This window comes from Nocardia macrotermitis, from assembly GCF_009604405.1.
Taxonomy (GTDB): Bacteria; Actinomycetota; Actinomycetes; order Mycobacteriales; family Mycobacteriaceae; genus Nocardia; species Nocardia macrotermitis.
In genome coordinates this window covers 57,217-114,887 of sequence record NZ_WEGK01000002.1, presented here as the reverse complement: position 1 = coordinate 114,887, position 57,671 = coordinate 57,217, and the positions used below count along the sequence as shown (strand labels likewise).

The 57,671-nt window shown below is 67.5% G+C and carries 47 protein-coding genes, 1 tRNA gene and 1 pseudogene (2 of these 49 only partly in view); 20 read left to right on the top strand and 29 right to left on the bottom strand.

Going from position 1 to position 57,671, the window contains the following annotated elements; genetic code table 11:
- Window positions 1-114 carry the 5' portion of an acetyl-CoA C-acetyltransferase gene (locus NRB20_RS04445; protein WP_153407959.1) on the bottom strand. It extends 1,098 nt beyond the left edge of the window, so 114 of the gene's 1,212 nt are visible here — the first part of the coding sequence; its start codon is at window positions 112-114; the stop codon falls past the left edge of the window.
- A gap of 2,017 nt (window positions 115-2,131) precedes the next feature.
- Window positions 2,132-3,733, bottom strand: a pseudogene (locus NRB20_RS04440) (DNA polymerase III subunit gamma and tau); the annotation flags it as partial.
- Window positions 3,734-4,221: 488 nt separating this feature from the next.
- On the opposite strand from NRB20_RS04440, the gene NRB20_RS04435 reads away from it, so the two are divergent.
- The 4 genes from NRB20_RS04435 (at window position 4,222) to NRB20_RS04420 (ending at window position 9,470) form a co-directional block, all read left to right on the top strand.
- A complete protein-coding gene (locus NRB20_RS04435; RefSeq protein ID WP_227833213.1) occupies window positions 4,222-5,049 on the top strand; it encodes a hypothetical protein in 828 nt (275 codons plus the stop codon).
- A 93-nt stretch (window positions 5,050-5,142) separates the two neighbouring features.
- Window positions 5,143-6,459, top strand: a complete 1,317-nt coding sequence (locus NRB20_RS04430) for an ammonium transporter (protein WP_319944463.1) — start codon at window positions 5,143-5,145, stop codon at window positions 6,457-6,459.
- A 69-nt stretch (window positions 6,460-6,528) separates the two neighbouring features.
- Window positions 6,529-8,769 (top strand): MMPL family transporter, encoded by a 2,241-nt coding sequence (locus NRB20_RS04425; RefSeq protein WP_153407957.1) that lies wholly within the window; start codon window positions 6,529-6,531, stop codon window positions 8,767-8,769.
- On the top strand, window positions 8,766-9,470 hold the full coding sequence (locus tag NRB20_RS04420; RefSeq protein WP_319944462.1) for a TetR/AcrR family transcriptional regulator: 705 nt from the start codon (window positions 8,766-8,768) through the stop codon (window positions 9,468-9,470). The genes NRB20_RS04425 and NRB20_RS04420 overlap by 4 nt, the downstream gene beginning before the upstream one ends.
- On the opposite strand, the gene NRB20_RS39225 is transcribed toward NRB20_RS04420, so the two are convergent.
- Together NRB20_RS39225 and NRB20_RS04410 are read right to left on the bottom strand one after the other, a co-directional pair.
- Window positions 9,471-10,730, bottom strand: coding sequence for a neutral zinc metallopeptidase (locus tag NRB20_RS39225; protein WP_153407956.1), 1,260 nt, complete (start codon window positions 10,728-10,730; stop codon window positions 9,471-9,473).
- A 73-nt stretch (window positions 10,731-10,803) separates the two neighbouring features.
- A complete protein-coding gene (locus NRB20_RS04410) occupies window positions 10,804-11,772 on the bottom strand; it encodes a neutral zinc metallopeptidase (protein WP_153407955.1) in 969 nt (322 codons plus the stop codon).
- A gap of 336 nt (window positions 11,773-12,108) precedes the next feature.
- On the opposite strand from NRB20_RS04410, the gene NRB20_RS04405 reads away from it, so the two are divergent.
- Complete coding sequence (locus NRB20_RS04405; protein WP_153407954.1) at window positions 12,109-13,716, top strand: DUF2207 family protein; 1,608 nt, start codon at window positions 12,109-12,111, stop codon at window positions 13,714-13,716.
- 6 nt (window positions 13,717-13,722) lie between these two features.
- Here NRB20_RS04405 and NRB20_RS04400 read toward each other — a convergent pair whose 3' ends face one another.
- Window positions 13,723-14,274 carry a TetR/AcrR family transcriptional regulator gene (locus tag NRB20_RS04400; RefSeq protein WP_194289727.1) on the bottom strand — a complete coding sequence of 184 codons (552 nt, stop codon included), beginning with the start codon at window positions 14,272-14,274 and terminating at the stop codon, window positions 13,723-13,725.
- A 143-nt stretch (window positions 14,275-14,417) separates the two neighbouring features.
- Between NRB20_RS04400 and NRB20_RS04395 the strand changes: the two genes are divergently transcribed.
- Window positions 14,418-15,527: an FAD-dependent oxidoreductase gene (locus NRB20_RS04395; protein WP_153407952.1), complete on the top strand. Its 1,110-nt coding sequence runs from the start codon at window positions 14,418-14,420 to the stop codon at window positions 15,525-15,527.
- A gap of 482 nt (window positions 15,528-16,009) precedes the next feature.
- Here NRB20_RS04395 and NRB20_RS04390 read toward each other — a convergent pair whose 3' ends face one another.
- On the bottom strand, window positions 16,010-17,266 hold the full coding sequence (locus NRB20_RS04390; protein ID WP_153407951.1) for an ROK family protein: 1,257 nt from the start codon (window positions 17,264-17,266) through the stop codon (window positions 16,010-16,012).
- Between the two features lie 484 nt (window positions 17,267-17,750).
- Here NRB20_RS04390 and NRB20_RS04385 point away from each other — a divergent pair, with 484 nt between their 5' ends.
- From NRB20_RS04385 to NRB20_RS04355, 7 genes are all read left to right on the top strand, one after another.
- Window positions 17,751-18,518, top strand: coding sequence for a GntR family transcriptional regulator (locus NRB20_RS04385; RefSeq protein ID WP_153407950.1), 768 nt, complete (start codon window positions 17,751-17,753; stop codon window positions 18,516-18,518).
- Window positions 18,519-18,746, top strand: a complete 228-nt coding sequence (locus tag NRB20_RS04380; protein ID WP_153407949.1) for a 4Fe-4S dicluster domain-containing protein — start codon at window positions 18,519-18,521, stop codon at window positions 18,744-18,746.
- A 49-nt stretch (window positions 18,747-18,795) separates the two neighbouring features.
- A complete protein-coding gene (locus NRB20_RS04375) occupies window positions 18,796-20,223 on the top strand; it encodes an ABC transporter substrate-binding protein (protein ID WP_153407948.1) in 1,428 nt (475 codons plus the stop codon).
- A gap of 237 nt (window positions 20,224-20,460) precedes the next feature.
- Window positions 20,461-21,360 (top strand): ABC transporter permease, encoded by a 900-nt coding sequence (locus tag NRB20_RS04370; protein ID WP_153407947.1) that lies wholly within the window; start codon window positions 20,461-20,463, stop codon window positions 21,358-21,360.
- A complete protein-coding gene (locus NRB20_RS04365) occupies window positions 21,357-22,127 on the top strand; it encodes an ABC transporter ATP-binding protein (protein WP_153407946.1) in 771 nt (256 codons plus the stop codon). The genes NRB20_RS04370 and NRB20_RS04365 overlap by 4 nt, the downstream gene beginning before the upstream one ends.
- Window positions 22,128-22,154: 27 nt before the next feature.
- Entirely contained in the window at window positions 22,155-24,848 is a 2,694-nt protein-coding gene (locus NRB20_RS04360; RefSeq protein WP_153407945.1) for a fumarate reductase/succinate dehydrogenase flavoprotein subunit, read from the top strand.
- 158 nt (window positions 24,849-25,006) lie between these two features.
- Window positions 25,007-26,233: an arylsulfotransferase family protein gene (locus tag NRB20_RS04355; protein ID WP_153407944.1), complete on the top strand. Its 1,227-nt coding sequence runs from the start codon at window positions 25,007-25,009 to the stop codon at window positions 26,231-26,233.
- 30 nt (window positions 26,234-26,263) lie between these two features.
- Here NRB20_RS04355 and NRB20_RS04350 read toward each other — a convergent pair whose 3' ends face one another.
- Both NRB20_RS04350 and NRB20_RS04345 read right to left on the bottom strand, forming a co-directional pair.
- Window positions 26,264-26,584, bottom strand: coding sequence for a mannosyltransferase YkcB-related protein (locus NRB20_RS04350; protein WP_153407943.1), 321 nt, complete (start codon window positions 26,582-26,584; stop codon window positions 26,264-26,266).
- Window positions 26,581-27,222: a TetR/AcrR family transcriptional regulator gene (locus tag NRB20_RS04345; protein ID WP_153407942.1), complete on the bottom strand. Its 642-nt coding sequence runs from the start codon at window positions 27,220-27,222 to the stop codon at window positions 26,581-26,583. Before NRB20_RS04345 ends, NRB20_RS04350 begins: the two co-directional genes overlap by 4 nt.
- A 104-nt stretch (window positions 27,223-27,326) precedes the next feature.
- On the opposite strand from NRB20_RS04345, the gene NRB20_RS04340 reads away from it, so the two are divergent.
- From NRB20_RS04340 to NRB20_RS37480, 3 genes are all read left to right on the top strand, one after another.
- Window positions 27,327-28,724 carry an MFS transporter gene (locus NRB20_RS04340; protein WP_153407941.1) on the top strand — a complete coding sequence of 466 codons (1,398 nt, stop codon included), beginning with the start codon at window positions 27,327-27,329 and terminating at the stop codon, window positions 28,722-28,724.
- Window positions 28,721-29,935, top strand: a complete 1,215-nt coding sequence (locus tag NRB20_RS04335) for an FAD-dependent monooxygenase (protein WP_153407940.1) — start codon at window positions 28,721-28,723, stop codon at window positions 29,933-29,935. Before NRB20_RS04340 ends, NRB20_RS04335 begins: the two co-directional genes overlap by 4 nt.
- A gap of 191 nt (window positions 29,936-30,126) precedes the next feature.
- Entirely contained in the window at window positions 30,127-30,300 is a 174-nt protein-coding gene (locus NRB20_RS37480; protein ID WP_194289726.1) for a hypothetical protein, read from the top strand.
- Here the strand turns inward: NRB20_RS37480 and NRB20_RS04325 are convergent.
- The 8 genes from NRB20_RS04325 to NRB20_RS04290 all read right to left on the bottom strand — a co-directional run bounded on the left by NRB20_RS04325 (window position 30,287) and on the right by NRB20_RS04290 (window position 40,547).
- Complete coding sequence (locus tag NRB20_RS04325; protein WP_194289725.1) at window positions 30,287-32,137, bottom strand: ArnT family glycosyltransferase; 1,851 nt, start codon at window positions 32,135-32,137, stop codon at window positions 30,287-30,289. The genes NRB20_RS37480 and NRB20_RS04325 overlap by 14 nt on opposite strands.
- A 633-nt stretch (window positions 32,138-32,770) precedes the next feature.
- Window positions 32,771-33,940: an LLM class flavin-dependent oxidoreductase gene (locus NRB20_RS04320; RefSeq protein WP_153407938.1), complete on the bottom strand. Its 1,170-nt coding sequence runs from the start codon at window positions 33,938-33,940 to the stop codon at window positions 32,771-32,773.
- Window positions 33,937-35,565 (bottom strand): dipeptide ABC transporter ATP-binding protein, encoded by a 1,629-nt coding sequence (locus NRB20_RS04315; RefSeq protein ID WP_153407937.1) that lies wholly within the window; start codon window positions 35,563-35,565, stop codon window positions 33,937-33,939. Before NRB20_RS04315 ends, NRB20_RS04320 begins: the two co-directional genes overlap by 4 nt.
- Window positions 35,566-35,569: 4 nt before the next feature.
- Window positions 35,570-36,388: an ABC transporter permease gene (locus NRB20_RS04310; protein ID WP_153407936.1), complete on the bottom strand. Its 819-nt coding sequence runs from the start codon at window positions 36,386-36,388 to the stop codon at window positions 35,570-35,572.
- Window positions 36,385-37,452 (bottom strand): ABC transporter permease, encoded by a 1,068-nt coding sequence (locus NRB20_RS04305; protein ID WP_153407935.1) that lies wholly within the window; start codon window positions 37,450-37,452, stop codon window positions 36,385-36,387. Before NRB20_RS04305 ends, NRB20_RS04310 begins: the two co-directional genes overlap by 4 nt.
- 240 nt (window positions 37,453-37,692) lie before the next feature.
- On the bottom strand, window positions 37,693-38,766 hold the full coding sequence (locus tag NRB20_RS04300; protein ID WP_153407934.1) for an LLM class flavin-dependent oxidoreductase: 1,074 nt from the start codon (window positions 38,764-38,766) through the stop codon (window positions 37,693-37,695).
- 42 nt (window positions 38,767-38,808) lie between these two features.
- Entirely contained in the window at window positions 38,809-39,606 is a 798-nt protein-coding gene (locus tag NRB20_RS04295; protein WP_319944461.1) for an amino acid ABC transporter ATP-binding protein, read from the bottom strand.
- Entirely contained in the window at window positions 39,603-40,547 is a 945-nt protein-coding gene (locus tag NRB20_RS04290; protein WP_153407933.1) for an amino acid ABC transporter permease, read from the bottom strand. The genes NRB20_RS04295 and NRB20_RS04290 overlap by 4 nt, the downstream gene beginning before the upstream one ends.
- A gap of 205 nt (window positions 40,548-40,752) precedes the next feature.
- On the opposite strand from NRB20_RS04290, the gene NRB20_RS04285 reads away from it, so the two are divergent.
- The gene (locus NRB20_RS04285) at window positions 40,753-41,631 is read left to right on the top strand and encodes an SDR family oxidoreductase (protein WP_153407932.1); all 879 of its coding nucleotides are present in this window, start codon (window positions 40,753-40,755) and stop codon (window positions 41,629-41,631) included.
- Between the two features lie 9 nt (window positions 41,632-41,640).
- On the opposite strand, the gene NRB20_RS04280 is transcribed toward NRB20_RS04285, so the two are convergent.
- Window positions 41,641-42,384 (bottom strand): LppU/SCO3897 family protein, encoded by a 744-nt coding sequence (locus NRB20_RS04280; RefSeq protein ID WP_153407931.1) that lies wholly within the window; start codon window positions 42,382-42,384, stop codon window positions 41,641-41,643.
- Window positions 42,385-42,676: 292 nt separating this feature from the next.
- Between NRB20_RS04280 and NRB20_RS04275 the strand changes: the two genes are divergently transcribed.
- Window positions 42,677-43,303 carry a hypothetical protein gene (locus tag NRB20_RS04275; RefSeq protein WP_153407930.1) on the top strand — a complete coding sequence of 209 codons (627 nt, stop codon included), beginning with the start codon at window positions 42,677-42,679 and terminating at the stop codon, window positions 43,301-43,303.
- A 239-nt stretch (window positions 43,304-43,542) separates the two neighbouring features.
- A complete protein-coding gene (locus NRB20_RS04270; protein WP_153407929.1) occupies window positions 43,543-44,190 on the top strand; it encodes a hypothetical protein in 648 nt (215 codons plus the stop codon).
- 134 nt (window positions 44,191-44,324) lie between these two features.
- Here NRB20_RS04270 and NRB20_RS04265 read toward each other — a convergent pair whose 3' ends face one another.
- The 8 genes from NRB20_RS04265 to NRB20_RS04230 all read right to left on the bottom strand — a co-directional run bounded on the left by NRB20_RS04265 (window position 44,325) and on the right by NRB20_RS04230 (window position 53,663).
- The gene (locus NRB20_RS04265; RefSeq protein WP_153407928.1) at window positions 44,325-44,840 is read right to left on the bottom strand and encodes a flavin reductase family protein; all 516 of its coding nucleotides are present in this window, start codon (window positions 44,838-44,840) and stop codon (window positions 44,325-44,327) included.
- A 191-nt stretch (window positions 44,841-45,031) separates the two neighbouring features.
- The gene (locus NRB20_RS04260; RefSeq protein ID WP_153407927.1) at window positions 45,032-46,252 is read right to left on the bottom strand and encodes an SfnB family sulfur acquisition oxidoreductase; all 1,221 of its coding nucleotides are present in this window, start codon (window positions 46,250-46,252) and stop codon (window positions 45,032-45,034) included.
- A complete protein-coding gene (gene sfnG / locus NRB20_RS04255) occupies window positions 46,252-47,367 on the bottom strand; it encodes a dimethylsulfone monooxygenase SfnG (protein ID WP_319944460.1) in 1,116 nt (371 codons plus the stop codon). Before sfnG ends, NRB20_RS04260 begins: the two co-directional genes overlap by 1 nt.
- Window positions 47,368-47,692: 325 nt before the next feature.
- Complete coding sequence (locus NRB20_RS04250) at window positions 47,693-49,066, bottom strand: styrene monooxygenase/indole monooxygenase family protein (protein WP_153407926.1); 1,374 nt, start codon at window positions 49,064-49,066, stop codon at window positions 47,693-47,695.
- A gap of 141 nt (window positions 49,067-49,207) precedes the next feature.
- Window positions 49,208-50,641 carry an LLM class flavin-dependent oxidoreductase gene (locus tag NRB20_RS04245; protein WP_153407925.1) on the bottom strand — a complete coding sequence of 478 codons (1,434 nt, stop codon included), beginning with the start codon at window positions 50,639-50,641 and terminating at the stop codon, window positions 49,208-49,210.
- Window positions 50,638-51,852, bottom strand: a complete 1,215-nt coding sequence (locus NRB20_RS04240; protein ID WP_153407924.1) for an acyl-CoA dehydrogenase family protein — start codon at window positions 51,850-51,852, stop codon at window positions 50,638-50,640. Before NRB20_RS04240 ends, NRB20_RS04245 begins: the two co-directional genes overlap by 4 nt.
- Window positions 51,853-51,997: 145 nt before the next feature.
- A complete protein-coding gene (locus tag NRB20_RS04235; protein ID WP_153407923.1) occupies window positions 51,998-52,702 on the bottom strand; it encodes a hypothetical protein in 705 nt (234 codons plus the stop codon).
- Between the two features lie 256 nt (window positions 52,703-52,958).
- Entirely contained in the window at window positions 52,959-53,663 is a 705-nt protein-coding gene (locus NRB20_RS04230) for a hypothetical protein (RefSeq protein WP_319944458.1), read from the bottom strand.
- 291 nt (window positions 53,664-53,954) lie between these two features.
- Between NRB20_RS04230 and NRB20_RS04225 the strand changes: the two genes are divergently transcribed.
- Window positions 53,955-55,106, top strand: coding sequence for an LLM class flavin-dependent oxidoreductase (locus NRB20_RS04225; protein WP_153407922.1), 1,152 nt, complete (start codon window positions 53,955-53,957; stop codon window positions 55,104-55,106).
- Here NRB20_RS04225 and NRB20_RS04220 read toward each other — a convergent pair.
- The 4 genes from NRB20_RS04220 to NRB20_RS04205 all read right to left on the bottom strand — a co-directional run.
- A complete protein-coding gene (locus tag NRB20_RS04220; RefSeq protein ID WP_153407921.1) occupies window positions 55,103-55,981 on the bottom strand; it encodes a helix-turn-helix transcriptional regulator in 879 nt (292 codons plus the stop codon). The two genes, NRB20_RS04225 and NRB20_RS04220, sit on opposite strands and share 4 nt — an antisense overlap.
- Before the next feature lie 63 nt (window positions 55,982-56,044).
- Window positions 56,045-56,848: an SDR family oxidoreductase gene (locus tag NRB20_RS04215; protein WP_153407920.1), complete on the bottom strand. Its 804-nt coding sequence runs from the start codon at window positions 56,846-56,848 to the stop codon at window positions 56,045-56,047.
- Between the two features lie 251 nt (window positions 56,849-57,099).
- Window positions 57,100-57,187, bottom strand: a tRNA-Ser gene (locus NRB20_RS04210).
- A 64-nt stretch (window positions 57,188-57,251) separates the two neighbouring features.
- Window positions 57,252-57,671 carry the 3' end of a resistance to Congo red protein gene (locus tag NRB20_RS04205; RefSeq protein WP_153407919.1) on the bottom strand. It continues 582 nt past the right edge of the window, so only the last 420 of its 1,002 coding nucleotides appear in the window; the start codon falls outside the window, past its right edge; it ends in the stop codon at window positions 57,252-57,254.

Genomic DNA, 57,671 nt, shown 5'->3' with positions numbered 1-57,671 from the left:
CTCCTTGACCAGACCGGTCGTCAGATCGATCGGCTTGACCGAGTGCAGCGAGCCCTTCTTGTTGCGGCCACGCGGAGTGCGGATGGCCTCGAAAATGTAGGCCTCTGTGGTCATAACGGAGTTTTTCCTTCCTTACGGTGCCCCGATACCGCACAGTGCGGCATCGCTGCAGGTAACCTCGCCGACCGGCCCTGTGACCGACCGCTCTAGTCTCCGGCGACGCTCCCGGGTCCCGCGCTCGCACGCAGGTCGAAGTGGCCCCGGTTCCGTCGTATAACGCTGTACAAACGTCGGCACGCATCGGCCCACCGAATCCCGGGCACCCGTACACCTGGGCATACCATAGAACCTCGGAACGCCGATGCTGACGACCACCCGTTCATAGTACAGCCGTATGCGAACTCCGGTTAACTTAAGGTCGTCGGGAGGGTGTCTGTCAAGCCTCCAGCCGAGTCGCACCCAACTCGGCGCGCAACAGCTCCAAGGCCACCTCATCGGGGTCGCGGCGATCCTGCTGCGGGACCGGATGCGCCGACTCGGCGAGCATCTCCCGCTCCTCCTCCGGCGTCGACGCAGGTGGGACACCGTCATAACCTACCGGCGAGTAGTCCTGCGGCCCCGGGTCGTCGGGGAGATCGGGCCCGTCCGGCAGCGGAATATCGTCGTCGGGCGGCGGCGGGGTGTCGTTCGAGGGCGTGGCGCGAGTCACCGAACCACCGCCGGAACGCTCCCCCGAGCCCTCGCTCGTGGGCCGCTGCGCGCGCGGGGCCGCACCGGTGTCGGCCGCCGCACCCCGCGCCTGACTCGGCCGGGTGAACTTCGGCGGCTCGGCCGATCGCGCCGGACCACTGCGCCCCTGCGCAGGCTGCGGCCGCGCGGCCGGTTCGGCCTTCGCGGGAGCGGAGGACGCCCCCGCCACCTCCCACCGCACCCCGTACCGCCGCCCGAGCACCGCCTCGATCGCGGACTCCACCGCCTCGACATACTTCGGATTGGCCAACCGCTGCGCCAACGGCGCATGCTGATGCGCCAGCACGACCGTGTCGCCCTCCATCCGCCCCACCGAGGCTCCGGACAGCAGCGCATGCACCGCCGCCCCGAACTCGCGCACCTTGGCCCGAATATCCCCCCAGGCCGCCTCGACCTCTTGCAACGTATTGCCCCCGCCGACCGCGGGCTGTTCCTGCGGCACATCGACTTCGGCGACATCCGGCACTTCGGGTTCTTCCGGATAGCCGGAATCCACAGCCCCCGAATCGAATTCATCCGAAGGGGGCTGCACGCTCTCCTCGGCACGCGACGCCTGAGGCGCGTCGGCCATTCGAGAATCGGCTGCCGAAGCATCGGCCATCCGTGAACCCGCGTCCGACGGCGGCGCCACCGGCTCGTCCGCCGCTCGATCTCGTTGGGCGGCATCGTCGGACGAATGCCCGGCACGCTCACGCGCGACCGAACCAGAGGACGACCGATCCGGCTCGAAGGACGCGCTCGAACCCGAATCACCCTGCGGCGCAGAGTATTCAGTGTCCGATACACCCGACGAGAAGGCGAACTCGGACGGCTGCGGCGAAGCCGAATAGCTCGAATCATCCTGCGGCACAGCAGGTTCCGAATCCGATCCGACGCCCCGAGTTGGCTCCGCCGCGCGCCGCTGTGCGTCGGCGGCGGTATCACCACCCGGAGACCGCTCGGTGCGCCGCGTCTCGCCGGAGATCATCCGACCCTCGCCCGCGAACGCGGCCGAATCGCCTTCGGCAGGCAACCGAGAGGCACCGGCGGCGGGCTCCCGCGCATCATCGGAGATGCGCTGCCCGGACGGACCACTCATAGCCGAAGCCTGTGAATCAGCGGCCATCCTCGACACCGCCCCAGACGCATCATCCGACATCGCCCCCCGCAGCGAAGTCACCGAAACATCTTCCGAACCCTGCTGCGCGCGAGGAGATTCGACGCCGGACGACGAGACGGGCCGATCCGGCTGCGGGCGCTGCCCGGGATCCCGCACAGCGTCGGACATCGACTCCCGCGCCGCACTATCCGAACTCCGATGCACGCGAGCCGATTCCGCATCGGACGATCGGTCGGGCCGAGCCGAGTCCGAACGCGACCTCGGATCCCGCATCGCCGACACATCATCCGGCATCGACTCCCGCGCCGAGCTCACCGCCGCAGCATCCGACCCCTGCTGCACGCGAGCCGATTCCGCACCGGACGATCGGTCGGGCCGAGCCGAGTCCGAACGCGACCTCGGATCCCGCATCGCCGACACATCATCCGGCATCGACTCCCGCGCCGAGCTCACCGCCGCAGCATCCGAATTCGGCTGCACGCGAGCCGATTCCGCACCGGATGACTGTGCGCGCTGAGCCGGGTGCGGGCGCTGCGCGGGCGAGTCCAGCTCATTGGACGCGGGCTGTGGGCTGCCGGTGCGGTTCTCGCGGATCGCGGCGAGGGCTTCGGCTCCGCGGCGGCGGGGTGGGCCGGATTGCGGGCGTTCAGCGGGGGGTGCGGGACGCTCGTCGGCCTCGGCGGGAGTGCGGGTGGGTGCGGCTGCGGTCGGGGCGGTGGGGATTGCGCCGCTTGCCATTTGGCGTTCCAGGCGCTCGAGGCGTTGCAGGGTGGCGGATTCGGAGTCCGAGGCTACCGGCAGGAGCATGCGGGCGCAGATAACCTCGAGCAGGAGGCGGGGGGCGGTCGCGCCGCGCATTTCGCCGAGGCCCTCGTGCAGGAGTTCGGCGTAGCGGGTCAGGGCGGCGGGGCCGAGGCGCTGGGCCTGGTCGCGCATCCGCTCCAGGACGTCGCCCGGGCCGGTGACCAGATTGCGGTCGGCGGCGTCGGGGACCGCGCGCAGCAGGATCAGGTCGCGCAGGCGCTCCAGCAGATCTCCGGCGAACCGGCGCGGATCGTGTCCGGCCTCGACCACGCTGTCCACGGTGCCGAACAACGCCGCGCCGTCGTCGTTCGCCAGCGCCTCGATCGCCTCGTCGATCAGCGCGATATCGGTGACGCCCAGCAACGACAGGGCACGCGGATAGGTGACGCCCTCGGGACCCGCGCCCGCGAGCAACTGGTCCAACACGCTCAAACTGTCGCGCGGCGAACCCCCACCGGCCCGGATGACCAGCGGATACACCGCCTCCTCGACCGGCACGCCCTCCTGCTCGCAGATCGTGCCGAGCAGTCCGCGCATGGTCGCGGGCGGCAGCAGCCGGAACGGATAGTGGTGCGTGCGCGAGCGGATCGTCGGCAGCACCTTGTCCGGCTCGGTGGTCGCGAACACGAAGATCAGGTGGGCGGGCGGCTCCTCCACGATCTTGAGCAGGGCGTTGAACCCCGCCGTGGTGACCATGTGCGCCTCATCGACGATGAACACCCGATAGCGCGATTCGGCGGGCGCGTAGAAGGCCCGGTCGCGCAGCTCACGAGTGTCGTCCACACCGCCGTGACTGGCGGCGTCGAGCTCGATCACGTCCAGGTTGCCCGGCCCGCCCGGCCCCAGCGCGACACACGAACCACACACCCCGCACGGGCGTGAGGTCGGACCCTCGACGCAGTTCAGCGAGCGCGCGAGGATGCGCGCGGAGGAGGTCTTACCGCAGCCGCGCGGTCCGGAGAACAGATAGGCATGACTGATCCGCCCGGTGTCCAGCGCAGTACTCAGCGGCTCGGTGACATGCTCCTGCCCAACCACCTCTGCGAATGATGCCGGTCGATACTTCCGGTACAGAGCCACGGCCCGAGGGTACCGGCGACCACCGACAAGTTGTACTTCAAGTCGTCGCTTCAAGTCCCCGGGCACCGTCTCCGGGGCCCCTCGGTAACACCGCGCGCCGCAGACCCGAAATGACAGCATTCCTGCGGCTTGTTCGCGGGCCGGGGAGTGGAAGTGCGTGGAGAATGGGGTCGCCGAGAAATTCGAAATGCGATCAAACGGTGTTGTATAGCTGAACCGGAAACGGTTCAGGTGCTCGATACCAAACTGTTCACCTGTTTAATTCGGACAACACGTACGTAACGATCACGCATACCGATTGGCTTTCGACGCAATTGGCTGGCTAACGTGAACGACGGCAACTTCGGTAGCCAAACCTTCATCAGGTTGGTGGTCCCGGCCGGTCCCTCATCCCGGCCGGGGCACAACCTGGAAATCCACAGCACGCATCGGGAGTCCTCCCATCTCCGCGTCGCGCTCCCGCCAACGTCCCGGAGGAAATATCCACCGTGCAGTCGTGTGAATCCACCGCCGCCGCGTGGCTCTCACATACCGAATTCGCTGGGAACAGCGCGGCCACCGGTCTGCTGAGCAGGGCGATCCAGCCCGCCGAGTTCGCGCTGAACCGTGATTCGCTACCGGTCTCCGCGGCCGCCGATCCGCATACCGCCGCCGCGATCCTGGAACTGCTCGAGCGCGGCCAGGTGCCCACGCCCGCCGCGGTCCGCACCGTCATCGTGCAGAACCGGATGCGCGCCGAGGCCGAACGCATCGAACGCCTGGGCCGCCGCGCCCAACGCAATGTCGAAGAATTCGGCCGGGTGCTGGCAACCCTGACCCAGCAATATTGGGACGACCACGGGCACGGCCCGACCCGCCGCGACATCCTGCTCACCGAACCGGTCATGAAACTCATCGGCGAACACGTCGGCGATATCGCGCCGACGGCCGTGAAACACCTCTGGCTGATCGAACGGGTGCAGCGCGCAGGGTGGATCGCATTCGACGCGACGCCCCGATCACTGTGCGCCGCACGCCGTTTCCATTCGGCGAAATTCGGCAACCGCGTCTCGCTGCGGCCGGTGAATGCCATCGGCACCATCGTGGCCGCCTACCTCGAGGACTACCGCGCCGAACAGGGCCGCCCGCCACGCTGGTCGGTGCTCGCGCACGAGCTGCGCGACGATCGCGGCCGCCGCGTCTTCAACGACACCGCCGACGCGCGCGTCCAGCAGCAGTGGCTGCACACCGCCGGATGGCTGGCTCTGGACGAGGATCTCCCGGTCCCGGGCCCGCGCGGCCGCCGCGCCCTGGCCCGCCGCGCCCGTCGCGGATAACTTCCATCTGGACGCGCCCGGCCACCCGACACGCCGGGTTGTGCGCATTCGGTAACTTCCGTGTAGCGCTTCACGCGCATGGAAGGAGTCCCCGTGTCCTCGACCCTCGACCCCGCTACCACCGCCTGGCTACTGGCCAGCACAGCGCTCGTCCTGCTCATGACCCCCGGTCTGGCCATCTTCTACGGCGGCATGGTGCGCTCGTCCGGCGTGCTGAACATGCTGATGATGAGCTTCATCTCGATCCCGCTCGTGACGGTGACATGGCTACTGTTCGGCTATACCCTCGCGTTCGGCCCGGACGCGGGCGGCGGCGTGATCGGCACGCTCGCACACACCGCGATGTCCGGCATCGGCCCGACCACGGTGCGCGGCGGCGTCCCGGAACTGCTGTACGCCACCTTCGAGCTGACCTTCGCCATCCTGACCGCCGCACTGGTCAGCGGCGCCATCGCGGACCGCGCGAAATTCTCCGCGTGGATGGTGTTCGTCCCGCTGTGGACGCTGCTGGTGTTCGCCCCGGTCGCGCACTGGGTGTGGGGTCCGCACGGCTGGCTCTCCTCGTTCGGCGCGCTCGATTTCGCAGGCGGCCTGGTGGTCGAGATCGCTTCCGGCGCTTCGGCATTGGCGCTCGCGCTGGTGTTGGGGCCGCGGATCGGCTTCAAGGTCGACGCGATGCGCCCGCACAATCTGCCGTTCGTGGTGCTGGGCGCGGGTCTGCTGTGGTTCGGCTGGTTCGGGTTCAATGCCGGATCGGCGTTGCGGGTGGACGGCATCGCCGCGGCGGCCTTCCTCAACACGCTCGTCGCGGGCTGCCTGGGCATGCTGGGATGGCTTGTGGTGGAACGGATTCGGGACGGCCGGCCGACGACGTTCGGCGCGGCCTCGGGTGCGGTGGCCGGCCTGGTCGCGATCACCCCGTCCTGCGGTTCGGTGACCACCCTGGGCGGTGTGATCGTGGGATTGGTTGCGGGCGTGGTGTGTTCGTTCGCGGTGGGGTGGAAATTCCGTGCCGGATACGACGATTCGCTCGACGTGGTGGGCGTGCACTTCGCGGGCGGCATCATCGGCACCCTGCTGATCGGCCTGCTGGCCAGCCGGGTGATGACCGGTGGTCCGCGCGGGCTGTTCTACGGCGGCGGGCTGTCCCAGCTCGGTAAGCAGGCGGTCGGGGTGGTCGTGGTCGCGGCGTGGGCGTTCGTCGTCTCGTACGTGCTGGGCAAGATCATCGATCGCGTGATGGGTTTCCGGATCAGCAAGGAGGACGAGGTCGGCGGCATCGACTTCGCGCTGCACGCGGAGACCGCCTACGCCGAGGGCGTGCACGGCCACGCGCCGCGCGGGCTGTTCGGTCACGGTCAAGCGGGGCAGACGGGTCAGCACGGCCTTTTCGGTGATCGAGATCACTGACCCCTTGCGGCGCGGTGAGGTAACAGCGTTAAGCTAACGCTGTTACCTCACCGTGGACTGGGGGCTCCCATGTTGACCCGAATCGCACAATTCTCGACCCGATACCCGCGAGCGGTCCTGCTCACCGCCCTCGCGCTGGCCGTGTTCTGCGGCCTGTTCGGCGCCTCGGCCGCCGCCCACCTGGAGGCGGGCGGCTTCACCTCCGACGACGCCGAATCCTCCCGCGTCGCCCAACTGCTGGCGCAGGACTTCAACGGCGCACAGCCGAATTTCGTGCTGCTGGTCGACTCCGATCAGGGCGTCGACACCCCGGCCGCACGGACAGCCGGGACGCAGATCGTGCACACCCTGCAGGCTCGCGACGACGTGGTCGGGGTGCGGTCGTACTGGACCGATTCGGGACCGATCGGCTCGGCGCTGCGCGCCACCGACGGGCACAAGGCCCTGGTCCTGGCCTACATCAAGGGTGGCGACGACCGCGCGCAGAAGACCGCCGGAACGATCGCCGCGCAATTCACCGATATGCCGCCCGGCATCACCGTCCGGGCGGGCGGCGAGACGGCGGCCTATCACGATGTGAACGAGCAGATCACCAAGGACCTCACCGTCGCCGAGGGCGTGGCCGTGCCGCTCACCGCGATCGTGCTGACGCTCGTGTTCGGCAGCGTGATCGCGGCGGCGCTGCCGCTGGCGGTCGGCCTGTTCGCGATCGCCGCCGCGCTCGCCATCCTGCGCGGTTTCACGCTGTTCACCGACGTCTCGATCTACGCGCTGAACATGACCACCGCCCTGGGGCTGGCGCTGGCGATCGACTACAGCCTGTTCATCGTCAGCCGGTTCCGCGAGGAACTGCGCGGCGGGCGCAACCATCACGACGCGGCCGTGCGCGCGATGCAGACCGCCGGACGTACCGTGCTGTTCTCGGCGCTGACCGTGGCGCTGGCGATGGCCGTACTCAGCGTGTTCAACCTGTACTTCCTGAAATCCTTCGCCTACGCGGGCGTCGCGGTGGTGATCGCCGCCGCGGCGGCCTCGATCGTGCTGCTGCCCGCCGCGCTGGTACTGCTCGGCGACCGGGTCAACGCCCTGGACGCCCGCGCCGGGATCCGGCGGCTGCTGCGGCGTCCCGCACCCGTGCCGGTGGCCCCGGAACGGTCGCGGTGGTATCGCACGGTCGATTGGGTTATGCGACACGCGATTCCGGTGGCGCTGGTGATCATCGCGGTGCTGCTCGCGCTCGGATCCCCGTTCCTGGGCGTGAAATTCGGTTATCCGGACGATCGGGTGCTGCCGACGGGTTCGGACAGCCGGACGGTCGGCAACGCATTGCGCGGCGACTTCCCGAGCGTCAATGCCGGTAACGGCACAACCATTGTGCTGCAACACTATTCGGGTAACGCGGGGTCCTACGCCACGGCGTTGTCGAAGGTGGACGGCGTCTCTGCGGTACTGTCCGACGCGGGCGTCTACATCGCCGGCGGCCGCATGGCCTCGGCCCCACCGGGTATGGCCAACGCCACGGGTCAGTACCTCACCGTCGCATCCCGAATCGACCCGTATTCCGCTGCCGGACAACAACAATTGCGCGACCTGCGCGCGGTGTCCGCACCCGCGCCCGCGCTGTTCGGCGGGATGGCCGAGATCGACGCCGACGGCCTGCATTCGCTCGGCGCGCGCCTGCCGCTGGCGATCGCGTTGATCGCGCTGTCCACCTTCGTGGTGCTGTTCCTGTTCACCGGCAGCCTGGTGATACCGCTGAAGGCGGTGCTCATCAACACCCTCTCGCTGACCGCGATGTTCGGCATGATGGTGTGGATCTTCCAGGACGGGCATCTGTCGAATCTGTTGGGCTTCACCACAACCGGCTATCTGGTCCCGACCATGCCGCTGCTGATGTTCTGCCTGGCCTTCGGCATGTCGATGGACTACGAGGTGTTCCTGCTGTCGCGGATCCGGGAGGCCTGGCTCGCCTCGGACCGCACCGCGGCGGACAACACCCGTTCGGTGGCCCTGGGTGTGGCACATACCGGGCGAATCGTCACCGCGGCGGCGCTGCTGATGGCTATCGTGTTGGGGGCCATGGTTTCCGCGAAGGTGTCGTTCATACAGATGTTCGGTCTGGGTCTGACCCTGACCGTGCTCGCCGACGCCACCCTCATCCGTGGACTGCTGGTGCCCGCGCTGATGCGACTGCTCGGCACCGCCAACTGGTGGGCCCCCGCGCCGCTGCGCCGCCTGCACGAAAGGTTCGGATTCCATGAGGAATCCGACGCTCCCGCCCCCGAACCCGAGCTGGCGGGACATCGGTGACATCTTCCCGGCGGCCGCGTTCGGCCCGCGGATCCGGTGCGCGACTACGCGAGGAGATTCTCGACGCCACCCGAGAACTGCTCGCGCGCAGCGGAAATGCCGACACGGTCTCCATCCGAGAGGTGAGCCGGCTGGTCGGGGTGAGCGCGCCCTCGATCTACCGGCACTTCTCCGACAAAGACGAGCTCATCGACGCGGCGGTGGCGCAGGTCTTCGAGAACCTGGACGCCGCAATGGGTTCGGCGACCGATCCGGCGCACTCGCCGATCACCCGGCTGCGCGATCAGGGCATGGCGTATGTGCGATTCGCGCTGGACAATCCCGAACAGTATCGGCTGGCCTTCGTGCCCACCGGCGAGCACGGGCCCAGCGCGGTGGACAAGGTGCTGGGCAGCGGCGCGGTCGTCAGATTCGCCGAAACAGTCCGGGAGGCAATGGATTCCGGTGTGATCGCCGAGGGCGACACGCTGCCGGTGGTGCTGGAACTGTGGGCCGCGGCGCACGGTGTCGCGTCGCTGCTGATCGCCAAACCCGCACTGCCGTGGGGTGATGTGGACAAGCTCGTCGATCGGGTGCTCGGCGCGGCGTGCCTGGGACACGCGGTGCTGGACATCATCGGCGGCGATTCGGTGCCCGACCCCGACGAGGGTGCGCGCTGGTTGGCCGAACTGCGTCGCGCACAAGGGGATTCGAGCCTCTGATCAGCTCACGTCGCCGGACGGCGCGTTCCAGGTGTTGCACCGCCACACCCGGTTGTACTTCTCGCCGACGTTCACGAACCAGTCGCCGTAGTGCTGGCCGATCCCGTGGTCGTGCATATCGGTCGCCTGACTCTCGTCGCCGCGCGTGTACTGGTCCTTCTGCATGAACACGGCCTGGTCGTTGGTGAACAGGCCCACGTAGATCGAGGAGCCGACGAACATGCCCGCGAAGCACTGAGCCTCGAGTTCGAGGCGGCGGGACAGTTCCAGCCCCTTGTCCGAGTCGTCGCCGAGATCCTCGCGTTGCTGGGCCTGCTGATCCATGATCCCGGTCAGCGATTGGACGTGGTGGCCGTACTCGTGCGCGAAAACCTCCAGGTAGACGTACCAGCGGTCGCCGTAGACATCGGTCTGGATGTGGTCCAGCGGCATGTAGATGGTGTCGTTCGCACCGCAGAAGAACGCGGCGTAGTTACCCGAACTGCTGCACGGCGAGGACAGGTCGCTGGCATGGGTCGGGGCGACCACCTTCGGGGCGTGGAAGGGCAGGTTCTGCAACCGCAGCATCGGCTGCCACATCTTGCCCAGGCAGGTGGACGCGGCGTTGAAGAAGGCGGTCGCGACGGTCGAACTCGCCGCCCAGCCGGGCAGGTCGCAGCGGACGTTGATCAGGCCGTTGTTCTGGTTCGCGAACAGCGGGTTGTTCGCCGTGGCCGCGACCGGGGTGGGGCCGGATGCGACCGTGGTGGTGGGTCCGGCCAGCGCGGTCCGGCTCGCGGACAGGCTCTCCGAGGTGGTGGGGTTCGCGGATGTCGTTGCGGCCGTGGTTGTTTCGCTGGTCGTCGATGGGTACGTGTAGCTCGGGGTGGTGCCGTACGCGGTGGTCGAGTCGCTGTCGCGATCGGCCATGGTGGCGAAAACCACCAGCGCGGAGACCATTCCGAAGACGAACAGCGCCACGACCACCGCGATCGCCGCGCCGCCACCGCCCGAACTCGGAGGGCGGCCGTAGTATCCGGCGGGTGGCAGCGGAGGTAGCGGCCGACGCGGGCCGACCGGATATCCGGCGGGCGGCAGCGGCGCACCGTACGGCGGGCGCGGGCCGGGCCCCGCGCCCGCGCCGTATCCGGGTGGAACGCCGTATCCCGGTGGCGGAGCACCGAATCCGGGTCTACCGGGCGGCACCGGACCGCCGGGGCCCGGATACGGACCGCCGCCGGGAGGACGTCCCGGCCCCGGCGGATACGGCGGCCGATTCACGGCGCGATGATCCTCACCGGACCGACGGTCCGGCGAAAATTGTTGGTGGACAACGGATCATCGGCCGAGCGCATCAGCTCACCTGACTCGACGAAGCGGTGTAGGTATTGCACCGAGCGGTGTTGTTCCGGTCGTATCCGAGGCTGAACCAGTCGCCCGAATGCTGGTTCGAACCGTGATCACGCATATCGGATTCGTCGTCACCGCGCAGGTACGCGTCCTTGCGCGCCTTGCTGATCTGCGCCGAGGTCAGCGAGCCGCCACCGGCCGACGCGGCCAGGAACATGCCGTCGAAACACTGTGCCTGCAACTCGATCCGACGGGAGATCTCCAGGCCCTTCGTGGTCTCCAGACCCGCGTCGTACTCGTCCTCGTGCGCCTTGCTCAGGATGCCGGACTCCTCCTGGATGTGGTGCCCGTACTCGTGCGCGAAGACCGAAAGGTAACGCTCCCAACTGTTTCCGATGATATCGGTCTGGATGTGGTCGATCGGGATGTAGATGGTCTTGTTCGCGTTGCAGTAGAACGCGGCGAAGTTACTGGTGCCGCCGGTGCAGGGCGTGGTGAGTCCGGTGGTGCTGGCGGTCACCTTCAGCACCGGCGGGTCGAACGGCAGATTCGCCTTGGCCAGCACCGGTTTCCAGGCCGCGGCCAGACAGGTCGCGGCGCTCTCGAAGAATTTGCGGGCCTGGTCGACCTGGGTGCTCCAGTCGGCGTACGGGCAGTTCGCCTTGCTCAGCGCGGTTCCGGGATCGGCGAGGATGGGGTTGGCGCCGGTCGCGGCGATCCCCGGGGTCTTGGTCGAGGTGGGATAGGTGGTGTAGGGGCCGGCCGTGGAGGTGGTGTGGTCCACCGCGGCGCGCAATCCGATCCGGACCAGCGCACCCACCACGACGATCACGATCACCACGACGATGACGCCGATCGCGCCGCCGCGTCCGCCACCCGACGGACGTCCGGGCGGCGGACCGTACGGGGTGCGGCCCATCGGCGGACCGTAGGGGCCCGGACGCACCCCGGCCGGGCCGTACGGACGCGGCATCTGCCCGCCGTATCCCGGAGGTTGCTGTGGCGCGGCATACGCGGCCTGCTGGGGATAACCCGGTCCGGGCCCGTACCGCGGCGGACCCGGCTGTTGTGGATAACCCGACGGCTGTGGATAACCGGGCCGCTGGGGATAACCGGGCTGTTGAGGAAAGCCGGGTTGCTGTGGATAACCCGGATTGCGCCCGTATCCCGGCGGGTTACCCGGCTGCGGTCCACCCGGATTACCAGGACCGTTCCCATAGGGTGGTCGGCTCACTCCCCCACGCCCCGTCTCTCCAGACAACTGATTAGCTGATGCCGAAGAATACCAAGCTGTCTATGCTGTTGCCCCATGCTGATCTTTCGGGGGGGCGCCATCAGCGCCTTGATGCTGGCGCTGGCCGGGATATTGCTGAGCACACCCGCCGCGCGGGCCCAGGCGCCCGCCGACGGGGTGGCGATCCAGGCCAGCGTGAAACTCAGCCGGGACGGGAACCTCGAGGTCGCCGAGAAGGTGACCGTTCCGCAGGGCGGGAAGTTCCAGATGTCGCTGCCGCTGCGAGTCGCGTTGGGCGACAAGGGCGGTGAGCGCCGGTTCAAGGTCACCGATATCTCGAGCACCGGGCCCGGGTCGGCCAAGGTGAGCGGGGAGGTGTTCACCGTCGACGCGCCCGCGGGGACGTCGTCGTTCGAGTACACCGTGCACAACACGGTCAGCGATGCGCCGGGCACCCAGGTCTTCCAGTGGACCGGGATCCTGCAAGCCGATGTGGCCTCCTTCGATGCCACGCTGATCAGCCCGAGTTATCGGATGGGCATCATCGACTGCAAGGTCGGCCCGCAGACCGGCACCCACCAGTGCGACGCCACCGTCGAACCCGACGGCAAGCTGGTATTGCACGAGGTCAACCTGCACAGGGGCGATATTCTCGACGTCACCCTGCAGCTGCCGCCCGGGACCGTGCCCGCCAACGCCGATATCAGCGACGGCAGCTCGAACGGGCCGTTCTCGATCACCGCGCCGGTGTTGATCGCCTTCGGTGTGCTGATCGTGGCGTTGCTGGCGCTGGGCGGATATGTGCTGTGGTCGCGGCGGCAGGACGCGGCGGCCTTGCGCGGTGACGAGGTCGTGGATCCGGTGCAGCGCAAGGGAAGTCGGGCCCAGTTCGTCTCGCCGGACGGGGTGCTGCCGGGCGAGGCCGGGCTGCTGCTCGACAATTCCGTGGACGCGGTCGATCTCGCGTCCACCGTCGTGGATCTCGCTGTGCGCCGGTACATCTGGGTCACGCCGGTCAGCGAGTCGGACTGGCGGATCACCCGGTTGAATCCGGCCGACGAGCAGTTGCGCGAATTCGAGCGGGAGGTCTATCGGGCCGTGCTGCCCGAGGGCGCGGAGTCGATTCTGTTGTCCGAGTTGCGGGGTCGCGCCGCCGCCGAACCCGCGCGCGCCGCGCTGCGGGCCGATGCCCTGGCGCACGGCGTGCTGATCGATCGCAAACGTCGCGGCCTGGCGTTCTGGCTGGGCGCGATCCTGGTCGTCGTCGGCGTCGCGGCCACCGTCGGATTGGCGATCTCGGGTGGATACGCGCTGGTCGGCGTGGCGATCGCGCTCGGTGGTGTGGCCGCGCTGCTGCTGCCCGCCTATCTCCCGGCCCGCACGGCCGCCGGGCGCGCGCTGGCCGGACGGGTGCGCGGGCTGCAACGCGGACTCGAGACGATCCAGGTGGAGATGGTGCCGCCCGCCGAGCGGGAGGCGGCGTTCTCCCGGGGGCTGCCGTACACGATCATCGGCTCGCGCTCGGACAACTGGATCCGGACGTTCCGCGAGATCGATCTGGCGGCGGATCGCGAGCCCGGGCTGTACTGGTTCGGCGGGTTCGAACAGGATCGGGATCTGAGCCGGTTCGCCGGGCATTTCCCGTACTTCATCACCGCGCTGGAAGGCGTGTTCCCGAAGTAGGCCCGGTCAGCGGGCGCGTAGGCCGTCGAGCACGATATCCATTGTGCGACGGGCTGTTTCGACGTAGGACTCGCCGGGGAAGACGAACACCTGGAGGGTCATCAGGGTGGCGATGTCCCGGGCGGTGACCTCCGCGCGCAACGTGCCGGATTCCCGGGCCCGGGCGGTCATGTCCTCGACCTGTTCGGCGATGCGGCCGCGCACCTCGGTCAGGGCGGGGTCGCTGCGGATATCGGCGTGCAGGGTCGGCTCGATCGCGGCGGCCAGTGCGCCCAAACGCATTTCGGCGCATTCGCGCAGGAATCGGCACAGCGTGGACCAGGGGTCCTCCTCGTCGCGGATGGCGGTGGCCGCCAGGTCCGCCAGGCCGGACAGGTACGCGTGTGCGGCCGCGGTGATGAGTGCGCCGCGATCGGGAAAGCGGCGGTAGAGCGTGCCGACGCCGACGCCCGCGCGGTCGGCGATCTCCTTCATCGACACCTCGACGCCCTGTTCCTGGAAGACGACCTGGGCGGCGGCCAGGATCTGGTCGCGATTACTGCGTGCGTCGGCCCGCAAGCCGCACCTCCGAAACAAGTGGACGGTTTCCTTCCGGTTAGTGTACCGTCGAATAAGCGGACGAAATACGTCCGGTTGTGGCGGAGGGTTCGCGATGAACTCGCTCGCATACGAATCATCGACGACGTTTACGGGGTGTGGACATGAGTAGGAACGTGCTGATCTCCGGGGCCGGGGTCGCCGGGTCGACCTTGGCGTATTGGCTTGCGCGACAAGGCTTCACAGTGACCGTGGTGGAGCGGGCGGACGGGCAGCGCTCCAGCGGGAATCCGGTGGATGTCAGAGGGCCGGCGCTCGCGGTGGTCGAGCGGATGGGCATCACGGATCGGCTCCGCGACGCCGCCACGGCCGTGCACCGGCTCGTCTTCCTCGACGCTGCCGGGCGCGAGCAGGCATCGATGAATATCAATGCGCCGCAAGGGTCCTCGGGCAAACGCGATATCGAGATCGCCCGCGCGGACCTGGCCGCGATCCTGCTCGATGCCGCGCGGGACAATGCCGAGATCCGCTGGGGCGATTCGATCACCGGGCTCACCCAGCGCGCCGACGGGGTCGAGGTCACCTTCGAACACGGTGCGCCGGGCCGGTTCGACCTGGTCGTCGGCGCGGACGGACTGCATTCGACCGTGCGGCGGCTGGCCTTCGGGCCGGAGCGGGAGTTCGTGCACTACAAGGGCATGCTCGTCGCCACCCTGGCCGTGGACCGCACCCTCGCCGGTGCGGACGCGGTGGCGATGTACAACGCGCCGGGCCTGTCCTTCTCCGTCCATCCGGCACGCGGAATTCCGTTGGGCGGCTTCTTCTTCCGGCACGCGGCGGTACCCGGGATCGACCGCCGCGATCTCGCCGCGCACAAGCGCCTGATCATCGACACCTACACCGGCCGGCTCGGCGTCTTCGAGGAATTCCTCGACCAGCTGGCCGCCGCCGAGGACATCTACTTCGACGCCGTCAGCCAGGTCCGCCTACCGTCCTGGACCACCGGCCGCATCACCCTCATCGGTGACGCCGCCTCCAGCCTGTCCCTCTTCGGCGACGGCTCCACCCTCGCCATCTCCGCCGCCCACACCCTCGCCGAAGAACTCGCCGCCACCACCGACCTCGCCGCGGCCCTACACCGCTACGAACGCCGCCACCGCACCCTGGTCAAGCCCAAACAACGCGGCTTCACCTTCGCCAGCCAACTCTTGATCCCCGCATCCCACACGGCAATAACGTTGCGCAACACCGCAGTACGCACCTTCGCGCACTGACGTTGTCCGCATGTTTCGGTTGGCACCCGCCACCGCACGGTAGCCACCTGGGCCACCGAATACACCGCCCTTCCGGGACGCAATCCGGCCCATGCGATCCGACGACCCGATTCCCGCACGGCACCATGCCGTCGCAGTGCGACGGTTCGACCGATAGCGGTCGGCGCGTCGAGAGGTCGCGGGACACCTTCCCGTGCGGCGATCCACTGACGAAATACCCAGGGCTGCAATCGATCCTATATCCATCGCAGACAGAAGGGCGCGGTCGGTACACGGACACGCCCGGCCGAAACCGAGCAGCATGTTCCCTGACACGAATGGCGGAGAGCAGGTCGGAGTCGCAGCCGCGGTAGCGGGTGCCACAGCACACTCTCCCAGCACCCCATACGTACCGAAATACTCAGTGCCGCACCTGATTCGACGATCGGATACCGACGACGAAGCGATGCTCGAGGTAGAGCATCGCCCCGACGGGCGGCGGGTCAGGCGCGGGTGGCGCGGCGCATGGCGGAGAGGGGGTCGGCGTAGAAGACGCTGAGGGAGGTTACGGCGGCGGCGTGTTCCTGGACTCGGCCGCCGAAGCGGCTGATGCGCAGGTCCGCGGGTGGCAGATTGGTATTGGTGGCGAAAGCCTGTGCCACGCGGTCGATTCCGGGGCGGTAGCCGGTGAATGCCTGGCCGCCCAGGACGACTCGGTCCGGGTTGAACATGTCGCGGATGAGAGCGGCTGTGCGGCCGAGGATTTCGGCGCGATCGTCGAGCAGCTCGCGGGCCGCGTCGGAGCCGGAGTCCGCCGCGCGGTACAGGTCGGCGATCACCGGGCGGCGCGGGGCCTCGCGACGGGGCACGATTCCGGCGCGCACGGCGCGGCCGAGGATCGCGGCCTCGCCGATGGTGGCCTCCAGGCAGCCGCGACGGCCGCAGGCGCATTCGATATCCGAGCCGGTCGGCAGGTGCGCGATGGAACCCGGACCGCTGGCGGGCGTGTGCACCCGATCGTGCAGGGTGACCGCGACACCGGCGGTCTCCCGCGCGTAGATGTACAGGCTGCTGCCGGGACGCTGCTGGTCACCGGGGGTGAGCAGCAGTTCCGCCGCCGCCATGGCCTCCACGTGCGCGGATACCGAAACCGGCAGGTCCAGCACGGTGGCGAAGACCGCGGCGACGGGTGCGGCCTGCCAGCCCAGCCGCGGATGATCGACCAGTCCGGCGGCCGGATCGACCCGCCCGGCCAGCGCGACACCGGTCCACAGCGGGCGACGCCGCGGCAGCCGGTCCAGGAACGCCTTCGCGCTGCGGGCGATGATGGTCAGCGCGGCATCCTGACCGACCTGCGGCGTGGCGATCTCCAGCCCGCCCAGGATGCGACCCGACAGGTCCGCGGCGATGATCCGGGTGACCGTGGCGCCGATGTGCACGCCGAGGGTGGCGTAGGTGTCGGTGTCGACCTCGAAGGGGATGCGCGGTCGCCCGACCGCCCCCGACGCGGTCAGATCGGCCCGCTCGCGCAGCAGTCCGGCCGAAAGTAGCGCGGACACTTGACGATTCACGGTCGCGATACTCGAGCCCGTGGTCTGCGCGGCGGCGTCACGGAAGATCGGGCCGCGCGTCGCGGCCCGCAGCACGGCGGCGGCGGGGTTGTCGGAGATGCGCAGTTCCGGCGGCGCCGCCGGACGTGCGGCCGCGACCCGGACGGGCGCGGTGGTGGTCGACGGTCGCTCGATGATGGGGATCGTCATTTCGAATCCTTGTTGAAAAAGCCCGTGAGGGCAGTGTTCGGCAACGACAACAAGGCAGTGAGAAGGGCTCGGTAGGAACGCGACCGGCCGTCACGAATCAGGCGGGAGCGGTTCTCAGCTGCGCGGCCGAGGGCAACACAGTTCGCGCTGACGCGGCAGCCGCACACCGAGCGCGACGGTCACGTAGGTGACCTGAGCGGCGTTCGATCGGCTGGAGCACATGGTTGAGAACGTTATCATCCGGAATGTGGTGGACGCCAGACCAGTCGGTCTGCATGCATTCCACTCGAGCAGATTCCAATCTCCCGGCCCGGTCGGCGGGGTGGCGCAATGACCGGAATCACGCCCGTTTCGGCAGGCCGCGGCGATCGATGTGCGGCGCATTACCCACCGGGGCACGCACCCGTCCCGGACATCGGGCCGGAAGCCTCGCGATCGCCCCCTATTCTCGGAAACCGCAGGTCACAGGCGGAAGGAGTATCCATTGTCATCGCAACCGACACCATTGCGCGCCCCTGTCCGCCGTGCCGATCGGGCCCGTCAGGTGGCCGATGTGCTGCGTCAGCAGATCCACGCGGAGACCTTCGCGCACACCCTGCCCAGTGAGGGCGAGCTCGCCGCCGAATTCGCGGTCTCCCGCAACACCGTGCGCGACGCCCTCGCGCTGCTCAAGGACGAGGGGCTGATCGAGCGCGCGCCGAAGGTGGGCACCCATGTCGCGCAACGCAAGTACGAGCACGGTATCGATACGTTGCGCGGGTTGAAGGAAACCCTGCGCGAGCACGGCGAGGTCCGCAACGAGGTGCGGGTGGCCACCACGGTGACCCCGCCGCCCGCCGTGGCCCGTCGCCTGGACCTGAATCCGGGTGAGCAGGCCGTCTACATCGAGCGGCTGCGTTTCCTCGGCGAACTGCCGCTGAGCCTGGACCTGACCTATCTCGCGCCGGATATCGGGGCCCAGGTCATCACCCGGGATCTCGAGCGCAACGACGTGTTCGCCCTGATCGAGGAAATCGGCGGTGGCCCGCTGGGTTCCGCGGATCTGGTGCTGGAGGCGATCACCGCCGACCCGCATTCCGCGGCGGCCCTGCAGATGCCCGAGGACGGTGCGCTACTGCTGCTGGAACGACTGACCCGGCTCGACGACGGCCGCCCGGTGGATCTGGAGTACATCCGGTTCCGCGGAGATCGAATCACCATGCGCGGCAGCCTCGTTCGGCCCGCGGAAAGCAGCGATTGGAGGCTGATCTGAATGGCCCTGGTGAACCAGCGCACCGACGTTCCGGTGACCATCGACGAATCCCTGTGCATTCAGGGGTGCACCCTGTGTGTCGAGATCTGTCCGCTCGACTCCCTGGCGATCAACCCGGACAACGGCAAGGCGTACATGCACGTGGACGAGTGTTGGTACTGCGGCCCGTGCGCCGCCCGCTGTCCCACCGGCGCCGTCACCGTCAATATGCCCTTCCTGTTGCGCTGATCCGCGCACCCAGATCGCCTCCGCGCGAGGCGAATTCCGAGGAATTCGAATGAAATATCGTCCTGCCCGCATTATCGCGGGTTTGTCCGCCATGGCTCTGATCGCCGCCGGATGCTCGCTCGATGCGGCGGATTCGGGGAATACCGTCAAGGTCGTGGTGGGCTATCAGTCCAAGACCATCAATACCGTCACCGCCGGAACCCTGTTGCGTGCCAAGGGTTTTCTCGAACAGCGACTGGCGAGACTGACCGCCGCGGGCGGGCCGAAGTATCAGGTCGAATGGCAGGATTACGACACCGGTGCGCCGATCACCGCGCAGATGGTCGCGGAGAAGATCGATATCGGGTCGATGGGTGATTACCCGCTGCTGATCAACGGTTCGCGGACGCAGGCCAGTGAGCGGTCGCGCACCGAACTGGTGTCGGTCACCGGGTATCAGCCCAAGGGATCGCTGAACATGGTTGTGGTGCCGCCTGGTTCGCCGATTCACGAGTTGCAGGAGCTGGCCGGGAAGAAGGTGTCGGCGAGTGTCGGTTCGGCCGGTGACGGGACGTTGCGTCAAGGACTGAGCCGGGCCGGGATCGATCCGAAATCCGGTGTGCGGATTCTCAATCAGCAGCCGCAGATCGGGGCGTCGGCGCTGGATTCCGGTCAGGTGCAGGCGCTTTCGCAGTTCGTCGCGTGGCCGGGGTTGCTGGTTTTCCAGAACAAGGCGCAATTGCTTTACGACGGTGCGGAATTGAATGTCCCGACCTTCCACGGCGTCGTCGCGCGGCGGGACTACGCGAAACAGCATCCCGAGGTGCTGGACGCATTCCTGCAAGCGCAGTTGGACGCGACCGATTTCCTGCACGCGAAACCGCTGGAGGCCGCCGAATCGGTCGCCCACGACACCGGACTGCCCGCCGAGGTGGTGTACCTCTACAACGGGCCCGGCGGAACCACCTTCGACACACCGCTCAAATCGCAGCTCATCCAGGCTTTCAAGGGCGATATCCCGTATCTGAAGTCGATCGGTGACTTCGCCGATCTGGATGTGGACAAGTTCGTCGACGACGCGCCGCTGCGAAAGGCGTTCAGCGAGCGGGGCGTCGACTATGCCAAGGCCGTCGCGAACTTCGGCAACCCCGCGCCGATCACGGGTACCGATCCGACCGGGAACCGCCCGGTCACCGATCCCGCTCTCGCCGGGGAGATCTGGTTCGACGGCCAGGAGACCACCCAGCCTGCCGCCGACCCGACCAGCCTGCTGCACGCGCTGAAAGCCGCTCGCGCACAAGGCCGCAAGGTGCGCGCGGCCTACGTCCCCGACGCCGAACTGGGCACCCGCTGGTTCGCCGACAAGGCCCTGTGGATCCACGACGGACAGACCTACCTCCCGTTCACCACATCGGCTGCGGCACAACGGTATCTGACCGCGCATCCCGGCAGCACTCAGCTGTCCTACGACCAGGCGATCGCCGAGGTGCAGCCGTGAGCGAACGAATCAGGAACGCGGCGACCGACCGGGTCCGACGCGCCGGCCGCGGCATACTCCGCTCGAGCCTGGTCGAACTCAGTTGCAGGAGAGCCGAATCCGTGACGGTTGATACAACGAAGCCGATCGAGGGCGGACAGCCATGAACCAGTCGATTCCGAGCGTGGCGCCCGGCGCGGCACAGCCTGTCGCCGTCAGCTCTGCACGTCACGGCAAAACAGGCCGCGGGGGTGAACGATGAGCGCGACGATATCCGCTCGGCTCGACCCGAGTGCTGCCGGTTCCGAGGTCGTCGCGGGATCGGATGCGGCGACCACGGGCAAATCCGAAGGGGCATCGGATCGTGGTGAGGGCGGCCGGGTTTGGCGGTCGCGGGTCATTCGGCTGGTTTCGGTCATCGCGGTGGTTGTCGCCTGGCAGCTGTTGACCGCCAATCATATTCGGGTCTGGGTGCGGTTCGATACCTTGCCGACGGTGACGCAGATCGTGCGAGCGTTCGGGCACCAGCTCGGGACCGGGACGTACTGGCTGGATCTGGGGCAATCGATGATCCGGATCCTGAGCGGGTTCGTGCTGGCCGCGCTCGCGGGCGTGGCTTCCGGTGTGGCACTGGGACGTTCGCGGCTGTTCGCGGATGTCTTCGGGCCGCTGACCGAGCTGGCCCGGCCGATTCCGGCGATCGCGATCGTGCCGGTGGCGATTCTGCTGTTCCCGACCGATGAGGCCGGAATCGTGTTCATCACCTTTCTGGCCGCGTATTTCCCGATCATGGTCAGTACCCGGCACGCGGTGCGGGCGCTACCGGTGATCTGGGAGGATTCGGTGCGCACGCTCGGCGGCAGCCGATGGGACGTGCTGTGGCGCGTCGTGCTGCCCGGCAGTCTGCCCGGGGTGTTCGGCGGGCTGTCGGTGGGGATCGGCGTGGCCTGGATCTGCGTGGTGTCGGCCGAAATGATCTCGGGCCGACTGGGTGTCGGCTATCGCACCTGGCAGGCGTACACGATCGTGGACTATCCGGGGGTGTTCGTCGGCATCATCACCATCGGGGTGCTGGGCTTCGCGACCTCAGCGGCGGTGGAACTGCTGGGCCGCCGAGCCACCGCCTGGTTGCCTCGCGCGGGAGCGGAGACGAGATGAGCGAAATAGCAAGTACCGCAATGGATCTCCAGCTGGATCGGGTGGAGCTGCGTTACTCCGGAACGCCGGTGATCAGCGGACTGAACCTCGATATCCGGCCCGGCGAGATCCTCGTGCTGACCGGGCCGTCCGGGTGCGGCAAATCGACGGTGCTGCGCGCGCTGGCCGGTCTGCTGCCCGCGCGCTCCGGGCGCGTCCTCGCCGATGGCGAACCGGTTACCGGACCGTCGCGTGATCGCGCAATGGTGTTCCAGGACAACGCGTTACTCCCCTGGCGCACGGTCCGCTCGAATGTCGAGCTGGCCCTGCGGCTGCGCGGCGAACCCCGCGCCGGACGCCGCGAACGCGCCGAACGCTGGATCGACGAGGTCGGTCTGACCGGATTCGGCGGCTACCTGCCCAAGGATCTGTCCGGCGGGATGCGCCAGCGCGTCCAACTCGCCCGCGGCCTGGCCGGTGCGCCCCGCGCGGTGCTGATGGACGAGCCGTTCGGCGCCCTGGACGCACCCACCCGCGCCACCATGCAGCGCCTGCTCGTGGACACCTGGCGGGCGCATCCCACCACGGTCGTATTCGTCACGCACGATGTGGACGAGGCGCTGCTGCTGGGCGACCGCATCGCCGTCCTGGACCGCGCCGCGCGCCCGCTGCTCGCGCTGCTGGACATCCCCCGGCCCCGCGACCCGGACGTCGACCGCACCGCGCTGCGCACCGAAATCCTTGCCGCCCTGGATCGTTCGGACGATCCGGCCCCGGCCCACTCCTGAACCGATCTCCCGCTTGGAGCACCGCTGATGAAGATTCCCGACCTGGCCGACACCGTCCGGCTCGACTGCGATGTGCTGGTGATCGGTGGCGGCACCGCCGGAACCATGGCCGCGCTCACCGCCGCCGAGCACGGCGCGAACGTGCTGCTGCTGGAGAAGGCGCACGTGCGGCATTCGGGCGCGCTGGCGATGGGGATGGACGGGGTCAACAATGCCGTGGTTCCGGGGAAGGCCGAACCGGAGGACTACGTCGCGGAGATCACCCGCGCCAACGACGGAATCGTCAACCAGCGCACCATCTATCAGACCGCGACGCGCGGCTTCGCGATGGTGCAGCGGCTCGAGCGGTACGGCGTGAAGTTCGAGAAGGACGAGTACGGCGAGTACGCGGTGCGGCGGGTGCACCGCTCGGGGTCGTACGTGCTGCCGATGCCCGAGGGCAAGGACGTCAAGAAGGCGCTGTATCGCGTACTGCGACAACGGAAGATGCGCGAGAAGATCCGGATCGAGAATCGGTTGATGCCGGTGCGGGTGCTCACCGACGGCGGGCGTGCGGTGGGCGCGGCCGCATTGAACACGCGCACCGGGGAATTCGTCGCCGTGGGCGCGAAGGCGGTGATCCTGGCGACCGGGCCGTGCGGTCGGCTCGGGCTGCCCGCGTCGGGATATCTGTATGGCACGTACGAGAATCCGACCAATGCCGGTGACGGGTATTCGATGGCCTATCACGCGGGTGCGGAGCTCTCGGGGATCGAATGTTTCCAGATCAACCCGCTCATCAAGGATTACAACGGTCCGGCGTGCGCGTATGTGGCCAATCCGTTCGGCGGGTATCAGGTGAACGCCGGTGGTGAGCGGTTCGTGGATTCGGACTACTGGTCCGGGCAGATGATGAGTGAGGTCAAGAACGAGATCGAATCTGCCAGAGGGCCAATCTATTTGAAGGTTTCTCATCTGCCCGATGAGACGCTTACCGCGCTCGAGGGAATTCTGCACACCACCGAGCGGCCCACCCGCGGCACCTTCCACGCCAACCGGGGTCACGACTATCGGACCCACGATATCGAGATGCACATCTCCGAGATCGGTTTGTGCAGTGGACATTCCGCGTCCGGTGTGTGGGTGGACGAGCATGCCCGCACGACCGTTCCCGGACTGTACGCGGCCGGGGATCTGGCCTGTGTGCCGCACAACTACATGATCGGCGCGTTCGTGTACGGCGATCTGGCCGGTGAACATGCCGCAGGTATCCGTGCCGATGTCGCTGCACCGCAAGAACTTCCGTCCGACCAGCTCACCGCCGCGCACGAGCTGATCTACCGTCCGCTGCGCGATCCGGAAGGGCCGCCGCAGCAGCAGGTGGAGTACAAACTCCGCCGCTTCGTCAACGACTATGTGGCGCCGCCGAAGACGGCGACCAAACTGTCCCTGGCGATCGAGACGTTCGAGCGGATGACCCACGAGATCGCCGAGATGGGTGCGACCACACCGCACGAGCTGATGCGTTGCGCGGAAGTGAGTTTCATCCGCGACTGCGCCGAAATGGCCGCGCGTTCGTCGCTGACCCGCACCGAATCTCGTTGGGGCCTCTACCACGAACGCGCCGATCTGCCCGAGCGCGACGACGAGCAGTGGCACTATCACCTGAACCTGCGCAAGAGCGCGGGCGGGACGATGGAATTCCTGAAACGCCCTGTCGCACCGTATTTCGTGCCGGTCCCCGAACTCGCCGGACGATTCAGCGCCGCCGAGACCGCCGAACCGGTCGCACAGCCCGATCTGATCACCGGCCCGCCGCGCACGACCGCGGCGGACGACAGCGTCGTACGGCCTCGGACCACAGCGGTCGCCGACGCCGCCACCGAGGTTGCCCCGGCCATCGCGCAGTTGCTGACGCTGGACGCCCCTTCACTCACGGACCTGCACGTTTTCCTCACCGACGCCGATCCCCGCGTGCGCGCCACCGCCGTCTCGGTCCTGACCGAGGGCACACCGGACGGTTTCGCCGACGCGTTGATCGCCGCCCTCGCCGATCCGGCCGCCCCGGTCCGCGCCGCCGCCCTCGCCGGTCTGCGTGAGCTTGTCGAAATCCTGCCCGCCACAACAGGTCTCACGGATCATGCGGGATCACCCGATCCGCTCGTCCGCGCCGGTGTGGTGGATCTGCTGCGGGCGCTGCGCACGGGTTCGGCGGAACTGTTCGGCAAGGCCGTGGTGGACGACGACCACCGCGTCCGCATCGAAGGGGTGCGCGCCCTGGTCTCGATCGACGACTGGACCGCCCTGACCACCGCCGCCCACGACGAGAACCGCGAGGTCCGCATCGCCGCAGCTCAGGGCCTCGCCACCATCGGCCGGGGCGGCGTGGACGCCGTGCGCGAACTGACCGCCGACCGCGATCCACTGGTCCGCGCCGCCGCTCTCACCGCGCTGTCCCGGCTCGGCGACCCCGCCGACGCCCCCGTCCTGTCCACCGCTCTCACCGATTCGGCCTGGCAGATCCGCGAAGGCGCGGTCCGCGGCTGGACCGCCCTGGGTCCCGGCCTCGCCGCCACCCCGCTGCACACGGCCCTCGCCGACCCCCACCCCGACGTCCGCAAGGCCGCCGTCCTCACCCTCGGCCTCTGGCCCGACAACCCCGCCGCCCGCCATGCACTCCAGCAGGCCATCGACGATTCCGACGCGGACGTCCGGGCTTACGCGCGACGAGCTTTGGGGTGATAGGCGGGTCGGCGCTCGGCGACCCGTCCGACACGCCCTCCCGAGCGCGGGTACCGGGCCCGGTGCGGCTGCCGCTTACCCTGCGTACCACAGAATGCCCACAGAAATAGGGGGTACGCTCCCGCGCGCACCCATTCATTAGCCTTGCTAGGAATCCTATGATCCGGAATTCGCACCGTATCCGTCGCGGCGCCGCCGCACTGGCCGTGGCCGCCGTTGGGCTCGGGACCTGCGCACTTGCGCCGCTCGCCGCTGCCGGGCCGTTGCCCAGTGCCCCGGTGGGCGCGCTGAACTATACGGTCGATGTGAACAAATCCGGCGCGAGTCCGGGGTACATCTACTACACGACCGGGGTCAGCGCGGCCGCGCTGGTGCCAGGGCTGGGGCAGACGCTCTCGGGTGTGCCGCAGGCCGCGCCCGCGAACGTGGTGATGGACAAGGCCGGGCACCAGGTGTGGCGATACGACCCGCCCAAGGGGCAGGACGTGTCGAACTTCCGGGCGCAGACCTATCAGGGCAAGCGCGTGCTCACCTGGTGGCAGGGCAGCACCGTCGGCGGGCACGGCACGGGTGAGGACTACATCGCCGACGAGCACGGGCACATCATCGAAACACTCGATGCCGGACCGGGTTTGAGCTCGGACGTGCACGAGTTCCGGCTGACGCCCGACGGGCGCGCGCTGATCACCGCGTACCACGAGGTCGACGCTGATCTCAGCGCGGTCGGCGGCCCGAAGAACGGCAGGATGTACGACACCGTCGCCTCGGTGGTGGATGTCGCGAGCAAGAAGGTGCTGTTCCGGTGGAGTGCCGCGCAACACGTCCCGCTGACCGACACCACGTCGAGCAACTCGACGCCCGGTTCCAAGGTGTACGACCCGTACCACATGAACTCGATCTCGCTGGATCCGCAAGGGAACCTGCTGATTTCGATGCGCGATACGTCCACGGTGTACGACGTCGACATCCACACCGGCAAGATCCGCTGGCAGCTCGGCGGTAAGCGTTCGTCCTTCGCACTGGGTCAGGGCGTGGAGTTCGGCTTCCAGCACGACGCGGAATTCGCTGGGCCCGATACGATTCGGCTGTTCAACAACAATTCCACCGGTTCGCAGAATCTGGGTCTGTCGAGTGTGCAGTGGATCCATCTGGATACCGCCACGCATCGAGCGACGTTGGTGCGCAACCAGACTCACCCCAGCGGACTGGTAGCCATGGCAATGGGTGACGCGCAGGGGCTGCCCAATGGGAACACCCTGGTGGGTTGGGGTATGGCGCCGCATATTTCGGAGTTCTCGCCGTCCGGGGCGCTGGTCTACGATGTCTCGCTGCCGTTCGGGACGTACCGCGCCTACCTCGAGGATTGGTCTCCCACCTCGAAATAGCTTGTCGCGCAGTCGGTTCGATGCCGCCCGTCACCTGTGTGTGGCGGGCGGTTTCGTCTGCCGGACCGGGCCGCACAGGTACGCTCGCACCGAATCGTTCTTGTCCGGCGGTAATGCCTTGCAGTACTGCTGAATCCAGCGGACCCGGGCATCATCCGACGGCGTGACCAGTGCGAATCCGATCTGCCCCTGCGCGGTGAGCCGGGCCAGGTCGGCGGTGGTGAGCGCCTGGGCCGATCCGGTGAAGCCGCCGAAGGCGGGCACCGGTGCGCCCGTGGTGAAGATGAACGGTGAGGCAAGGATTCCGGTGTAAGACCCCGGCTGGAAACCCTCACAGACCCACTGTTTCATCGCACCGGACCAGCCCGGAACGCCCTGAGAAAGGTGCGCACGCCCTCGACTACGAGCGGCTCGACGCGAGGATCCTCCGCGGCATTCGCCGAGCCGAACTTGTTGAGGGCGACCCCGAACGCCAGGACGAGGAATTGGTCGACCGCGAGCCGGGGGTCGGGAATGTCGAGTAGCCCAGCCGCGGCGAAGGCGGCAAACCGCTCGGCGATTGCTTCCTCGGGAGTATCGGCCATCGGGTTGTAGCCGGGGTACGGTAGGTGGCCGGATTCCGTGCGCACCAATCGAACCAGCGTTGCGTACTCCGCCGAGCCGAGCATATCGGTGGCGATACGCATCGAGAAGGTGATCAGGCGCTCTTCGAGATCAGCGCCGTCCGGAAGGCCGGTGAGGGTGTCGTCGAGTGTGCGGCGGATCGTGTCGGTCAGCGACCGGCCGACTGTGTCGACGACTGCTTGCAGCAATGTGCGCTTATCACCGAAATAGTCATAGACCGTCCGTTTGGACACCTCGGCGCGGGCGGCGACCGCATCGACGCTGGACCGGTCGAACCCCTGGGCGAGAAACAGTTCCCGCGCGGCCGAGAGTATGGCGGCCCGCTTCTGGGTTGACCCCTCACGCAGTGTCTTCGTGGTCGGCATGACGACATACTACCGAACTACACTGCACGGTGTAGTGTTGTCGTATGCCGCGCCGATTCGCGGGGCTCGCACACCCTCCGGACCGTAACCACGGAAGGAAGTCCATGATCGAAACGCTGGCACCCGCAGCCCGTATCGGGAAGCCCGCTGTCGCAGCACTCGGCATGCTGGCGGTCGCCACCGGCGCCCTGGAATCGGTGGTGGCTCCGACCCTCCCACTGCTGCAACGCGAGCTGGATATGACTCCGGCGCAAGGCGCACTACTCAGCGTCGTACTCCTCGTCACCGGCGCGCTCATCACCCCGGTCGCCGGCACATTCGGCGACCGCTACGGCGGAAAACGCGTCCTGATCCGGCTGATGGCGGTGGTCTCGGCGGGAGGACTGGTCTCCGCCCTGGCACCGAACCTGCCCGTCCTGCTGCTCGGCCAGATACTGCAGGGAGCGATGGTCGGTGCCCTGCCGCTGTCGTTCATCCTGGTACGCGAACACCTGCCCGCGGACGCGGCGAAGGTGGCCATCGGTGTGGTCAGCGGGTTGTTCGTGGGGGGCGGGATGGCGGGAACGCTGGCGGCCGGGCCGGTAGCCGAAGGACTGTCCCGGCATTGGATGTTCGCGCTGCCGACGATCGCCGTCATCATGTCCACCGCGCTGGTGAACCGACTGATGCCGCATGATGCGCCCGGCCGGACCGACGCCACCGGGCTCGACTGGCTGGGTCTGGCTCTGTTGAGCGGGTCCCTGGCCACGCTCATGCTCGGACTCGCGCTGGCACCCGATCTCGCTTCCCGGCCACTCGCCCTGGGCGCCCTCGTCGTGGTTCTGGCAGCCTTCGCCACCGGATGGATAGCCGTCGAACGGCGCGCGACCGAACCGATGATCGATCTGCGCATGCTCGCACGGCCCGCGATATGGCAGCCGTTAGTACTGACGTTCGCGATCTGTGTCGGCACCTCGGTAGCGGTCTACCTGGTCCCGCAACTACTCGCGGTCCCGGCCGGCGAATACGGGTTCGGAGCGAGCGCCACCGAAATCGGATTCCTGTTGCTACCCGGCGCCGTGGCCGCGACCCTGGCCGGTCCGCTCAGCGGGATGTGGGTGCGGCGTTCCGGCTCGCGTGCCGTGGTCACCGCCGGAATCGTGATCCTCGCCGTCGGGCTGATCGGCCTGGCGGCCCTGCACACCGAGGTCTGGCACCTCGTCGGGGGTAAGGCGATGATCGCGCTCGCCAACGGTCTGTGCGTTACCGCGCTGGTGACCGGTATCGCCACCGCCGTCGATCGGCGCGACACCGGTATCGCCACCAGCCTGGTCCTGGTGACTCGTGTACTCGGTTACGCCGTGGGTGCGCAACTCAGTGGCGTGATCCTCACCGCCGCAACACCTTCCGGGTCCGATATTCCCGCCGAATCGGCCTTCGTCACCGGCTTCGTCATCGCCGGCTCCGTGGCGGCGCTGTCCTTGCCGGTCGTCCGGTCCATGAAGAAAGGAGTCACGCGATGACCGATACGGAACTGCCGCGGGGTAGCCGCACCACGCCCCGCCGGACTGTACTGATATCCGGGGCGAGCATTGCGGGGCCCGCCCTTGCATTCTGGCTGAACCGGTACGGATTCGCGGTCACGGTGGTCGAGAAGGCGGACGGCTTCCGCGGCGGTGGCTACCCCATCGACGTGCGCGGCACCGCACTCGAAGTCGTGCGGCGGATGGGTATTCTGCCGCGGCTACAGGACGCGCATATCGACCTGCGCCGGATCTCCTTCCTCGACGGCTCCGGCGATACGGTGGCATCGGTCGACCCACACTCCCTGACCGGCGGCACGGGAAACGATCTGGAAGTGCCGCGCGGGGAACTGACCGCCACGCTGTACGAGGCGGTTCGTCACGACGTGCAGTTCCTGTTCGGCGACTCCATCGACACTCTCGACCAGTCCGACCACGGCGTCGAGGTCACCTTCCGCCGGGGCGGCACAGAAACTTTCGACCTGGTGGTCGGGGCGGACGGTCTGCATTCCCGCACCCGCGAACTCGTGTTCGGTCCCGAAACGCAGTTCCATCGATACCTCGGCTACTGCTTCGCCGGATTCACCATGGCCAACCCCCTGGGGCTGAGCCGCGAGACTGCGTTGTGGAACACGCCGGGCCGGGCCGCGGCACTCTACGCCGTGGGAGACAACGACGACACAGTGCATGCCCTGCTGAACTTCGTCCACCCGACCCCACCGTTCGACGCGTTCCGGAACCCGCAGGCCCAGCGAGAACTGGTCATAGGCGTATTCGCCGACGCCGGATGGCAGGTCCCGGGCATGCTGCATGCCATGCGGCAGGCGGAAGACCTGTTCTTCGATACAGTCGGCCAGATCCACTTGCCCCGCTGGTCCAGCGGCAGAGTCGCACTGGTGGGCGACGCCGCGTACGCACCCTCATTCCTCACCGGCCAGGGATCCAGCCTCGCGCTCGTCGGCGCATATATGCTCGCCGGCTCACTGGCGGACCGAGACCATGTCGCGGGCTTCGCCGCCTATGAACACGACACACGGGAGTTCGTGACGCTGAACCAGAATCAGGTCGGAAAAGGTGATGCCGCGCTGTTCCCGGCCACCGCGCAGGCCCTGCGGCAACGAAACGAGATGCTACGCAACCTCAGCGCAATGCCCACCCCCGCGGAGCGTCCCGCCCATTCCGCCCTGACCCTGCCCGAGTTCGCCCCATGACCGACACCTCATCGTGCCCGGATGTCCCGTCGGGGGCGTTGACGACTGCCGCACGGACGAGATGACTACTCGACCGCGACTTCCCCGAGCCGACGGTCCCACCCGGTCACGAGCCGCTGCACCTCGTCGGCGCCGGCCTGCACAACATCGTGCGCGGCCTGATCACCGGGCGGCACGACGGCCGAGGGCAGATGACGTATCCGCTGGTGCCGGGCATCGACGCGGTCGCTCGCACCGGCGACGGACGCCTGGTCTACACCGGATACGCGCGTCCGCCCTTCGGGACGATGGCCGAGCGGCTGGTCGCGCCCTTCCAGGCGGAGGTTCCGGCGTTGCGGACGATGCCGCCCGTCACCTGTGTGTGACGGGCGGTTTCGTCTGCCGGACCGGGCCGCACAGGTACGCTCGCACCGAATCGTTCTTGTCCGGCGGTAATGCCTTGCAGTACTGCTGAATCCAGCGGACCCGGGCATCATCCGACGGCGTGACCAGTGCGAATCCGATCTGCCCCTGCGCGGTGAGCCGGGCCAGGTCGGCGGTGGTGAGCGCCTGGGCCGATCCGGTGAAGCCGCCGAAGGCGGGCACCGGTGCGCCCGTGGTGAAGATGAACGGTGCGGCGAGGATTCCGGTGTAGGTGACGATCGGGTAGTGCGCGCTGGGGAACATGTTGTGCGCCAAGGTCATCAGCTTCGGCCCGCTGTCCAGCGCGGAGGCGACCGCATCGTGTGTCACCCGCCGGGATGCGTCGGGCTCGAACGGCATGTCCAGCGCGCCGTAGCCGTCGACGATCAGGGAGGCCGCCGCGACCGCGGGTGCCGCCAGTGCGGCGATCAGCAGTGCCGCAATCGAATACCGGCGCACGACCACCGCGACGACACACAGGACGAGCGCTACCGCGACGGTCGTCCAGCGCACCACCGGTGACGCGGGCGCGAGCAACCACCCGCCGTACAGCACCGTCGCCACCACCGCGAGCACACCGCACCGACGTATCCACACCGATTCGGCCTTCGCGAATTCCACTGCGCCCCAGCCGATCAACGCGGCGACCGGCGGGGCGAGCGCGGCCAGGTAGTACGGATTGACCGTGCCGACGACCAGGAATACCGCGAGGTGGATCAGCAGCCAGCCGCCCCAGATGATCAGTGCGGCGACTACCCGCAGGTTCCGGGTGCGATGTCGGGCGAGGACCACCAGCGCGATCAGGGCGATCAGGGCCAGCGGCACGAGCCAGCCACCCGAACGTCCACCACCGCCGGTGAATACGTGATCGAGTCGATTCTCCGGGCCGAGCACCAGTTGGCTGCGATAGTTCTGCTGGCCACCGACTTCGAAACTGCCTGCGCCGACACCGAATCCGCTGTCGGCGCGGGACAGCGCGTTGTATCGGAAGACCTGTTCGAACAGCGAATCGCCGCCGCCGTCGACATACGGCCGCCGGTTCGCCGGAATCAGGCTGACGATTGTCATCCAGCTGAGCGAAACCACCAGGGCGACAACGCCGAACACCGCCACATCGGCCAGCCTGCGACGCACCGAACTCGTCGCCACGATCAGATATGCGAGTGCCAGCAGCGGAATCGCGACCCACGCCTGCACCATCTTCACCTGGAAGGCCAGGCCGACGAAAAGCCCGGCGAGCCAGAGGTTTCGAGTCCGACCGCTCTCGATCGCGGTGAACGTTCGGTCAACGGCCAACAGCAGCAACAGAATCAGCAGCGTATCCGGAATGTTGCCCCGATCCAGCGACACCACGACCGGCGTACACGCCAGCACGACAACTGCCACCACCCCCGCCACCGGCCCCGCCGTGCGGTGCACCACCCGAAACAGCAGCAGCACCGTCAGCACGCCCTCGACCACCTGCGGCAGCACCAGCGCCCACACGTGCGGCCCGAACACGTGCACCGACACCGCCTGCACCCACAGCGCACCGGGCAGCTTGTCGACACTGATGACCGCATCCGGATCGAACGCGGCGAAGAGGAAGTTGTGCCAGTTCATCGCCATCGACCGAGCCGCGGCCGCGTAGTAGATCTGCGGCTCCTGCCCCGCCATCCCCCACGCATAACTCACCCCCGCCAATGCCGCGACCAGCAACAACACCGGCCGTGCCCACCCCGGCTGATCCCCGGGCGAACGCCAGAACTGCCACCGGAAACCGGCATCGGAGGGCGAGACTACGATCGCGGCTGTCGTCACAGTGACCAATATCCGACCGCCCGCGAACCCGGTCAACGGAATTGCCCCGATTTCCACCCGCAGGCCAGCCACTTCCACCCAGGGTTCTACGTCCCGCCCGACGAATCCATCCACATCCGCTAACAGCATGGAACGCAGCTGCGGACAGTCTCGCCCCACAGCCGATCGACACGCTAACCACAGCACTCTCAGCACGAGTCGATATGCCAACCGGACGGCCATGTTCGCAGGGTGAACCTGACTTCCACCGGGACAGACGAAGGGGCAGAACACCGAACGCATGCACACGTAACGCCGGTCGTCCCGGCTGTGGAGTCTGTCCAGATAACGGCTCTGGTCCACATTCGGTGGTCACGCCGATCCGGTGGTCCGCGCGGGCGGCACATCACGATCGCTGCACGAAATACCCATTACGACAAGATCATTCACGCCGCACCCGAGCCTGCGGAATCGGCGGCCGTGTCGAGACCACCGAATGTGCCCCAGAGCCGAAAGTCGGACAGAGCCGTCGGGCGCTACTGGCCCGGCGCAAGGCAGGCGGGGATGGCAGCATGGATGCCCTCCGCATGTCGCCGACCAACACCACCTCACACTCACCGCCACAGTCCCCGGATGTGCGGGTGCGGCGGGTGGTCAGGCTGCGCGGATGTGGGACAGGCCCCATTCCTGGGCCAGTAGGCGGTGGGAGGTGAGGCGGTCCTCGTGGTTGTGGGTGACGCTGGTTATCACGAGTTCGTCTGCGCCGGTGAGTTGTTGGAGGGCGGTGAGGCGGGCCGCGACTTCGGTGGGGGTGCCTACGAATTGGGTGGTGGTGCGGTCGCGGACCAGGCGTTGTTGCTGTTGGGAGAGGGGTTGGGCGGTGTCGGGGTCCTGGTAGTCGGCCGCGCCCGCGCCGCTGCGGATGCTGTAGACCCAGTGGCCGTAGGTGGAGGCGAGGTGTTCGGCCGTCGCGTGATCCGGTGCGACGACGACGTCGGCGGAGACCACCAGATACGGCTTCGGGTGGCGGGGCGAGGGTTGGAACGATTCGCGGTATGCCGCAACGGTTTCCAGGATGGTGCCCGGTGAGACGTGGTAGTTCGCCGCGAACGGCAGACCGAGGCGTCCGGCCAGGCGCGCGCTGTCGCCGCCGCTGCTGCCGAACAACCAGAGTTCGATGTCCGCACCCTCGCCCGGAACCGCGTGCAGCGCAACACCTTCGGCGGAGCGGTAACCACCGTCCAGGAAGTCGCGGATCTGCTCGACCTGCTCGGTGTAGTCCAACGCTTGCGCGCCAGGCAGTTTCAACGCCGCGAGCCCGGCCGACAACCGGGTCGTATCCAACAGCTGCCCCGGGCTGAACGGCGGCGGAATCACCACGCCGTCCCGCACCTCGATGGGCCGCTCCGGTGCCGGAACCGGTGGCACACCGGCCGAACGGATCTGGTCGGCGCGATGCCCGGAGCGGCCGAGCCCGAGGTCCAGACGCCCCGGATACAGCGCGTCGATCGTGCCGAAGGCCTCCACCACCGACGCCGAGGTGTGATGCCCGAGCTGCACGGCCGCCGAACCCACCCGGATCGTCTCGGTGGCCGCCGCGATCAGGCCGATCAACGTGGCCGGGGACGAACTCGCCACCCGCACGAAATGATGTTCCGCGACCCAGAATCGGCGATATCCCCAACTCTCGGCCCGCTGTGCGAGCTCGATGGTGTTCCGAATCGCTTGGCGCGGTGTGGATCCCGAGCTGATCGGCGAGAGGTCCAGGATCGACAGCGGAACATGCCGGGTGCGCCACTGGTTGTCGGATTCGGCCGTGCTCATGACACAGGTACTCCTTCACTACGGGAATGGGTGAGTTCTTCGTCGTGTCCGCCCGGGACCGCCGCGAGCAGTTCGCGGGTGTATTCATGCGTCGGTTGATCGAACAGTGTTGCGGTCCCGGATGTTTCGACGATACGACCGGCCCGCATCACCGCGACGCGATCACTGACCCGCCGCACCACGGCCAGGTCGTGCGAGATGAACAGGTAGCTCAGCGACAGCTCGCGTTGCAGCCGCTCGAGCAGTTCGAGAACCTGCGCCTGGACCGAAACATCCAGCGCGGAAACGGGTTCGTCGAGCACCACCAGTTCCGGCCGCAGTGCCAGGGCGCGTGCGATCGCCACCCGCTGGCGTTGTCCACCGGACAATTCCGAGGGCAATCGATCCCGATACTCCGGCGGCAAGGCCACCTGTTCGAGCAGTTCGCCGACTTGCTCGCGACGTGACTGTCGATCGCCGATTCCGAAGGCGCGCAAGGGTTCCACGATGCTCTGGCCGATGGTCAGTTTGGGGTTCAGCGACGCGTAGGGATTCTGATAGACGACCTGGACACGTCGCCGGAACTCGCGCAGCCGCGCACCGCGCAGGCCGCCGACATCCTGCCCATCGAAGGTGATCGCGCCGGAATCGGGTCGTTCGAGCAGCGTGAGGATGCGCGCGGTGGTGCTCTTGCCGGAGCCGGATTCACCTACCAGCGCGAGGGTTTCGCCGCGATCGATGTGCAGCGTGACGTCATCGACGGCGGTGATCCGGCCGTGCGAACCGGTCCGGAAGGTGCGACTCAGGCCGGTCGCGGACAGCAGCGGCGTCACGGCTCGAGGGCGGATCGGCCGCGTCGGCGCGTCCAGGGTCGGCACCGAATCCAGCAGCCGCCGTGTGTATTCGTGCTGCGGATTGCCGAGAACCACTGCGGTACTTCCAGATTCGACGATCTCACCGCGCCGCATCACCACGATGCGATCCGCGCGATCGGCCGCGACACCCAGATCGTGGGTGATCAGCAGCACCGCGGTACCGGATTCGGCGGTGCGCGCGGCGAGATGGTCCAGGATGCGGCGCTGCACGGTGACGTCCAGCGCGCTGGTCGGCTCGTCGGCGATCACCAGCTCCGGGCCGCAGGCCAGGGCGATACCGATCAGCACCCGCTGCCGCTGACCACCCGAGAGATCCTGCGGATACTGGCGTGCGCGCAGTTCCGGCCGGTCGAGTCCGGCCGTGGCGAGGATATCCACCGCCCGCGCCCGCGCGGTGCGGCGGTTCGCGCGGCCGTGGATGCGCAGTGCCTCGGCCACCTGGTCGCCGATCCGCAGCACGGGATTGAGCGAAACGCCGGGATCCTGTGGTACCAACCCGATTCGGGCACCGCGGATCGCACGCAGGTAGCGTGGGGAGGCGTCGTCGATCCGCTCGCCCGCGAAGGTGATCCGCCCGCCCGTCACCGTGCCGCCGCCAAGCAGCCCGAGCACCGCGTGCGCGAAAGTCGACTTGCCCGAACCGGATTCGCCGACCAGCGCGACGGTCTCCCCCGGCGAGACCGTCAGCGACGCACCGGCCACGGCCGGTCCGCCACCGCCGGGATATTCCACCCGCAGATCCTCGACCCGCAACAACGCTTCGTCCGTCATCACCTCACCCGTCTTTCTCCGCAGCCACAGCCCGGCCAATTCGCTGGGCGGACAACACAACCGCGACGATGACCAGCCCGGGCAGCGTCGTCAGCCACCACGCGGTGGCCAGATAGCTGCGACCGTCGGCGATCAGCGAACCCCATTCCGGCGTCGGCGGCCGCGCCCCGTAACCGAGGAAACTCAGCGAGGACACCGCCAGCACCGCGACCCCGAATTCCACCGCCGCCAACGCCGCGACCGGCGCATACGCATTGCGCAGCACATGCCGCACCAGCACGCCGGGCCAGCGCACCCCCGCCGCGAACGCCGCCTCCACATACGGCGCGCGCCGCACCCGCACCACCTCGGCCCGCATCACCCGCGCGAACGTCGGCACCAGCGCGACACCGACCGCGATCGCGACATTCCGCGTCCCGAACCCCAGCGCCGTGACCAGCACCAATGCACTCAACAGTTCCGGAATCGACAGCAGCACATCGACAATCCGCATGATCACCGCGTCGACCGCGCCCCCGATCGCCCCCGCGAACAACCCGAGCAGCGCACCCACGACCAGACCCAGCGCTACCGCGAAAACCGTTGCGGTAACGGACAACTGCGTCGCGTGCACGACGCGCGTATAAAGATCCCGCCCCAAATTGTCGGTACCGAACCAGTGCCCCGCACTCGGCCCCCGCAACTTCTCCGCCGGAACCCCGCGCAACGGATCGCCCCCGGCGAACAACGCGGGACCGATCGCCCACCCGAGCACGATCAACAGCACAACCGTCGGCAATACGATCGACCACCGAAATCGCGGCCGCACCTCGAGCACACTCATCCGACCACGCCCTGCCACTCGCTCTCCAGATCGGGACCGGTGACCTTGGGATCGGCCGGTGCCGCAACCTTGCCTCCACGCTCGACATCCGAAGCGCCGGAAGATGATTCGGCACTCCGGCGAGTGCGCCGAACATCCTGTCGCACACGGGGATCCAGAATCGGCTGGATCAGATCGACCGCGAGGTTCACCAGCGCGAAGGCCAGCGCGGTCAGCATGACGACGCCCTGGACGACCGGAATGTCCTCGGCGAGTACAGCAGTCTGCGTCAGACGGCCGATCCCGGCGCGGGAGAACACCGTCTCCACGACCACCGATCCGGCCAGCACCGTACCGACCCACACCCCGGCCACCGCCAACGCCGGCCCCACCGCGGGCCGCAGGACGTGATGGATCTGCACCCACCACCGCGACGCCCCCTTGGCGAACGCCACCTCGACGAAACTCTGCCGCCACACCCCGGCCAGACCGGTGTACAGCACCTGCGCGATGACCGCCCCCACCGGAATCGCCAACGTCACAGCGGGCAGCACCGTGCCCACGAACCCGGTCCCGCCGAACGCCGGAACCAGTCGCAGCCGGAACGAGAACAGTTGCAGCAGAATCAATCCCACCCAGAACGTCGGCGCGGACGCCCCGATCGGCGGCAACGCGGTCAACAACCCACGCAACCACCGCCGCTGGGTATAGGCCGCGGCCAACGCGAGCCCGGTCCCGAACACCAACGCCAACCCCAACGCCAACGCGGCCAACCCGAGCGTCGAGGGCAACGCCTGCCCCAACGCCCCGGTCACACTCTGCCCGGTACTCAACGAATGCCCCAGATCCCCCCGCACCGCATGCTCCAACGCAGTCCAATACTGTTCCCACACAGGCTTATCCAGCCCATACCGAGCCCGCAACTCCGCAACGGCCGCCGGATCCACCGGCACCCCCGGATTCGCCCCCACCGCCAACTGCACCGGATCCGCAGGCAACAAATACAACACCCCGAACGTCACCGTGAACGCCGCCCACAACACCCCCACCGCCTGCAAAACCCGCACCCCGGCATACCGAATCATCGAATCCCCCTGCCGCACAGGTAATCCGAGTCTCCCGATGTCATCCGACCACCTCTTGCGCCGAATACCGTTACGCACTCGGAATCCGCACACGCAGGCGCGGACGACCCCGGTCTTGGAACAAGTTCGACGCTCATCTCGAAGCCCCTCGGACGCCACGTTCGACAACCACCGGGCGATCGAATCCCGTTCCGCGAACGCGGGTTACACGCCGCGTAGGGACCGCCCCATATCCCGAACTCATCCGACAACCTCCTGCGCGATATATCGCTGCGCACCGAGCGGGCGGCTGGGGATCTGTGCACGCAGGACCGGCGCGACCTCGGCTTGGAAGAGTTCGAGGCTGGCGCGGTGTCGAGCGGGTGTAAGCCCGTCGCTGTCGGCGCTGAGATGTATTGCCTCGTGGCCGAATCGGTTGTGATAGCGCAGGATCTTGTCGAGGATCTGCTGGGGGCTGCCGATCAGGGCGGAGCTGCGGTCGACGAAATCCTCGAGGGTTTCGAAGACGATCGGGAGGCCGTGGGCGCGGGCCGCGGCTTGACGGGCGGCGAAGATCGGGCGGTACGCCTGGAGGGCATCCTGTGAATCACGGGTCACATAGAAGCCGGCGGTGCCCGCGCCGACCAGCGCCTGCGCGGGGTCGTTGCCGTGTGCGGCCCACCGTTCGCGGTAGTACGCGATCAACTCGGCATACGGCTCGATCGGGTTGGTGACGTTGGCCGAGAACAGCGGATCACCGTGCAACGCAGCCAGTTCCACCGATTCGCGACTGGTGGCGCTGCCGTGCCAGATCCGCAGCCGCGATTGCAGCGGCCGGGGCAGCGCCTCGGCCTCGATCAGGGCGGGCCGGAAGCGGCCCGCCCAGGTGACGCTCTCCCCCTCCCACAGCCGCCGGAACAGCTCGTAACCTTCGCGGTTGCGCGCCCACTGGTCCTGCGCCGTGACGTGGAACAGTTTCGCCTGCGCGGCGCCGTTCCCCTTGCCGATGATGAGCTCGAGCCGCCCGCCCGACAGATTGTCCAGCGTCGAATAGTCCTCGAAGGCCCGCACCGGATCCAGCAGGCTCAGGGTGGTGACCCCGGTGAACAGCGCGATCCGCGAGGTCACCGCCGCGATATGGCTCAGCACCACCGGCGGCGCGGACGAGATGAACGGATCCTCGTGCCGCTCACCGACGGCGAAGCCGTCGTAGCCGAGTTCCTCTGCGAGCCGGGCATTTTCGACGACGCGGCGCAGACGTTCGGCCGGTGTCTCGGTCGCACCGGTCACCGGATCGGGTTGATGGGTGATCAGGGTCAGCAGCAGGAATTTCATGGATGCGAAACCTCCGCGAATCGGCCTGTCGAAGCGAACGAATCAGAGCACATGGGCGAGAAAGGCTTTCGTGCGCGGATGCGTCGGCTGGTCCAGCACCTGCGCGGGCGGACCCTGTTCGACGATCCGCCCGTCGTCCATCAGCACCACGGTGTCGGCCACCTCCCGGGCGAACCCGATCTCGTGCGTGACGATCACCAGAGTCGAACCGTCCCCGGCCAATCCGCGGATCACATCGAGCACCTCACCGACCAATTCCGGATCCAGCGCCGAGGTCGGCTCGTCGAACAGCACCACCCGCGGCCGCAACGCCAACGCCCGCGCGATCGCGACCCGCTGCTGCTGCCCACCGGACAACCGACGCGGATACTCCCGCGCCTTGTCCGCCAGCCCGACCCGCTCGAGCAGTTCGGCCGCCTCGGCCCGCGCCTGCGCCCGCGGCCTGCGCTGCGCTGAAATCGGTGCCAGCGCAACGTTTTCCAACACGGTCAGATGCGGAAAGAGATTGAAGTTCTGGAATACGAACCCGATCCGCGCCCGCTGCCGCAGGATCTCGCGCTCACTCAGCTCGCGCAGCACCGCACCCCGACGCCGGTACCCGACCAGTTCCCCGCTCACCCGCACGGTCCCGGCATCGACCTGCTCCAGATGATTGATGGTCCGCAGCAGCGTCGACTTCCCCGACCCGGAGGGCCCGAGTATCACCGTCACCTCCCCGGGCCGCACCGCCAGATCGACCCCGCGCAACACCTCGTGCGCACCGAAATGCTTACGCACACCACGCAATTCCACCGCGTACTCGTGCTCCGACGCGGTCGCTTCCGACCCGGTCTCACTCACCGCCGCTCCCCCGTGATCTCGGAAACCTTCGCCCGCACCCGCTGCCACGGCGTCGGCGGCAGTTCCCGCTGACTCCCCTTCGCGAAATGCCGTTCGATGTAGTACTGCACCACGCTCAACACGCTGGTCAGCACGATGTACCAGACGGTGGCCACCATGAGCAGCGGCACCACCCGCCCGTTGCGCCCGTAGATCACCTGGACCTGGTAGAACAGCTCCGCGATGGCCATCACCGAGACGATCGAGGTGCCCTTGAACAGGCTGATCACCTCGTTGGCGGCGTTGGGCAGAATGCCCCGCATCGCTTGCGGCGCAACGATGGTGAAGAACTGCCGCCGCCACGGCAATCCGAGCGATTTGGCCGCCTCGACCTGTCCCGGATCCACCGAAATGATTCCGGCGCGGATGATCTCGGCCGAATACGCGCCCTGATGCAGCGCCAGCCCGATCACCGCCGCACTGAACCCACTGATCACACCGTTCACATCGAAGCTGAAAAATGCTGGACCGAAAGGGATTCCGACGGAAATACGCTTGTAGAGATAGGCGATGTTGAACCAGAACAGCAGCTGCACGATCAGCGGAATCGACCGGAACGCCCACACGTAGGCCCACGCGATCACTTGCAGCACGGGGATTTTCGACAGTCGCGCGACCGCGATCCAGACGCCCAGCAGGAACCCGAACAGCGTGCCCCAGAAGGTCAGTTCGAGGGTGACCCGCATCGCCGAGAGCACCGACGACGCGGTGAAATACCGCCCGAATGTCGGCCAGTCCCAACCCGGATTGGTGATCAGCCCGTGCGCGAACTGCGCGACCACGACCAACGCCAGCACCGCGACGAGCCAGCGCCACGGGTGCCGGGTGCGGGCGACCGGCAGGGCCCCCTCATCTTCGGCCTCCGGTGCCGCCGGACGCTCGACGGCGGTCACTGTGCTCATGGATCCTCCCGCGGTCCGGCGGTCGCGCTCGCACCCGGCGATGCCGCATTCCTCGACGCTAGAACAGCCACGACCGCCTGTCGGTACTCCTGCTCACCGTGAATCGAACTGTTGGATCGAACCGTTGTCGGGCCGTGCCCGGACCCCGGAAATTTCTATGTACACTATTGTTCGCAATAGGATTTTCCAGCATCTCGGAGGAGTCATGAAGGACCTGAACGGCCGCCTGTGCCTGATCACAGGCGCGGCGAGCGGCATCGGACGCGCGACCGCCATCGCCGCGGCCCGCCGGGGCATGCGTCTGTTCCTCACCGACATCTCCGCGGACGGACTGGACGAGACGGTCACCCGGATCCGCGCCACCGGCGGCGAGGTCCTGGACGCGCAGGTCCTGGACATCTCCGACTACGAGGCCGTGCGCGCCTGGTCCGAGCGGATCCACCAGCACTATCCGAGCCTGGACGTGGTGATGAACATCGCGGGCATCGCGATCTGGGGCACCGTGGAGAACCTCGAACACGAGGACTGGAAATCGGTGGTCGAGGTCAATCTCATGGGCCCGATCCACGTCATCGAGAGCTTCCTGCCGCCGATGGTGCGCGCCGGACGTGGCGGCCATCTGGTCAACGTATCCTCGGCGGCCGGCCTGCTCGCCCTGCCCTGGCACGCGGCCTACAGCGCCAGCAAATTCGGTCTACGCGGCATCTCCGAGGTGCTGCGATTCGATCTGGAACGGCATCACATCGGGGTCAGCCTGGTCGTCCCGGGCGCGGTGCGCACCCCGCTGGTGGGCACGGTGCGGGTGGTCGGCGTGGATCGCGACGATCCCCGGGTCAAACGGCTGATCGGCCTGTTCGAGGGGCATGCCTCGACGCCCGAGCAGGTGGCCGAGCAGATCCTGACCGGGGTCGAACGCAACCGCTATCTCGTGCACACCTCGGCGGACATCCGGATCGGCTACTGGTTCGCCCGCAAGTTCGCACTGCCGTACGAGGTCGTGATGCGGCTGGCCAACCGGCAGTTCAGCCGCCTGCTCGACGCCCAGCGGCAGCGCTCCGAGGAACGAACCCCGTTGTCACACTGAGCAATCCACTCACATCTGAGCCAGGCACACGACGAACTTGCGCTGCTTGTAGACCACGCCGTGGCCCGAATCGCTGCACGTGTTCACATCCGCGGTATTGCGGTTGATCGCCTGCACCCGCATGGTCCCCGGCACCGGAGCCGAGCAGTCGGCCGGAGTCGCCGAATTGCCCTTGACCGCCATGCAACGCCCGACCTCCCAGTCGGTGTCCAGGCACAGCGTGTCCTTCGCGCCGCCGGGCAGCGTCACCGACACCGAACGATCCGAATCGCTCGGGCACCGGCCGCTCGCACTCGCGGTGCTGTTCACCCGATAGATGGAATCCGAACTGCCACAGGAGGTTTTGGCGACCGAACCGCCCGATCCCACGCCGGCCACACAGTCACCCGCGGCGACCGGATCCGGGACGTCGCGCTGATTCGCGCCGTTGTTGGTCGGCACCACGGAGGTCGGCGTCACGGTGGCCGAGGAGGCGGCGGCCAGCGGCGGCAGCGGCGCGATGGTAGTCGCGCCGGGCGACTTGGCCGTGCCGGGGGTCTTGGCGAAGGTCGGCTTCGAGGTCGCGGTCGTCGTGGTGGTGGGTGTCGCACTGGTCGTCGGCGGCGCGGAGGTCCGGGACGAGCTGGCGTCGGCCGCGGTGACGTGATGCCCGCCGACCGACAGCGCAGCGAAGATCAGGCATGCCATCGCCAGTCCGGAGGCGACCACGAAACCCACCAGGATGATTCCGGCGTGGACACGACGACGCGGCACGAAACCGTCCTCCAGAGCTGTAACACTTCGAACCCGTAACGCGAGATTCAAAAGTTTGAACGAATGTGATTGGCGACCACACAGTGCATACACCACCTGCGCTGATATACGCGAATTGTGAAGTCCCATATTTTTACTCGGAACCGGCCCACAACCTCTACATATAACGATTCAATAACGATGCTGGGCCGGCTCTCGCGTATCTCCATGTCTGCCAACAGGCTTCGGACCCGGTACAGTCATTCGCCGTCCGGCTGCACATGCCGGCGGTAGGCTCCGATAGGAAATCTGTATGAAGTTCGGCAAATTCGCCGCAACCGCACTTCTCGCGGTGGCGACGGTGGGGATCGCCGCGGGGACGGCGGACGCGAGCCCATCGATCCCCCATTCCCCCGCAGTGGCGAAACAAACCACGGCCTCCGGTGTCGATCACGGCGTCGCATATCACGCGACCCTGTCGGACCTGTCCCACAAGATGACCACCGTGGTGGACAAGGGCCGGTTCGTGGTCGCCGCCAACGGCACCGAGGTCGACCTGAAGAACACCGACGGCACCGCCCTCGCCAAGGTGCCGCTGGCGTTCCACATCAACGGTGGCACAGTGCATCTCGCGCAGCAGATCAGCGCGGACGGTCGACAGCTGGTGTTGACGCCGAAGGCGCCGACCGCCAAGGAGATCGGCGAGATGCATTCGGTCGGCTCGATGAACCGGCTGATGGCCGAGATCAACAAGAACATCGTCGGCGTGGTCATCGGCGGCGTGCTGGGCGGCCTGATCGGCGCGGTGCTCGGCTTCTTCTTCCTGAGCTGGCTCACCGGCCCGATCGGCCTGCTGGTCGGCGCGATCGGCGGCGGGTACGCCATGGGCGGGCAGCCATTCATGGACGCGGTCACCGCCGTGTTGTCCGGCAAGCCCTGATCGAGGACTGATCGGCGCATCCGGGCCCGCGCTCCCACCTCGGGATCGCGGGCCCGGAGTTCGACGGCATCGGCTCCGCGCCGAGACTTCGCGGACCCGATGTCGTTGCCGCACAGGCCCCGACGCGCCTGCCGCGCAGGCGTTGCGCTGGGACGTTGCGCGCCCGCGAAATTCGTGGCTCAATGCGAGGGGACGGCACCTACCTGCCGTCCGTCCGCATCGACCTGAGGTTTGCGCTGATGACCGGGCACGGGCACGACTGGCTCCGCACCGCGGATCCGGCGATGGTCGAACTGCGGGATCCGTTGGCGCAGCGGGCAGTTCGGATCGTGCGCCCCGACGAGGACGAGTTGTCCGGCGATTTCCTGGTGGAACTGGAGACGCTGGTCTTCCAGTGGGAGGACACCACCACCCAGGCCGCGGCCGACGCCTATCTGGCGTTGCGCGGGGCGGCCGATCGGATCGACATCCTGCGCGGGCTCAGCTGGCTGTGCGCACTGTGGGCGGTGGTCTGCGAAACCCGGCTCGGCAAATCCGCAGACAACATCATTCGTGATCTCGACTACCGCGGCGGCCGGCGCGTCATCACCAGCGCTGACCAGGCAAGACGCTGGGAAAACCGCACCCATCGAGTGCGTCTGGGGGCGCTGGCCGCGTTGACCGAGGATCCGCGGGCGGTCGCGTCATACCGGGTGGCCTGCACCGAACCGGTCGGCATCGCCGCGGAGTTGATCGTGCACACCCTCGTTCACCTCGACGGATTCAGTCAGGACATGCAGCGGCACGACCTCGAGGCCCGCGGTCTGGCGGCCGGCGTGATGGCCCATACCGAAGCGGGCACTGGTCCGCGCGGACGCCTCTGCTTCCGTCCCGCGCATGCGCTCTGAGCCGAGCGATTGAGACGGAATTCACTACCGCGCACCGGTTTACGATCCAGAAGCAATAATTCCCACCTGCGGGCATACGCCCGCACACGTGATCGATATCACTGGAGACACGAAGTCGGACACGCCGGAGCGACTCATCCGGCGGGACGCAATTCCTCACTGTGCAGCCGCCGGTACCGACTGCCGTGGAACACCAGCGGATCGATATCGGCGCGGGTCGCCAGCCGATGGATGTGCACCAGCACGACCTGGTGATCTCCGGCGGGCACCTGCGCGTGCACCGACCCCTCGATCCACGCCGACGCCCCCTCCACGAACACCGCGTGCCCGGCGCCACGCCGCAACCCCACCCCCGCGAACCGATCCCCCGTCCGCGACCCGAACGACCGCGCCGCATCCTGCTGATCGGTCCCCAGCAGACTCAACCCGAGATGACTGGCCTGCGCCAACCGCGGCCACGTCGAGGAACTGTTCTGCACACAGAACGACACCAGCGGCGGATCCAGCGACACCGGAACGAACGTACTCACCGCCAATCCGTAACGCACACCGTCGATTTCGGCACACACAGTGACCACGCCGCTCGGGAACGCGGCGAAGGCGCTACGCAATCCGGTGGCGTCGGCGGGGATCTCCTGCAATTCGGACATGGGTACCTCTTTCCAGCGATGCGCTGCCGGTGGCTCTGCGCGTCCCGGCGGTGCCGCAGCCGATCGCACGGCCGCGACGAAGTCGATTCCGAGCCGGCCAACGCCGGTCCTCCGGGCATGCTCCCACTCCTGACCAGCACATATCCAGGGCGGAGCCGCACGGTGCGGCGGGCCGAAAGTGCAGCCTCCTTCTAGAGCACTCCATGTAAGGGCGGTGGGGTGTCATGCAGCAGTGCGCGGCCCAGATGCTGGTATTTCCAGCGGACCGGGTCGTGCAACGTGTGGGTGCGGGCGTTGCGCCAGAAGTGATCCAGGCCGTATTCGGTTGCGGCACTGCGAGTTCCACTGACTTCGAACAACGCGGACGACACCTCGGTCGCGGCCCGGTCGGCGAGGATCTTGGCCGCCGCGACCGCCAGCGAGGCCCGCGCGATAACGTCCTGCCCCGGATCGGCACTCGCGGTGGCGGCGTCGACCGCCAGCCCGGCGGCCGTCAACGTGGCCTCGGCGGCGGTCACCGACACGGCCAGCTCACCGATGCGCTGGATCACCAGCGGATCGTCGATCGCCCGCTCGACCTTGGCCTCGAACCACGGCCGACTCCGAGTACGCACGAATTCCGTTGCCGCACTGAGTGCCCCGCGCGCGATGCCGGTGTCGATCGCCACGTGCAGCAGCTGCGCGAACGCCCCGTACCCGGTCGGCGCACGCACCGCCGCATCCCGGGCGACGAGCTGATCACGCTCGACCCGAACACCGTCGAACCGCACGGTGCCACTACCGGTTGTGCGCTGCCCCAACGCATTCCAGTCGTCGAGGATCTCCACGCCCGGACTGCTCGCGGGTAGGAAGGCCACGTACTCGCCGGGACTCAACCCGGTGCGTCCCTCGGGATCGTCCAACCGGGTCAGCACCGCGAGGATTCCCGCGAAAGGCGAACCGGTGCAATAGTATTTGGTACCGTCGACACGCAACCCCGGCCCGTCCGGGCGCAACGTGGTCGCCACTTCGGCAACCGTCGCACCACCCCGTTCGGACTGTGCGTTGGCGATCTGCGCCCCGTCGAGCACCTGCGCGAAATACCGCTGCTGCTGCTCGGCCGATCCGGCCAGCCGCAGCAGATTCAGATAGACGAAATGACTGTGCGGAATCTGCGCGATATTGGGGTCCGCGACCGCGAGAGTCCTTACCACCTCGGCCAATTCGCTCGGCGGCAGCTCCGCGCCGCCGTGCGCGGCGGGCACGGTGACGGCCAGCAATCCGCTGGCCGCCAACCGCTCCACTTCGCCATGGGGCAACTGCCGCAAGCGATCCCGCTCGGCGGCCGTGACGGCGAACTCGTCCGCCAGCTCCAGCGCCACCCGCCGGGCGTGCCCGGCGGAGGTGATCCGTTGTGCGGCAGTGGCTGTCATCAGCCCGCCACGACCGCCGGACGACGCTGCGCCTCGAGTTCGCGCACCAGCGGCAGCACCCGCTGCCCGAAGTACTCGATCTCCTCCTGGAAGTGCAGGAACCCGCCCAGGATCAGATCGACGCCGCGATCGCGGTAGGCCACGATCCGTTCGGCGATCTGCTCCGGCGTGCCGATCAACCCGGTCCGGAAACCGTCGTTGTACTGCACCAGATCCTCGAAGGTGGAATCGGCCCACATCCCCTTGCGATCCCCGGTCGAGGCGCCCGCCTGCTGCACCGCGTCCCGGAACCCTTCCACCGCGGGCTTGTTCGCCTTCGCGATGATCTCGCGCAGGGTGTCGTGGGCTTCCTTCTCGGTGTCCCGGGCGATGATGAACCCGTTGAGCCCGAACTTCACCTCGCGATCGTGCGCGCGTGCCACATTGCGCAGATCGTCCAATTGCTCTGTGACGCCGTCGAAGTCCTTGCCGTTGGAGAAGTACCAGTCGGCGAACCGGCCGCCGTTGCGGCGGGCGGCGGTGGAGTTACCGCCTTGGAACAGTTCGGGATTCGGCCGTTCCGGGGTGTTCAGCGGCTTCGGCTTGAGCGTGAAATCGCGGATCCGGTAGAAGTCGCCGCCGTAGTCGACGCCGTCCTCGGTCCAGATCTTGCGGATCACCTCGAGGAATTCCGCACTGCGCCGGTATCTTTCGTCGTGTTCGAGCCACGGCTCACCGAGCGCCTTGAACTCACCGGCGAACCAGCCCGAGACCACGTTGATCGCGAATCGCCCGTTGGACAGGTGATCCGCCGTCGCCCCGAACTTCGCCAGCACGGCCGGATGCCACAGCCCCGGGTGAATCGCGGCGATGACCTTCAGCCGTTCGGTCGCGCCCAACAGCGCGAGGCTGAACGAGGTCGACTCGTGCTGGAATTCCGCGCCGTAGGAGGCGGTGTAGCGCACCTGGGACAGCGCGTACTCGAAACCGTTGTTCTCCGCGGTGCGGGCCAGCTTCTTGTTGTACTCGAAGTCCCACGACGTGCGCTGTTCGATATCACTGGTGACCAGCCCGCCACTGACATTGGGCACCCAGTAGGCGAATCGCGTCTGCTCGGCAATCTTTTCGGTACTCACTCCTGCTCCCAGTGGTGTCGGCCGGATCCTGCGCCCTTGACCGGGCACCCCGTATGCCTTTCACTTCAGCATCACGAGACACCCGGCACGAGGTTTTGAATCGCGCTGTGTTCAATTGCCTCCGCTCCGCTCCGGCGGGGCCGGGGCCCGGCGAAGGCTCGATTCTTCCCTCCTCCGCTCCTCCGCTTCGCTCCCCCGCTCCGTCAGTCCAGAATCGAGCCGGGCCCCGCCCCTTACTGTTGGCGTTATTTGGAGCTGGCGGAACTGGGCGACCTCGCTGTTGGCGTTGTCGGTGGCCGGCGGAATCGGGTGGCGGTGGCTGTCCTCAGACTTCAACAGCTGCCGCGCTGTACTGCGACCGCTCGAAGCGGCCCGCCGGGGCGAAGGTGGCCAGGATGTCCTCGGCCTTCACGCCCGTGACCTCCTCGATGTACGCGTCGGCGGCGGCCACCGAGTCGATGGGCAGGAACGGCTGCGGCCGGTGCAGCAGGGAGACCAACGCGGAGGCGAACTTCTCGTCCACCTGGGCGGCCGGGAAGAAGCGGTTGCTGATGTCGGCCAGTTCCGGGTCGCTCAGGAACAGCCGGGTCGCCTTGGCCGCCGCGTCGGAGCGGAAGCTCAGGAAGTCCGCGTACCGCGCCTCGAGCCAGGCCCGATCGAACTCGCCCTCATGGGCCGCGGCGGCGGTGACCAGGCGCTGCGCCTGGATCAGCCCGCTCTGCGCACCCTGTCCGGCGACCGGGTCGTACGCCACGGCGGTATCGCCGATCGCGAGCACCAGATGTCCGTTCGCGGTCGTGCCGACGGCCTTGCGCACCACCGGACGCACCGCGCCCTTGAGCCAGGAGTGCGGATCCTCCTCGATCACCTGCGTGGACAGCACCTCGGGCAGATCCCAGTCGATGTAGTCGCGGTAGATCTGCTTGACGATCTCGTGTGCCGAGGACGCGGAATCCGCTGCGGCGAAACGCTTGTCCCAATCGCTGCCGGGCCGCGCCCAGCCCAGGAACACCCACGACGCGCCCGCGTCCTTGTGCAGATACGAACCCCACCACGCCTCACCCTGCTCGGCGAAGATCGAGAACAGGCTGTGCGCACCACCTTTCGGGCTGCGATGCGCGAAAACCTCTGGGCCGTTACCCAATCCGGTCAACGTGACGGTCAGCAGCTTGCGCTGCGGCTCGGAGTACACCGTGCGGTCGGTGTCGATCGCGAACAGGTCCGACAGGCCGCCACGTCCGGTGGCGACGAGGGTCAGATCGTTCTCGGCGGCGATCTTGTCCAGCTTCTCCGGCGTCACCTGGTCCACCACGAAACGCCCGCCGCGCTCCTGGAACGCGGTCAGCCGCTCGTCGGCCTTGAGCCGGGTGTCCACCGCGAGACCGACGAATCCGTCGAAATTGCCGTCGAATCCGATCAATTCGGCATTCTCCGGTCCCGCGAAACGCACGCTCAACCCCGAGTGATTGGGCGCGCGATCGACGAAGGTGTCCTGCCCGAGCGCGGCCTCGGCGGCCTGCGCCTCACCGAAACCCAGCGCGGTGCCGGTGGCGGGGACATCGTTGCGCAGGCTCTGCTGATCGCGATCGCTGTAGACGGTGACCTGGAACCCCGCGTCCAGGAGGCCGAGTGCGGCGGTGACGCCGGTCTGCCCGGCCCCGATGATTGCTGCGGTTCGAGACGAATTCTGTTCAGTCATAAGGAAATTCTGCAATCGAGCAGGTCGGCCGCAGAGTGTTGCAATCACCGAGAACCAATCTGTGGCAGCGGTTTCCGGCAGGTACGAGCACGAAAGAAGGCCCGAATTGTGAAATCCGCAGTTTCACAATTCGGGCCGGATTCAGGACTGCGCGGCGACCGTCAGATCCGGACGTCGCACCGAGGCCGGGTACGCCGTGGATGCCTTGCCGCCCAAGCGATATCGCGCACCACGATGTTCCTCGGGCAGCCGATCACCCGCACCGAACAGCGCGTTGCGCAACGTGCCCGGCACATACTCGGTCGGATACGCGCCCCGCTCGGTCAACACCGGAATCACATGTCGCACAACATCTTCGAAACTGCCCGGGGTGATCGCGTAGGCGAGGTTGAACCCGTCCACATCGGTCTGCTCCACCCACTCCTGCAACCGATCCGCCACCGATTCCCCCGAACCGACGAACACCGGCCCCATCCCGCCGATCCCCGCCCAGCGCGCGATATCGCGCACCGTCCACTCGCGGCCGTCGTCGTCGAACTCCTGGAACGCCGACACCGCCGACTGGATCGCATTGCTGCGGACCTGGCCGATCGGATCGTCCAGATCGTATTCGGACAGGTCGATCCCCATCCACCCCGACATGAACACCAGCCCGCCCTCGACGCTCGCGTACTCGAGATACTCCCGATGCTTGCGCTCGGCGGCCTCGTCGGTGGCATCGGTGACGATCGTCGCCAGCGCGTAGATCCGTGCCGAGTACGGATCGCGCCCGGCCTCGCGCAACGCCTCCCGGATTCGCGAGACGGTCTGCCCGAGAACGCGTTTCGAGGGTGCCGCGACGAATATCGCCTCCGCGTTCTCGGCAGCGAACCGGGTGCCGCGTGGCGAGGCTCCGGCCTGATAGATCACGGGCGTGCGCTGCGGCGACGGCTCGGACAGGTGGATACCCGGAACCGTGTAGTGCGTGCCGTAATGCCCGATGTGGTGCACCTTCTCGGGATCCACGTACACCCCGGCCTCGGCGTCACGCACCACCGCGTCCTCTGCCCAGGAGCCCTCCCACAACTTGTAGAGCACCTCGAGATACTCATCGGCCCGGTCGTACCGATCGTCGTGGTCGAGCTGATCGGCCTCGCCGAAATTCCTTGCGGCCGAAGGCAGATAGCCCGTCACCACATTCCAGCCGACCCGTCCGCCGGTGAGATGATCCAACGTGGACAGCCGCCGGGCGAACGGATACGGATGTTCGAACCCGGTCCCGGTGGTGATGCCGAAGCCGAGATGCGTTGTGACAGCGGCCATCGCGGACACCAGCAGCAGCGGATCGGACAGCGGGATCTGCGCGCCCTGGCGCAGCGCGGCGGTGTCGTCACCGCCGTACACGTCGTAGGTGCCCAGCACGTCGGCGATGAAGATGCCGTCGAATCGCCCGCGCTCCAACAGTTTCGCCAGTTCGGTCCAGTAACTCAGCTCGGTGTACCGATGCGACTGGTCCTGCGGGTGACGCCACAGTCCCGGCGATTGGTGCGCGACGCAATTCATGTCGAACGCGTTGAACCGGATCCGCCGGGTCATTTCGCGGCTCCCCCGCGCGCCCCCGCACTCCACGCGAACGGCAGCGCGGTGCCGTTGAGCAGGTGATCACCGATGGCGCGGGCCTTCTGAATCGCCGGATTGTGCACCGAGATGGTCCGGGCGTTGCGCCAGTGCCGATCCAGCCGCAGCCGCTCGGACACGATCGACGCGCCACCGACCTCGAACAGCCGCGTGGTCGCCGCCAACACGATGTCGATCACCCCCAGCTGCGCCTGCGCGGACGCCAATTCCAGTGCCACCAATGCGTTCTCGTCGCTCGCGCCGGAATCCAGCACCTCGTCCAGGCGGTCGGCGACGGCCAGCACGGTCGCCCGCGCGGTGAACGCCGCCGCCGAGAGCTGACCGATCACCTGCTGTACCAGCGGATCCTCGCGCGGCAGATCCGCGGCGGCGTGCGTGTAGGTGCGGGTACGCTCGGCCACCCAGGTCCGCACGTCGAGTTCGGCGCGCTGGGCGATGCCCGCGAGCACGGCCAACTGCACCAGCTGGAGATAGGCGGTGGCGTAGGTCGCGCCGGGCCCGCCGTATCCCGGTCCGAGAACCCGGTCCGCGGCCACCGCGACGTTCTCGAATTCGGTTGTGCCACTTGCGGTCAGCCGCTGCCCGAAACCGTCCCAGTCGTCGTGCTGCCGCACCCCGGAGGCCTCGGCGTCGACCAGGACCGACACCCGCTCACCGTCCTGATCCGCCGCGACCAGGATGTGATCGGCGTACAGCGATCCGGTGCTGTAGTACTTGACGCCGTTCAACCGCCAGTCCGCCCCGTCCGGGGTCAACGTGGTTCGGTACCGATCCACCGCGCCCACACCGGGTTCGGTGATCGCGTTACCCACCAGCGTCCCGTTCGCCACCGCCCGCAACCACTGCTCACTCGCCGGGGACGGCTGGGCCAGCAGCTGATCCTCGACGAACGAGAAGTGCACCCGAAGTGCCTGCGGCAGATTGGATTCCGCCGCGGCCAGCTCGATCAGCAACCCGAACAACTGCCGCGCGCTGGCCCCGTAACCACCGAACTCGACGGGCACCCGCAACGCGCCGAACTTCGCGGCACGCAACCAGCCCACCTCCTCGTGCGGCAGGCGGCGGTCGATCTCGCGCTGCAACGCGCCCGCGGCGATCCGCTCGAAGACGGGCGCGAAGATCTCGGTGAGCTCGGAATCGGTGGTGGTGCGCGAGGCGGTGGAGGTCATATCGGAACGATCGCCCGAACTCGTCGCTCGCTCACGGTTTACGCGCAGCGGGATCGAAATACCTTCGCCGCGAACGCCGCCGGACCTCATCCGGAAGCCAACAGCGCCCCGCCCGGAATCCGGACGGGGCGCTGCGAACCGAGAATTACTTACCAGCGGGAACGAACGGCGCGTTGATCGTCTGGAAGTACTGCACCGCGGCCGCGATGGCGACCGGAGCGGTCACCAGCAGCTGACCCGCGAGGGTACCCAGCGCACCGACGGCGATGATGCCGCCGAAGCAGCCGATCACCGCGGCGGGCAGGAACGCGCCGAACAGGCCCACGATCGCCGCCGCCGACACGGTCGCACCGGCGATACCGCCGAGCACACATCCGATGGCGCCACCGGTCAGGCCGCCGACCAGGGTACCGACGGTGGCACCGGTGGAGATGGTGTCCTTCATCCGGTTCCAGGCCGCCTGCTCACGGTCGTACGGGGTCTTCCACGGCGCGGTGTTCTGGTACGGCAGATCCACCGGCTTGTAGACCGCGTGCCCCATGTCGAACTGCGGGGTCAGGGTGGCGGTGTGGTTGGCGATGTTCGCCGCGATCGGGAATTCGAAGTCGTCGACCCGGAACTTCAGTTCCGTTCCGGCAACGGTCTTTCCGTCGGCGGCCTTGATCTTGAACACGCCGTTCTCGACGGCCATGGAACCGGCGTCGGTCTGAACGACGGAAGCGGTCGGAGTCGACCACGCCTTGAAGTTGACGGCCTCCGGCGCGCTCTGCTGCGGCGCGGCGTTGGCACCCCCGGCGGTGACGCCGAGTGCGGTTGTTACGAGAGCCGCGACCACCGCGAACTTACGCATCTTCACTTTTGTATTCCCTCATCATCAAAACCGACAGGACCGGGGCGCTGCACCGCCCCACATGCGAATGCATCCGCCCATCAGGACGAATTCATTCGACGGGGAATCCATGAGCCCCGCCGGCACAGGTCTCACTCCGGACCCGCACCCGCCCGGTATTCCCGAGCGGGGCGGTGTCCCCCCGGTGCATTCGCACCGGGTCCGATTCACCGATCACCTCGCCGTTCGTGTAACGGCGTCGTGATAGTGGTGAACATTACCTTGCCGGAGTGAACGGCGCATTGATGGTGGTGAAATATTGAATCGCCGCGATCACCGCGACCGGCGCGGTCACCAGCAATTGTCCGGCCAGGGTGCCCAGCGCACCGACCGCGATGATGCCGCCGAAGCAGCCGACCAGCGCCGCGGGCAGGAACGCGCCGAAAAGACCCACGATCGCGGCCGCGGCGACGGTCGCCCCCGCGATACCGCCGAGCAAGCAGCCCACGGCCCCGCCGGTCAGGCCGCCGACCAGGGTGCCGACGGTGGCGCCGGCGCTGATGGTGCTGGTCAACCGGTTCCACGCCGCCTGCTCGCGGTCGTACGGCGTCTTCCACGGCGCGGTGTTCTGATACGGCAGATCCACCGGCTTGTACACCGCGTGCTGGACGTCGAACCGCGGGGTCAACGTGGCGGTCCGACCGGCGATATCCGCGGCGATCGGAAACACGAAATCATCCACCCGGAAGGATAATTCGGTCCCGGCCAGGACTTTTCCGTTATTCGCCCGGATCGTGAACACCCCGTCACGCGCATCCAGCGATCCGGCGTCGGTGGAGATGATCGTCGAACTCTTGGTGGTGGTTGCCTTGTAATCGACGACGCCGTCGGACCCGTTCGGTGTGGCAGAAGACACACCGGACGACAATCCCAGCGCCGTGACGACCAGGGCCGCGACCACAGCGACCTTGTTCAATTTCACGGTATTTCCCTCATCTTCGAATCGCGACGCCGTGCTTGGCCACGACCTCCCCGTGACCGGCATCGCGAGGATTCGGCAGAGTTCGCCGAAGAACAGCCGCTCACACTGCCCGTGAGCGGCCGACCATCAGCGTCGGGCATCACGTGACGATCACGACAGGTTAAGAAACACCCAGATTTCAACCGCTGACCCGGGTGTCCGATTCGGGCAGTATCGCGTACTGGAGCGCCGTCCCCGCGCGGCGCGCCGCCCGCCCGAAGAACTGTTCCATCCTGAAAGGGTTGCGCTCGAATGAGCTTGAACTTCCACTGGTTCCTACCCACCTACGGCGATTCCCGCAACCTGGTCGCGGGCGGCCACGGCACCGCGATGTCGGGCGATCGACCCGCCTCGCTGCGCTATCTGAATCAGATCGCCGGCGCCGCGGAGGAGAACGGTTTCGAGGGGGTGCTCACCCCGACCGGGGCCTGGTGCGAGGACGCCTGGCTCACCACGGCCATGCTGGTGGAGACGACCGAGACGCTGAAATTCCTGGTCGCCTTCCGTCCCGGCGTGGTCAGCCCGACGCTGGCCGCGCAGATGGCGGGCACCTTCCAGCGGCATTCGCGCGGCCGGCTGCTGCTGAACGTCGTCACCGGCGGCGAACCGCACGAACAGCAGGCGTACGGCGACTTCCTGGACAAGGAACAGCGCTACGAGCGCACCGGCGAATTCCTGCACATCGTGCGTGAACTGTGGGGTAACCGCGAGCCGATCAGCTTCGAAGGCAAACACCTTCAGGTCCGCAACGCGCTGCTCAACAACCACCCCGATCCGATCCCGCCGGTGTTCTTCGGCGGCTCCTCGGCACCCGCGGGCCCGATCGCCGCACAGTACGCGGATACCTATTTGACTTGGGGCGAGCCACTTTTCGCAGTGAGCAAGAAGCTCGAGTGGATCCGTCGGCTGGCCGTGGACCACGGTCGCAAGCTCGACTACGGCCTGCGCATCCATGTCATCTCCCGCGACACCTCCGAGCAGGCGTGGGCCGAAGCCGATCGTTTGCTGGAGGCCGTGGATCCCGCGGATATCGAACGCGTGCAAGCGAATCTGGCCAAGAGCGAATCCGAGGGCCAGCGCCGCATGCTGGATCTGCACGGCGGCGCCACCGACCGTCTGGAGATCGCCCCCAACCTGTGGGCAGGCGTCGGCCTGGTCCGCGGCGGCGCGGGCACCGCCCTGGTCGGCTCGCACGAAGAGGTCGCCGAACGTCTCGTCGAATACTCCCGCCTCGGCATCAGCCAGTTCATCCTGTCGGGCTACCCGCACGTCGAGGAGGCGTACTGGTTCGGCGAGGGTGTGCTGCCCATTCTCGAACGTCGCGGGCTCTGGAAGCATCCCACCCGTCGCTTCCGTCCGGCCGCTACGACCCCCTTCGCGACCGCCGCCGCCAGCAGCAGCTAGATCAGCCGAATCTCGGTCGCCTGGCCGGCCGCCCACGACGCCAACAGCGCCAAGCCGTCCGCGGCGGCCGTGCCCGCGGGCGCGGTGTAGACGTTCAGGAGCAGGCCGGGTTCGGAGGACAGGTCCATCGACTCGACGTCCAGGTCGAGCCGGCCCACCACCGGATGATGCAGACGCTTGTGTCCGGACCGGTGCAGCCGAACGTCCTGGGATGCCCACCGCTGTCGGAACAGCTCACTGCGCGTTGACAATTCGCCGACCAGAGCGATCAGTTCCGCGTCGTGCGGATTGCGACCGGCTTCCATGCGCAGCTTCGCGGCCACATCGCAGGCGATCCGGTCGTAGTCGACGAAGAACGCCTGTGCCGCTTCGGGATTCAGGTACACGAACCGCGCGGTGTTCGCGGGCCGTCGCGGGTCGGCCAGCACCGGTGAATACAGCGCGCGGGCAAGCTGATTCGTGGCCAGCACGTCGTAACGGCCGTTGCAGATCCAGGCCGGGGCGTCGGTGAGGGCGTCGAGCACCTGCTGAAGCGCCGGACGCACCGTCACAGCGGGTCGCCGACGGCGTGCACCGCCGGGCGTCCTGGACTGCCGCGCGAGGTGGAACAGGTGATCGCGCTCGGCCTCGTCGAGTTGCAAGGCCGAAGCCAACGCGTCGAGCACCCCGTCGGAAGCGCCGGTGAGACTGCCACGCTCCATCCGCACGTAGTAGTCGACCGATACCCCGGCCAACAGGGCTACCTCTTCACGACGCAGCCCCTTGACCCGGCGGTTGCCGCCGTACGCGGGCAGTCCGGCCCGTTCGGGCGCGATCCGCGCACGACGCGAGCTCAGGAACTCCTTGATCTCGGTACGCAGATCGGTCATCGCCATCCCTTCACGATAAGCACTGTCCGCGGGCCGAAGGAGGCACTGCTGGTACCCCGACGGTTACACCTAGGTACCTGTTGCCGTCGTCGCGACGCCACCGTCGACCGGGACAATGGCACCCGTCATATACGCCCCGGCCCGGCTGGCGAGGAACACGGCGACCCCGGCCATGTCGTCGTCGCGGCCGATCCGGCGCAGCGGTGCCTTCCCCGCGATCTCGTCCCCGATCGCCTCGAGCGTGGCCGCCATCATCTCCGACGGGAACACTCCCGGAGCCACCGCGTTCACCGTGACGTGCTGTGGCCCCAGTTCCCTGGCAAGCACCCTGGTGAGCTGATGAAGCGCCGCCTTACTGCTGGCGTACGAGTAGTTGGGCGCAGCGGCGACGTGAATGGCGGCGATGCTGCCGATGTTGATGATCCGCGCGGGATCCTCGGCGGTACCCGCCCGGCGAAGCGCGGGCAGCAGCGCCTGCACGAGCCGGAACGGGGCCTTGAGATTGAGGTCGAGCACGGTGTCCCAACCCTCGTCCGGGAACGTCTCCAGCGGCTCACGCCACATCGCTCCGGCATTGTTGACGAGGATGTCCAGGCTTTCCGAGTCACCCACGACAAGGTCCGCGAGACGCTGACACTCGTCATACCTCGACAGATCAGCGGGAATTGCTCGAACATCGCCGAACTCCGACAGCAACCGCTGCGCCTCCGCACACGCATCCGCCTTACGCGAGCTGACGACGACGCGAGCACCCGCCCGCAACAGCCCGCGCGCGATCATCATCCCGATCCCCCTGGTACCGCCGGTGACGAGTGCGTACTTCCCACTCAGATCGAAAAGCTCTGCGTGAGTAGTGAATTGACTATCCGCCATTGACCTTCGCTCCTTCTGTCGCGGCAGCATGCGCCGACCCGCTCGCGCGTCCGATGCAGCCGAATCGAATCGATGAGGCTCCGCGGATCCATCGGTTCTCCGCCGTGTAGCCGGGAGCCGACTCAAACGTTGACAGGCGTCCGGAACGTCCGGGAGTCCCTGCCGAGACAGGTACCGCGAGAGCCCCCCTCAATCCCCGGAGAACGAGCAGAGCCCCGGCGGGATCAATTGATCCCGCCGGGGCTCTGCCGTGGCGGAGGATAGGGGATTTGAACCCCTGAGGGCGTTAACCCAACCCGCGTTCCAGGCGAGCGCCATAGGCCACTAGGCGAATCCTCCGGTCAGCAATATACCGGTTGACCCCCTGGTGGCACCAAACCGGCCTGTCGGAGGGGGTCGACGCTCACTTGTGCAGGCCGGTGAGGACCTTCTTGAGCTGGTTCTTGCAGGTGGTGGCGACGTCGTCCTTGTTGAGGGTGCTGTCGGCGTAGATGCGCAGTTCGACCTTCGCCGAGAGGTTGGAGTCCATCGTGGCGCAGGTGTAGTTGTAGACCGTGAAACTGGAGTAGTCGTCCTGTTCGACGGCGTAGTACGCCTGCGAGCCGACACCGGGCAGATCACCCGAGCTGCGGCCGCTGCCCGTGGTCTTGGTGTCGGAGTCCTTCCACATGGTGTAGTCGGGCGAGCCGTACTTGCTCTGGAAGTTGACGTCCAGGGACAGCGAAGCGCTGTTGGTGCTGTACTTGCCGCCGCCGCCCTCGTAGGAGCCGTTGCAGTCCAGCGAACCGCCGCCGATGGTGCTGTCCGGTGCGCGTTCGGTGTG

Bases quoted from the DNA above. Each gene is read 5' to 3' on its own strand.
- NRB20_RS04425 (WP_153407957.1), top strand. From the start codon at position 6,529: ATGTTGACCCGAATCGCACAATTCTCGACCCGATACCCGCGAGCGGTC.
- NRB20_RS04410 (WP_153407955.1), bottom strand. From the start codon at position 11,772: ATGCCGCGTCCGTACGGCCCGGCCGGGGTGCGTCCGGGCCCCTACGGT.
- NRB20_RS04405 (WP_153407954.1), top strand. From the start codon at position 12,109: ATGCTGATCTTTCGGGGGGGCGCCATCAGCGCCTTGATGCTGGCGCTG.
- NRB20_RS04395 (WP_153407952.1), top strand. From the start codon at position 14,418: ATGAGTAGGAACGTGCTGATCTCCGGGGCCGGGGTCGCCGGGTCGACC.
- NRB20_RS04390 (WP_153407951.1), bottom strand. From the start codon at position 17,266: ATGACGATCCCCATCATCGAGCGACCGTCGACCACCACCGCGCCCGTC.
- NRB20_RS04380 (WP_153407949.1), top strand. From the start codon at position 18,519: ATGGCCCTGGTGAACCAGCGCACCGACGTTCCGGTGACCATCGACGAA.
- NRB20_RS04375 (WP_153407948.1), top strand. From the start codon at position 18,796: ATGAAATATCGTCCTGCCCGCATTATCGCGGGTTTGTCCGCCATGGCT.
- NRB20_RS04370 (WP_153407947.1), top strand. From the start codon at position 20,461: ATGAGCGCGACGATATCCGCTCGGCTCGACCCGAGTGCTGCCGGTTCC.
- NRB20_RS04365 (WP_153407946.1), top strand. From the start codon at position 21,357: ATGAGCGAAATAGCAAGTACCGCAATGGATCTCCAGCTGGATCGGGTG.
- NRB20_RS04360 (WP_153407945.1), top strand. From the start codon at position 22,155: ATGAAGATTCCCGACCTGGCCGACACCGTCCGGCTCGACTGCGATGTG.
- NRB20_RS04355 (WP_153407944.1), top strand. From the start codon at position 25,007: ATGATCCGGAATTCGCACCGTATCCGTCGCGGCGCCGCCGCACTGGCC.
- NRB20_RS04350 (WP_153407943.1), bottom strand. From the start codon at position 26,584: ATGAAACAGTGGGTCTGTGAGGGTTTCCAGCCGGGGTCTTACACCGGA.
- NRB20_RS04345 (WP_153407942.1), bottom strand. From the start codon at position 27,222: ATGCCGACCACGAAGACACTGCGTGAGGGGTCAACCCAGAAGCGGGCC.
- NRB20_RS04340 (WP_153407941.1), top strand. From the start codon at position 27,327: ATGATCGAAACGCTGGCACCCGCAGCCCGTATCGGGAAGCCCGCTGTC.
- NRB20_RS04335 (WP_153407940.1), top strand. From the start codon at position 28,721: ATGACCGATACGGAACTGCCGCGGGGTAGCCGCACCACGCCCCGCCGG.
- NRB20_RS37480 (WP_194289726.1), top strand. From the start codon at position 30,127: ATGACGTATCCGCTGGTGCCGGGCATCGACGCGGTCGCTCGCACCGGC.
- NRB20_RS04320 (WP_153407938.1), bottom strand. From the start codon at position 33,940: ATGAGCACGGCCGAATCCGACAACCAGTGGCGCACCCGGCATGTTCCG.
- NRB20_RS04315 (WP_153407937.1), bottom strand. From the start codon at position 35,565: ATGACGGACGAAGCGTTGTTGCGGGTCGAGGATCTGCGGGTGGAATAT.
- NRB20_RS04310 (WP_153407936.1), bottom strand. From the start codon at position 36,388: ATGAGTGTGCTCGAGGTGCGGCCGCGATTTCGGTGGTCGATCGTATTG.
- NRB20_RS04305 (WP_153407935.1), bottom strand. From the start codon at position 37,452: ATGATTCGGTATGCCGGGGTGCGGGTTTTGCAGGCGGTGGGGGTGTTG.
- NRB20_RS04300 (WP_153407934.1), bottom strand. From the start codon at position 38,766: ATGAAATTCCTGCTGCTGACCCTGATCACCCATCAACCCGATCCGGTG.
- NRB20_RS04290 (WP_153407933.1), bottom strand. From the start codon at position 40,547: ATGAGCACAGTGACCGCCGTCGAGCGTCCGGCGGCACCGGAGGCCGAA.
- NRB20_RS04285 (WP_153407932.1), top strand. From the start codon at position 40,753: ATGAAGGACCTGAACGGCCGCCTGTGCCTGATCACAGGCGCGGCGAGC.
- NRB20_RS04275 (WP_153407930.1), top strand. From the start codon at position 42,677: ATGAAGTTCGGCAAATTCGCCGCAACCGCACTTCTCGCGGTGGCGACG.
- NRB20_RS04270 (WP_153407929.1), top strand. From the start codon at position 43,543: ATGACCGGGCACGGGCACGACTGGCTCCGCACCGCGGATCCGGCGATG.
- NRB20_RS04265 (WP_153407928.1), bottom strand. From the start codon at position 44,840: ATGTCCGAATTGCAGGAGATCCCCGCCGACGCCACCGGATTGCGTAGC.
- NRB20_RS04260 (WP_153407927.1), bottom strand. From the start codon at position 46,252: ATGACAGCCACTGCCGCACAACGGATCACCTCCGCCGGGCACGCCCGG.
- NRB20_RS04250 (WP_153407926.1), bottom strand. From the start codon at position 49,066: ATGACTGAACAGAATTCGTCTCGAACCGCAGCAATCATCGGGGCCGGG.
- NRB20_RS04245 (WP_153407925.1), bottom strand. From the start codon at position 50,641: ATGACCCGGCGGATCCGGTTCAACGCGTTCGACATGAATTGCGTCGCG.
- NRB20_RS04240 (WP_153407924.1), bottom strand. From the start codon at position 51,852: ATGACCTCCACCGCCTCGCGCACCACCACCGATTCCGAGCTCACCGAG.
- NRB20_RS04235 (WP_153407923.1), bottom strand. From the start codon at position 52,702: ATGCGTAAGTTCGCGGTGGTCGCGGCTCTCGTAACAACCGCACTCGGC.
- NRB20_RS04225 (WP_153407922.1), top strand. From the start codon at position 53,955: ATGAGCTTGAACTTCCACTGGTTCCTACCCACCTACGGCGATTCCCGC.
- NRB20_RS04220 (WP_153407921.1), bottom strand. From the start codon at position 55,981: ATGGCGATGACCGATCTGCGTACCGAGATCAAGGAGTTCCTGAGCTCG.
- NRB20_RS04215 (WP_153407920.1), bottom strand. From the start codon at position 56,848: ATGGCGGATAGTCAATTCACTACTCACGCAGAGCTTTTCGATCTGAGT.